Raw genomic sequence first — 56,869 nt, 5'->3', positions numbered from 1 at the left:
AGCGCGTCGAGGACCCGGTGCTCGCGGACCATGTCGTGGGCGGTGGGCAGCACGTGGCCCAGCGGGGGCCGGCGCAGCACCCAGCGGTTGACGCCGTCGGTGACCGCGTAGGTGAGGTTCGACTTCCCGCCCGCGAACATCGTCCCGGAAAGCGGCGGGCTGTCCAGATAGGCCTGGAGTCGCTCCAGGTCAAGGCCCTTCACCGGGACTCGAATCCGCGCTGGAGTTTGTTCATGCCTCCCAGCCAACGATCCGGATCGCTCGCACGCAAGCGGTAGTAGTCCTCGACTTCCGGATGCGGAAGGATCAGGAACCCGGTGCCGTCCAGCGAGTCGGCGACCACGTCGGCCACCGCCGACGGGGCCAGCGCGCCCTCGGCGAGCAGGGAGGCCGCGCCGCTGCCCCGGTCGTTGCCACGGGTCAGCATGTCGGTGCGCACGCCCTGCGGGCAGAGCGCCTGGACGATCAGACCCCGATGGGCGTACGTGGCACGCAGCCACTCCGCATAGGCCAGGGCCGCGTGCTTCGTCACCGAGTAGGTCGCGCTGCCAAGCAGGGTCAGCAGCCCGGCCGCGCTCACGGTGATCAGCAGCCGTTTCGGCTCGCCGCCGTCCAGCCAGCGCGGCAGCAGCGCCCGGCTCACATAGACGTGCGACATCACGTTGACCCCGAAGTCGCGCTGCCACCGGGCGTCCGGCGTCGTCTCGTCCCCGGCCGACAGCACTCCCGCGTTGGAGCAGAACAGGTCGATCCCGCCCAGCTCGCCCCAGGCCGTGTCGACGAGCCGCTGCACGTCCTGCTCGCCGGCCGCGTCACCGGGAACCGCGATCCCGCCGATCTCGCCGGCGACGGCGTGCGCCGCCTCCGCGTCGAGGTCGTTGACCACCACCCTGGCGCCGTCGGCGGCGAACCGCCGGGCCAGGGCCGCACCGATCCCACCGCCGGCGCCGGTCACCACGACGCGCTTCACCGATCCGTTGGTCACTGGACGGCTCCGGTCAGGGTGAGGCCACCGTCGATCACGATCGTCTGCCCGGTGATCCAGGAGGCGTCCGGTGAGCAGAGGAACGCCACGGTGCCGGCCACGTCATCGGTGTTCCCGAGCCGCTGGAGCGGATACGTGGCCGCCACCTCCGCCTCCCGCCCCTCGTAGAGGGCGGAGGCGAACCGCGTCTTCACGACCGCGGGCGCGACCGCGTTGACCCGGATCCTCGGGGCCAACTCGACCGCCAGCTCCTCGGTGAGGTGGATGAGGGCGGCCTTGGTGGTGCCGTAGAAGGCGATCCCCGGCGCCGGGCGGACACCGGAGACCGACGAGATGTTGACGACCGAGCCACCCGACTCGGCGAGGCCGCCACGCAGCGCCTCCTGGATCCAGCCGAGCGTGCCGATCAGGTTGACCTCGGCCATCTTGCGGGCGGCGTTGAGGTCCAGGGTGGCCAGCGGCCCGTACGCCGGATTGATCCCGATGTTGTTGATCAGCGTGGTGACCGGCCCGAACCGCTCGCGCACCGCGTCGACCACCGCCGCCCGGTGCGCCGGGTCGTCGCCCTTGCCGGCCACGCCGAGCGCCACCTCGGGGCCGCCGAGCTCCTTCACGGCGGCCTCGAGAGCGTCGGCGTCGCGGCCGGTGACGGCGACTCTCGCCCCCTGGGCGACGAAGCGTTGCGCGATGGCGAACCCGATTCCCCGGCTTGCTCCGGTCACGATTGCTACCTGGTCGGCCATCGCTCAACCTCCTGAGTCGTGTTTTTGCAGTCTGGGTGCAGATATTACGCGGCGGGCACGCCGTTCTGTGGCGGTGTCACGGCCTGGCCCTGGTACGCGGTGACCGGGCCCTCGGCGTCGTCGGTGGTGTACGGCGTGCCGAAGAACACCGCCTTACCTCCCTCGACCTTGGTGAGCTGGGCTCCGCCGTACCCCGAGTGGTCCGTGGCCGAGAAACGCAGCGGAATCAGGCCGGGACCCTGGAAACCGTTCTTGGTGACGGCTTCGAGCAGCTTGTCACGGGTCACGTCCTTGCCGGCCGCCTGGAGCGCCTGCACGAACAGATATCCGACCGACATGCCGTACACGATGTTGTTGTCGAACTCGGCGTTGCCGTTGTGCTCCGCGTTGATCTTCTTGAACAGCTGGATCCACGGGTTCGCGTCGTCGGTGTTCAGTGGCAGGTAGTTGGTCGCCACCACGCCTTCGAGCAGGGGAGCGCCGGCCCCGAGCGCCTTGCCGACGGTGGTCGGGTCGGCGCCCACGTTGCTGACGACGAACTGCGGTTTGAACGCAATCTTCGCAGCGGTGCCGATCGACAGGGCAGTGAAACCGGGCACAGTCGCGAGCACGACCACCTCACAGCCGGCCGCCTTGAGCGCGCCCATCTGCGGCCCGACGTTCGGGTTGCTGGTCACGTAGCTCTCCTTGGCCGCGACCGGGCCGAGAACCTTCTGCACGCCCTCCAGGCTGTCGCGCCCGAAGTCGTCGTCCTGGCCGAGGAAGCAGGTCTTCTTCCCGGCCAGGTTCTCCTTGATGTAGGTGCCCAGGATCTTGCCCTCGACCGTGTAGTCCGGGTTGAAGCCGAACGTCCCCGGATACTTGTCGGCCTGGTTCCAGCTGCGGCTGCCGCTGGCCACGAAGAGGTCCGGCACCCGGTTGGTCTTGAGGAAGTCGAGAACGCCGGTGTGGGTGGGCGTGCCGAGGCCGTTGAGGACCGCGAAGACCTTGTCCTGCAGCACCAGCTCACGTACCACGGTCTGGGTGTTCGCCGGGTTGTAGCCGTCGTCCTTGATCTTGTAGGTGATCTTCCGGCCGTGCACGCCGCCGTTCGCGTTGACGTAGTCGAAGTAGGCCTTGGTGGCCGGCGCGATCTTCGAGTACCCGCCGGCGGCCGGACCGGTCAGCGGCATGTGCGTGCCGACCACGATCTCGGTGTCGGTCACCCCCGGCACGTTCGCGCTGCCCCCCGAGCCGCTGCCGCCACCGCCGTCGTTCGTGCAGCCGGCTGTCGCCAGCAGCACGACGGACAGGGCCGCCGTTGCCATGCGTTTCATCGGTTCCTCCTGATCAGGCGTGAAATTCGAGATGGAATGGATGCGAGGCCGCCCGGGGCGGCGAGCATGACGACGACGAGCACGACACCGAAGACGATCAGCGCGAGGTTGCCCTCCAGCCGCTGGGAACCGGTCTGCTCACCGACGGACTGGGACAGTGCGGGCAACACCACCAGCAGCAGCGCGCCCCACAGCGCCCCGAAGAGGCTCCCCAGCCCGCCGATCACGATCGCCATCAGCAGGAACAGGGAGAGCGTCAATGGGAAGGCGCCCGGGGACACGCTCTGCGCGAGGTAGGCGAACAGGGCGCCGGCGACGCCCGCGCAGGCGGCGCTCACCACGAAGGCCAGCACCTGGGTACGCGCGATGTTGATCCCGGCCAGCTTGGCCGCGGTCTCGTCGTCCCGGACCGCGCGCAGGTCTCGCCCGAACCGGCCGCGCACCAGCAGCGCCAGCAGCAGCACCACGACCAGCGCCGCGGCCCAGCACAGCCAGGCCTGCCACTGCTCCATCGGATACTGCTCGGGCGGCGGCTCCAGGAACACCGACAGCCCCTGATCACTGTTGAACGTCTCGTCGAACGTGCTGGTCACCGACGGGACGACGATCGCCACGGCGAGGGTCAGGCCGGCCAGGTAGGGGCCGCGCAGCCGGGCCGCGGCCAGGCCGATCACCGCGCCCACGCCCGTCGTCACGAGCACCGCGAGGGCGAAACTCAGCGGCAGGCTCTCCCACCTGTTCTGCGCCAGGGCCAGCGTGTAGGCGCCGGTCGCCATCAGCGCGCCGTGCCCCAGCGACAACTGCCCGTTCAGTCCGGTCAGGACGGTCAGCCCCGCGGTCACGCAGAAGTAGGCGCCCACCGTGGCCAGCTGATAGTTGCGGAACGGCGGCAACACGTAGGTCAGCGCGACGACCAGCACCGCGCCGAGCGCGATCACGATCACCGGATGCACACGCCGGCGGCGCTTCGCCCCGGGTGGCGCCTTCGTCGCCGTCTCCGGCCGGCTCTCGATCGTGGTCATGCCACCCTCGCTTTCGAGCTGGAGAACAGTCCGCCCGGCCGGCCGAGCAGGACGACGACGAGCAGGGCGAGAACCGCCATCGGGGCGACGGTGACATCGATGTAGCCGCTGACGTACGACAGCAGGACGCCGACGATCAGGCCGCCCACGACCGCGCCGATCGGACTGTCCAGGCCGCCCACGACGGCCGCCGCGAACGCCGACACGAACACCACGTCCATCGCCGTCGGGTGCACGCCCAGCTCGGTCGGGACGACGAGGATCCCGGCGAGCGAGCCCACCGCCGCCGCCAGCGCCCAGCCGAGCGTCAGCATGCCGCCCACCGAGACGCCGAGCAGACGCGACACGTCCGGCGCGAAGGCGGCCGCACGCATCCGGAGCCCGATCGCGGTACGGGTGAAGAGCAGCGTGAGCGCGATGACGACGGAGCCCACCGCCGCGATGACGAACAGGTCGTATCGCGACAGCATTGCCACCCCGCCGACCTCGAACGCGTCCCGGCTGAACGGCGTCGAGAACGGCAGGAACTCGTTGCCGTAGACGATGCCGAGCACGCCCTGCAGGATGAGGACCAGTCCGAGCGCGACCACCACCCCGTTGAGGGGCGACGAGTGGTCCACGAACCGCATCACCACCCGCTCGACGGTGACGCCCAGCGCCAGCCCGGCCAGCAGCGCCGCCGCGAACCCCAGCCAGTACGACCCGGTGGCGTTAGTGACCGAGTACGCGACGTACACCGCGGACACCGCCATCGCGCCCTGTGCGAAGTTGACGATCCGGGCCGCCCGCCAGATCAGCACCAGGGCCAGCGCGAACGCGGCGTAGACCAGTCCGCGGCTGAGCCCGTCGAAGGTCAGATAGATGAACTCGCTCATGCCGTCACCCCGGCCCGTCGCCTGTTAGATGCGCTCATGTCAGAACCCCAGGTAGGCGTGACGGAGGTCGGCGTCGTCGCGCAGCACCGACGCCCTGTTGCGCACCACCACCCGGCCCAGCGCCAGCACGACGCCCTCGTCAGCGATGGAGAGCGCGCTGCGCACGTTCTGCTCGACCAGCAGAACCGCCAGCCCGGTACGCGCCCGCAGGTCACGAAGCAGAGTCATGATGTGCCGGGTCACCTTCGGAGCGAGACCCAGCGACGGCTCGTCGAGCAGCAGCAACCGCGGCCGCCCGATCAGCGCCCGGCCCAGCGCGAGCATCTGCCGCTCCCCGCCGGACAGCTGGTGCCCGGCGAAGGTCCGGCGCTGCGCCAGTGACGGGAACAGGTCGTACACCTCGTCGAGCGCCACTCTCGCGTCGGCCCGATCACGCCGCCACAGGCCGCCGAGCCGCAGGTTCTCGTCGACGGTGAGCTCGGTGACGACCCCGCGGCCCTCGGGGACGTGCGCGATGCCGCGCCGCACCAGATGCTCCACTTTGGTGCCGGCCAGGTCGTCACCGTCCAGCAGGACCCGGCCGTGAGTGCATTTGACCAGCCCGGAGAGGGTACGCAGCAGGGTCGTCTTGCCGGCGCCGTTCGCCCCGAGCACGGCGACGATCTCGCCCGGCTGGACGGTGAGGTCCACCTCGTGCAGGACGGGGGCCGCGCCGTACCCGGCGGTGAGACCCTCCACCTGCAACAACGCGCCGCTCATCGGCTGCTACCGCCGGTCGGCGGGGTACGCGTGATCATCGGCGCTCCTCCTTCGGGGCCGCTCGTAGATGTGTTTCGGTCACGCCTTCGGACATGTCCTCCGGCTGCCTTGCTTCCGGCTGTTCCCGGGTATGCCGACGAGAGCCGGGAGGTGACCGGCTTTCCGGATATGCGAAGTCAGAGGCCGGTCAGGCCCCCGTCGATGTGGGTGGTGCCGAGAGAAGTGGTGCGAGAGGGATCGAAGTCAGGCCGCCGCGCCGAGATAGGCCTCGGTGACCTTGGGATCGGCGCTGATCTCCTCCGGTGAGCCGAGCGCGATCGGCTTGCCGAAGTCGAGGACCAGGATCTCGTCGCAGACCGACATCACCAGGTCCATGTGGTGCTCGACCAGCAGCACCGTGGTGCCGGTCGCCTTGATCAGCGCGCCGAGCCAGGCGATCTCGTCGGCGTCCAGGCCACCGGCCGGCTCGTCGAGCATCAGGATGCGTGGCTTCGCCACCAGGGCGCGGGCCAGCTCGATGCGTTTACGGATCGCGTAGGGCAGCGCGCCCGGATAGGCGCTCGCATAACGGTCGACGCCGCACCGCTCCAGAGCGGCCAGCGCCTCGGACTCGGCGTGGCGGTGACGGGCGCCGACCATCACGTTCTCCAGCACTGTCATGCCGGCGAACTGGCCGACCCCCTGAAGGGTCCGGGCGATGCCCAGACGGCTCAGGTGGTGTGGGCGGGGCCGCCAAGGGCGTCCGTCCAGAGTGAGCGACCCGGAGGTCGGCTGCACGAAACCACAGATGACGTTGAAAAGGGTGGTCTTGCCCGCGCCGTTCGGCCCGATGACGCCGACGATCCGCCCCGGCGCCACACGCAGGGACACGTTGTCGAGAGCGGTCAGGCCGCCGAAGCGGACCGAGATGTCGTGGAGCGCAAGCTCCTTGAGCTGGGAATCTGTTGACATGGCCGCCTCGCCGGACCGGTGGAAGTCCTGTAAGGGAGATGGAGCATCAACTATTTACACTTGGAGTGTAACTTTCTCGGCGGACTCGTCAACCACTTGCCGTGCCCGCGTTACCTCGAAGCTCTGATCAGGCCACTCCGGCCGGCCGGAACTGCACGCTGACCCGTGGTCCGACCGGTTTCGCCGTCTTGGGCACCGCGTGCTCCCAGGTGCGCTGACAGGAGCCGCCCATCACGATCAGATCGCCGTGCCCGAGTGGGAACCGGAGCGTCTCGTGGCCGCCCGCCCGTGGTCGCAGCACCAGGTTGCGTGGCGATCCGAACGACACGATGGCGACCATGGTGTCCTCGGTGGCGGACCGCCCCAGGGTGTCGCCGTGCCAGGCCACGCTGTCACGGCCGTCGCGGTAGAGGCACATGCCCGCGGTCACGAACTCCTCGCCCAGCTCCTCGGCGTAGTGCCGGTTGAGCTCGGCTCGCGCCGCCGTCAGCGCGGGATGTGGCAGATGCTCCCGCGGGCCGAACCACCGCAGGAGCCGGGGGACGTCGACGACGTCGTCATACATCTTGCGCCGCTCGGCTCGCCAGTCGATGCCGAGCAGCGTCTCGAAGACGGCATCCGACCCGTGCAGCCACCCTGGCAGCACGTCGACCCAGGCGCCGGCGGTGAGCCGATGCCGTGTGAGGCGGCCGGTCAACGACGCGACCGCCTCAGCCGGCCCGGACATCAGGTCGAACATCGAAGGCTGGTAGGCGCTGGTCATGGCGCCATGTTAGTACGGGCGTTCGATTCCGGCCGATGCTGTCTCCGGATCTGTGGACAACGGTTCCGCCGTTTCCGCTTCTGTGGACAACGGGCCGGCCGCTGCCGGATCCGTGGCAGGCTTCGGGCGCAACACCGCGGCGGCCAGCACCGCCGCGGCGATCCCACCCACCACGCCGACCAGAGAGGTGACCGCGATGGCGTCGACGAAAGCGGACCGCGCCGCGTCTGCCAGCCCCGCGTCCCCGGTCGCGGCCGCGACCCCCAGCGCGTCCCCGAGCGAGTCACGCGCCGGCCCGGCCGTGCCCGGCGGCATCGCCGCGCGGTAGGCCGTGGTCAGGATGCTGCCGAGCACCGCCACGCTGAGCGCGGCACCGACCTGCTGCACCGTGTCGTTGACCGCCGACCCGACGCCGGCCCGCTCCGGCGGGAGCGCGCCGAGCAGTGTGCCCACCGCTGCCGGGGACGCCACACCGCTGCCCATGCCGATGAGCACCAGGGCGGTCGCCAGCGTGAGATAGCCGTCCGAATAGTCGAGGGAGGCGAGCCCCGCGAAACCACCCGTCACCAGCAGCAGGCCAGCCGTCAGCGCCACCCGCGCGCCGAACCGCTTGTCCACCGCCACGCCGATGCCGTTGAACACCATCGTCGTCAGGAGCATCGGGATGAACGCCGCCCCCGCCTTGATCGGCTCGTATCCGAGAACGAACTGGAGGTACTGCGTGATCGCCAGCATCACCCCGCCGGCCGAGAACGAGAGCAGCACCAGGGACAGGCTCGCGCCCCGGAAATTGCGGTCGCGGAACAGCGACAGCGGCAGCATCGGCTGTTCGGCGCGACGCTCCCACAGGGCGAAACCGGCGAGCGCGATCACCCCGATCGCCGCCGCGCCACTGGTGCGCAACGACTCCCACCCGTGCTCCGGCGCCGAGATGACGCCCCAGATCAGAGCGGTCATGCCGATCGTGGACAGCAGCGCCCCGACGGTGTCCGGGCGAGAGGCCGGGCCCCGGGACTCCGGGATGATCAACAGCGCGGCCACGATGCCGAGCACCGCGATCGGGATGTTGAGCAGGAAGACCGAGCCCCACCAGAAGTGCTCCAGCAGCAGCCCGCCGAGCGCGGGGCCGCCGAGAGCGCCCAGCATCAGCACCGAGCTCCAGATGGCGATGGCCTTCTTGCGTTCGCCCTCGTCGAAGACGGTGGTGAGGATCGCGAGCGTGCCCGGCATCAGAAAGGCGCCGCCCAGCCCCATCAGGCCACGGACGGCGATCAGCTGGCCCGGGGTCTCGCAGATGGTGGCCAGCGCCGAGGCGCCACCGAAGACGGTCAGGCCGATGACGAGGCCCAGGCGGCGGCCATGCCGGTCGGAGAGGCTGCCCGCGGTGAGCAGCAGACCGCCGAAGACCAGGATGTACGCGTCGATGATCCACTGAATGTCGGCGGTGCTCGCGCCGAGATCCCGGATGAGCGCCGGGATCGCGATGTTGAGCACCATGTTGTCCACCATGACCACGAGCAGGCTCAGGCAGAGAACGCCAAGGATCAGCCAGCGCCGCGGATGACGGTCAGCCATCGAAAGTCCTCCCTCGTACAGTGTTCTGGATGGCTCGAACACCGTACCAGTGGACTCGAACAGTGTGCGAGCCCCTTTAAGATGACACCATGCCCGACTTCACCGACTCGGTGTGGACCCGCCCGGCCCGACCGCGTACCGGCCAGCCGACACTCAGCCGTGAGCAGATCGTCCGTGCGGCGATCGAGCTGCTCGACGCCGAGGGCACCGCCGGGCTGAGCATGCGCCGCCTCGGCGCCCGGCTCGGCTCCGGCGCCACCTCGCTCTACTGGCACGTCGCCACCAAGGACGACCTGCTGGAGCTGGCTGTCGACGAGGTGATGGGCGAGATCTACGTGCCCGAGGCCGGCGACGCGCCGTGGCGGGTCGGGGTGTCCGTGATGGCCGACGGCATGCGGGCCATGCTGCTACGGCATCCATGGGTGATCGGGCTGCTCGGCGTGCGGCCCACCATCGGTCCCAACGTGATGCGGATGAGCAACCGCAGCGTCGCCGTGCTCTCCGCGGCCGGGTTCACCGGACCCATCCTGTCGCACGTGCACTCCCTGGTGACCGCGCACGTGATCGGGGCTACCACCACCGAGGCCGCGGTGGGGGCCGCCGTTCACCGGTCCGGGCGGTCCGCTGCCGAGTTGCGCAAGAGCCTGGAGCCGTTCATGGAGAAGGCCGCCGGTGAGTATCCGGCGTATGCGCGCTGGCGGGAGGAGAGCGGCGTCGTCGAGATGGAGCCCGAGCGGGTCTGGGACCAGAGCTTCGCCTTCGGGCTGGAGCGCATCCTCGACGGGCTCGAGCTGTGGCTGGCCCGGAACGGAAGCCCGGCCACCGAGGACGGCGAGGCCGGAGCCTGACGTGAAACGGTCGGCGACGGGGCCGACGGGGCCGGCATCCGGGCCGAACGGTCGGACGATGAGGGCGCGGCCGGCGCGTGAGAGCGGTCGGTGCGGCGGCGAGGGCAGGGCTGACGTCGAGGGCCGAGGTCAGGCGGTGAAAAGCCAGTCGGTGGTCTACGGCTGGTCGGTGGACAAGCGGGCGTGGGAATGCATGTCGTGCCAGCCGTCGGCGTGCCGGGCCTCGCTGCGTTTGGTGCCTTCCAGGAGGTAACCGCACCGGGTGGCGACCCGGCAGGACGGTGTGTTCAACGTGGAGTGGGAGAGTTCGAGGCGGTGCAACCCGAGATCGGTGAACGCCCAGTCGGTCAGGGCGGTCAGGGCCCGTGGCGCCAGGCGGTGGCCGCGGGATTCCGGCAGGACCCAGTAGGAGATCTGGGCGAGGCCTTCGGCGAGGTCGATGTGGCGTAGGCCGATCTGGCCGGCGACCTTGCCGTCCTCGGTGACCGCCCAGCAGGCGTCGGTCTCGGCCTGCCAGCGTGACTGCCACTGGGCGATCCACTGGCGGGCTTCGGCGGTGGTCAGGCTCCGGCAGTGCCAGCGCTGGATCGCCGGGTCGGCGAATGCGGTCACCACCGACGCTACGTCCGTCTCCTGCCAGGGACGCAAGGCGAGCCGGTCGCCGTCGATCCCGGGCTGCGCCCGGGCGGAGAGGGCGCCGTCGGGCAGCGCGGGCGTCGTCAGAAGAGGCACCCCGCGACTGTAGGACAGCAGTGAGACCATTCGCGGACAGCGGCCCGGACGCGTGTGAGCGTTCGGGCCAGCGGCCATGCGCGACGCCCCAGCCCGGCGGCCGCGTTGCGGTCGGGAGTGGGCTGGGGCGTCGCGTGGTGGCCTACGGGACGGGGTGGTTCGGTGGGGCGATTACACCCGTACCGAAAAGGGATCCTATTTCCTGCCGGGGTCCGGATGGTTGTAGGTGACCTCTTCCGGCGGCAGGGGGAACGTGATGTCCTCGCCGAAGGGGGAGAGGCCGCCCTGCAGGGGCGCGACGAGTTCGGCGATGTCCATGTGACCGTCGGCGCCGACCGGCGCGCCCTCGGGCAGGCGGGCCCGTGAGCTGGGGACACCGCCGGACGTGCCGGCCACGCCGGGGGATGTGCTGGGCGCCATGTTGTCGTCGCTGAGCTGGTCGCGGCGGAGGATCTTGCGGCCCAGCCAGACCAGGGGGTCGTAGCGGCGGTCGACCACGCGTTCCTTCATCGGGATGATCGCGTTGTCAGTGATCTTGATGTGCTCGGGGCAGACCTCGGTGCAGCACTTGGTGATGTTGCAGAATCCGAGACCCTGACTGGCCTGCGCGTACTCCTTGCGGTCCGGCAGCGCGTCGAGCGGGTGCATGTCCAGCTCGGCGGCGCGGATGAAGAAGCGCGGGCCCGAGAAGGCGGGCTTGTTCTCGTCGTGGTCGCGGATCACGTGGCAGGTGTTCTGGCAGAGGAAGCACTCGATGCACTTGCGGAACTCCTGGCTGCGCTCCACGTCGACCTGCTGCATCCGGTACTCGCCGGGGGCGACGCCGTGCGGCGGGGCGAACGCGGGGGTCTGCCGTGCCTTCTCGTAGTTGAAGGAGACGTCGGTGACCAGGTCACGGATGATCGGGAAGGTCCGGATCGGAGTGATCGTGACGGTCTCGTTCTCCTCGAACGTCGACATCCGGGTCATGCACCCGAGCCGCGGCTTGCCGTTGATCTCCATCGAGCAGGAGCCGCACTTGCCGGCCTTGCAGTTCCACCGGCAGGCCAGGTCGGGCGCCTCGGTGGCCTGCAGCCGGTGGATGATGTCGAGGACCACCTCGCCCTCGTTCACCTCGACGTCGAAGTCGCGCAGGTCGCCGCCGGACGCGTCGCCGCGCCAGACACGGAAGTGGCGTTTCACACTGCCTCCAACTCGGCGAGTTCCTCTTCGGTCAGGTATTTGGCCAGCTCACTGCGCTCGAACAGGTCGAACAGCTCGTTGCGCATCCGCGGCACCGGCTTGCGTTCCAGGTGCACCTCACCCGACTCCTCCAGCGAGCAGACCAGGTTGACGCGCCGCCACTCGGGGCTCATCTTCGGGAAGTCCTCGCGGGTGTGACCGCCGCGCGACTCCTCCCGTTCGAGCGCCGCCTTGGCCGTGCACTCCGAGACGACGAGCATGTTGCGCAGGTCGATGGCCAGATGCCAGCCCGGGTTGTACCGCCGGCCGCCGCTCGCGCTCACGTTCGCGACGCGGACCCGCAGCTCCTGCAGCTTCTTCAGAGCGTCGGAGAGTTCGCCCTCGCGCCGGATGATGCCGACCAGGTCACCCATCACCGCCTGAAGATCCTGCTGCAGGGTGTACGGGTTCTCGCCCCCCTCCCGGACCAGAGGCCCGAGCGCCACCTCGGCGGCCGCGGCCACGTCGACCTTCGACGGCTTCGGCCGGGACCCGAGCGAGTCCACGTAGGCGGACGCGTGCTCCCCGGCCCGCTTGCCGAAGACCAGCAGGTCGGATAGGGAGTTGCCGCCCAGCCGGTTCGACCCGTGCATGCCGCCGGACACCTCGCCCGCCGCGAACAGCCCCTGCACCGTGCCGAGCGCCGCGCCGCTGTCCGGGTCGACCTCGATGCCGCCCATCACGTAGTGGCAGGTCGGCCCGACCTCCATCGGCTCCTTGGTGATGTCGACATCGGCCAGTTCTTTGAACTGGTGGTGCATCGACGGCAGCCGCCGGATGATCTGCTCGGCCGGCATCCGGGTCGACACGTCCAGGTAGACGCCGCCGGCCGGGCTGCCGCGCCCCGCCTTGACCTCGCTGTTGATCGCCCGGGCCACCTCGTCGCGGGGCAGCAGCTCAGGGGGGCGGCGGTTGTTGTCCGGGTCGGTGTACCAGCGGTCGGCCTCCTCCTCGGTCTCCGCATACTGCTTGCGGAAGACGTCGGGGACGTAGTCGAACATGAACCGCTTGCCCTCGGAGTTGCGCAGCACCCCGCCGTCACCGCGGACCGACTCGGTGACCAGGATCCCCTTCACACTCGGCGGCCAGACCATGCCGGTCGGGTGGAACTGCAGGAACTCCATGTTGATCAGCGTCGCCCCGGCGCGCAGGGCCAGCGCGTGACCGTCGCCGGTGTACTCCCACGAGTTCGAGGTGACCTTGTAGCTGCGGCCCACCCCGCCGGTCGCCAGCACCACGGCCGGCGCCTCGAAGAGGAGGAACTCGCCGGACTCCCGGTAGTAGCCGAACGCCCCGGCCACCCGGTCGCCGTCGAGCAGCAGCTCGGTGACGGTCGTCTCCTGGAACACCCGGATCCGCGAGTCGTAGCTGCCGGTCTCGGCGAAGTCCTCCTGCTGCAACGACACGATCTTCTGCTGCAGGGTCCGGATCAGCTCCAGCCCGGTACGGTCCCCTACGTGCGCCAGCCGCGGATACTCGTGGCCGCCGAAGTTGCGCTGCGAGATCTTGCCGTCCTTGGTCCGGTCGAAGAGCGCGCCGTACGTCTCCAGCTCCCAGATCCGCTCCGGGGCCTCCTTGGCGTGCAGCTCCGCCATCCGGAAGTTGTTCAGGAACTTGCCGCCCCGCATGGTGTCCCGAAAGTGCACCATCCAGTTGTCCTTGCTGTTCACGTTGCCCATCGCGGCCGCCGCGCCGCCCTCGGCCATCACCGTGTGCGCCTTGCCGAACAGCGACTTCGAAATGATCGCCGTCCGCTTGCCGGCCAGCCGGGCCTCGATCGCCGCGCGCAGGCCGGCGCCGCCGGCCCCGATCACGACGACGTCGTACAGGTGTCGTTCGATCCTCGTGCTCATCGACCCGTCTCCTCAGTTGATGATGCGCAGGTCGGTGAACCAGTCGGCGGCGAGACCCATGATGTAGAAATCGGTCAGCGCCAGGGTGCCGAGCGTGATCCAGGCCAGCTGCATGTGGCGGGTGTTGAGCTTGGACACAAACGTCCAGAAGCGATAGCGCACCGGGTGCTTGGAGAAGTGCTTGAGCCGGCCGCCCGCGATGTGCCGGCACGAGTGGCAGGACAACGTGTACGCCCACAGCATGATCACGTTCACCCAGAGGATGACGTTGCCCAGCCCCAGGCCGGTGGTCTGCGCGTGGACGGCGTCCCAGGTGTTGATCACCGAGATGATCACGGCGGCGTAGAACGCGTAGCGGTGCGCGTTCTGGAAGATCAGCGGAAACCGGGTTTCGCCGGAGTAGCTCTTGTGCCCGTCCGGCACCGCGCACGCCGGCGGCGACAGCCAGAACGCCCGGTAGTACGCCTTCCGGTAGTAGTAGCAGGTCAACCGGAACAGCAGCAGGAACGGCAGGGTGAACGCCGCCTCCGGGAGGAGGAAGAACTTCGGCAGCGGGGTGCCGAACATCGCCGCGTCCCCGCACGCGTCGGTTATGCAGGGCGAGTAGAACGGGGTCAGATAGTGGTACTCGTCCACGAAGAACCACTTGTGCATGAACACCCGGACGGTGGCGTAGGTGACCCACGCGCCCAGGCCGATAAAGGTCACCAGCGGCGCGAGCCACCACCGGTCGGTGCGGAGGGTCCGCGCCGCGATCGCCGCGCGCGCCTTGCCGCCGCCGCCCGGCCTCGTTGCCGTCGTCGTCATTCCATCTCCCTGACAGTGCCGTGTGCAGGGTCGCGACCAGACGAGATCAGGGCACAGTGATGCCCCGCTCCGCCGTCGCGCCGCGACAGTGATGTGGGGCACACGTTACGCCGAAGGTCAGACTCTTTGCGGACTGGGTCACAAAAACATCATCCCGGCGGGCAAAGATCATCGCCTATGAAGTAAGTGATCTATCCCGAGGCGTTGCCGGTGACGTTCCACTCGGCCAGGTGCAGGGCCGGCGCGGCATAGCGGGCCCGGCCCCACGACTCCGGCAGCAGCACCGTCTCGGCGCCGATCCCGAGCACCCGCCCCGGGCCGAGCGCCCGCGGATAGGACTGGGTGAACCGCACGTTGCTCACCGCCGAGGTGACCTCCCCATCCTCCACCAGCCACACCCCGTTACGGGTCAAACCGGTGATGACCAGCGCTTTCGGGTCGAGCACCCGGGTGTACCAGAAATCGGTGATCAGCAGCCCCCGGCGCACCCCGGCGACCAGCGGACGGGCCGAGTCGGCGATCACGCCGGTGCCGCCCGCCCCCGGTGCGGCGCCCGGCACCGCAGCCGCCTCCAGGCGTAGATGCGTGGCCTTCGGGCCCCACGAGCGCGACACCGGCGAGGCGTGCCCGGTCGGCTCGGCGCCCGCCAGTGCCGCCGACGTCCGGTCATGGGTCACCGCGGTGGTCACCCCCTCCCGCACCAGGACCAGCGAACGGCGTGGCGTGCCCTCGTCGTCGAACGGCAGATCGGCGGCCGGCTCCTCGCGGCTGCCCAGCGGCTCGTCCACGATGGTCACCGACGGATCGAACTGCTCCCGGCCCAGCTCGGCGAAGCTCTGCTGCTGGTGGTGGGCCTTGCCGTCGAAACCGAAGACCGCGAGGTTTTCCAGGACGTCACGAACCGCGTCCGGCTCCAGCACCACCTCGTAGTGGCCGGGTGGCAGCTCCACCGGGCCACGGGCGGCGCGGGCCTTCGCCGCGGCACGGGCGCCGAGCACCGCGCCGTCCAGGTCGGCCAGCCGGGCGGCGGCCAGCCGGGCCACCCCGTCCGCACCCTCACAGCGGGCGATGCCGTCCATCGCGGCCTCCGCGGTACGCCCCTCGACCGCCTGGCCCGCGCTGTTGGCGAAGGCCGCCGACACATACACCGTGCGGCAGTAACCGGCCGTCTCCAGGCCGCCCGCCGCCCGCACGAAGTCGCCGACCCGCTCGGCGCGCTCGGCCGGATCGGCCCGCGCGGTCGCCTCGTCGAACCCGAACGCCAGGCCGGACCGCTCACCCGAGCCCGGATGGCCGGCCGACAACCGCAGCGGCGCCGGCGGGGCCAGCCCCGGCCACGACCTGTCCACCGGTGACACGCGGACCGCCGCGAGGGTCCGCTCGACCAGGGTCCGCAGGCCGTCGGCGCTGGTCACCGTCGTCGAGCCGCCCGCTGTACGGCCGTCGGCGTGCAGCCGCAACCGGACACCGGTCACCGCCGAGGCCACATTTTGATGGATCGTCGAGTTGGCGAACCGGGTCAGCGCCTCGGCGTCGTGCCGGACGTTCACCTCGGCCTCCGCCGACCGGCCGGCCAGCTCCCGCACGATCCCGATGACCCGGGCCGCCAGCTCCAGCTCGGCCCCGGCCCGTCCGCCCTCGCCGCTCATGCCACCACCTCCGCCGTCAGGAAAAATCCGCGCCGCGAGAGCCCGCGTTGCGAGAGCCCGCGTTGCGAGAGCCCGCGTTGCGAGAGCCCGCGTTGCGAGAGCCCGCGTTGCGAGAGCCCGCGTTGCGAGAGCCCGCGTTGCGAGAGCCCGCGTTGCGAGAGCCCGCGTTGCGAGAGCCCGCGTTGCGAGAGTCCGCGCTGCGAGAGCCCCTGCAGGAGAGACCCTTGTGGGGGAAACCCGCTCATCCACGCACCCCCACCCGGACGTTCGTGAAACGGGCCGGCGCCGCCGGATGACCGGTGTGCCCGATCTGGCCGGGCTGGCCCTTGCCACAGTTGGGGGTGCCCCACGCGATCGTCTCGTTCGACAGCATGTCCATCGATTGCCAGAACCGCGGCCCGATCCCGGTGTAGGTCGGGTTACGCAGCATCCGCCCCAGCTTCCCGTTCTTGATCTCGTAGCCGATCTCGCACCCGAATTGGAAATTCAGCCGGCGGTCGTCGATCGACCAGGACCGGTTGACATCCATGAACACGCCGTCGCCGGTGGCCGCGATGATCTCGTCGAGCGTGTGCGGGCCCGGCTCCAGGCCGACATTCGTCATCCGCACCATCGGCAGCCGGGACCACCCGTCCGACCGGACACTGCCCGCGTAGTCGAGCCCGGCGATCGCCGCCGAGTCACGCCCGGCCAGCACCCCCACCCACAGGCCGTCACGAACCGCGTGCCGCTTGACGGCCGGGGTGCCCTCGTCGTCGAAGCCGAAACTGCCCAACGCGCCCGGGAACGTCGGGTCGATCGTGATGTTCATCAGCTCGGACCCGTAGCGCAGCGAACCCAACCGGCTCAGGTCCAGCCAGCTCGTGCCGGCGAACGCGGCCTCCCAGCCGAGAATCCGGTCGAGCTCGATGGCGTGCCCCACCGACTCGTGGATCTGCAGCGCCAACTGCTCGCCACCCAGCACCAGCGTCGTCTCACCGGACGGGCACAGCGGCGCCGTCAGCAGCGCCCGCGCCTCCTGCGCCATCCGCGGCGCGTTGCCCACCAGGTCGATCTCCTCGACCAGCTCCCAGCCCCGGGTGCCGAACTGGCCCCGATGCGACGGCCAGGACCGGCGCTGCACCTCGCCGTCACCGATCGCGATCGCGGTCACGCCCGCGCCGCACTCCCGGATGTGCTGCTCGATGCGGTGGCCCTCGCTGGAGACGAACCACTTACGCGTATCCCACACGGCGTAGTTGGCCTCGGCCACATCGGCGCCCTCGGCCTTCGCTGCCTCGGTCGCCCGGACGAGCAGATCGCCCTTGTCCGACAGCGGCACCCCGAGCGGATCGATCACACAGTCGGAGGCCCAGCTCGCGGTGATCGGGCCGGCCGGCACCAGATCGGCCGGGAGACCCGGGACCGCGGCACTGGCGGCGGCGATCTGTGCGGCGCGCCTCCCGGCGGCCCGCGCGGACCCCTCGGCGAGATCGGGAACGGCGTAGAAGCCCCACCCGGAGCCGACCAGCGCTCGGACGCCGAGCCCCGCGCTCTCGTCGAAGCCGAGATCCTCGACATCGCCGTCACGGGCCGACATGGTCTCGGATCGCCGCACCATCACCCTGGCATCGGCATAGCGGGCGCCGGCGTCGAGCGCGGCCTGCACCGCCGCCCCCGCCTCATCGAAGTGGGTCATGACCCGACCCTATGCGCCGGGTACGACAGTTTCAGCGAGGCGGCAGCAGATCCGCCGGATCGATGGTCGCGACCACCGGCTCGGTGAGCTCCAGCAGCTCGCCGGGCGAGGCAGTCGCGTGCTCCCGATAGTTGGCGCCATCGAGCTTGTAGAGGGTGAATGTCGCGGTTTTCGGCGCGACGAGGAGATACCAGGGGATGCCGGCATCCGCGTAATACCGCATCTTCAGTACCCGGTCCGTAGTGGCATTCGACGGCGAGAGGATCTCGCAGACCAGCCGGACGGCTGAGGCGTCGACGACGAGTTCCTCGAGGTCGATCATGGTGGTGATCGCGAGGTCGGGAATGGGGATCCGATTGGTGCCGACCCGCACGTTGATGCCCTCGAAGACGAGGAGCCCGATCGACTCCGCCGGAGGTGTCAAGGTGATCAGCAGCTTGCCGGCGAAGCGCTGATGAATCGGCGTCGGTCCAGGGGTCACGTGCAGGCTCCCGTCGAAAAGCTCGATGCGCTCGGGCGTTTCGCCGATGGCCAGGAACTCCGACTCGGTCCAGGTCGTCCTTTTGCCGAGAAGAAGGGAAGGTGTCATGGCGTCTCCCGGGTTGTCGGGTGACGATTGTCGCATAGGATCATGCTCCATGACTAGCTCCCTGATGACTAGCTCCCTTTCAGGAAGGTTAGCTCCTCCTCGAAGGTGATGGCAGACCGCGACGGGAAACCGTCCAGCTCAGCGCCGACCAGCAACACGTCCGGGGACGTCCCGGCCTCGCGCAGACTGTGGTGGGCGTACACGTCGGGGGAGTCCCCGCGGTCGCCCAGATAGCGCTCCGCCACCGGCCCCGGCAGCTCCGCCCAGTCCACCACCGGCCGGTGCGCCACAGCCCGGTGGAAGACCTCCGGCCGGCGCAGCACGGCCAGCGCGGCCAGCCATCCGCCCAGCCCGCGGCCGCGCACCGCGACCCGGGTGAGGTCGAGGTCCGGGTGCTTGCCCTGCAGGGCGTGCAGGGCGTCGGCCTGGTCGCCGAGCACCACGTCGGCCAGGCGCCGGTGGACCGCCTTCTCGAAGCTGGGGGCCACTCCGGGCGTACCCCTGGAATCGACGCTGACCACGGCGAACCCGGAGTCGGCGAATCGCTGTCGCGCCACCCACGCCGCGGGGTCCGCGACGACCTGTTGATGCCCGGGCCCGTCGCCCAGGGTGATCAGCACCGGAAGCCGGGTGCCGCCGACGTGCCCGGTGGGGTAGCGGACCGCGGCCGGAAGCCGCCGGTCGGTGACCCGTTCCAGCGCCGGCGCCGGATGCCCGGGAAGATCCGGCGCCGGGGACCGCAGCGTGATCACCCGATCGCCGTGCCACACCCGGTTCCCGGCGACCAGCACGTCGCCGCCGACGGTGACCCGGTCCGCGCCGGTGAGCGGCGCCAGCCGGGAGACCTCGGGCCCGCCGCCGCCGAGCGAGGTGCGGACCCGGAACACCTCCCGCACTGCCGGGTCGCCGAGGCTGCCCTCGACGATCAGGTCCGGGGCGCCGGCCGGGCCGCCGGGCCGCGGCAGGGTGCCGGCCACCCGCCGGACGTAGAGGCCGGGCGGGGTGAGCAGGCTGCCGTCGGCGAAGAGGCAGCGCGCGTCGAAGCCGTCGTGGGCCAGCTCGCCGCCGACCAGCACGCGCCCGTCCGGCAGGTGCCGCGGCGTGCCCGGGATCGGCTCCACCCAGCGGGCGTCGGCCAGTTCGGCGTGCACCTGCGTCTCACCGGTGCGCGGGTCGATGGAGAGCACCAGGCCGTGCTGCTGCATCCGGCGCAGCACGGTGATCAGCGGACCGCCGCCGACCCAGCGGACCTGCGCCAGATAGGGGTAGGTCTCGCGGTCCCAGTGCACGTCGACCCAGCCGTCGTCCAGGTCGAGCAGATGCAGGCTGACCGTCCGGGCGCTGCGCACGGCCAGGATCTGCGATCCGTCCGGAGACCACCACCACCCGCGGGTACGCCCGAACTCGCCCGCCCACGTCCCCGGCATCCCCCACGAGATCGTCCCGCCGTGCTCGCGCCACGCGTTGCCCGGCTCCCCGGCCAGCAGCCGATCCCCGTCCGGCCCGGTGACGTGCAGCGACGCCGCCTCCCCGGGGTCGGTCAGGTAGCCGATGGACCGGCCCGCCGGGTCGGGCCGGGCGTCGAAGGCAGGCCCGGCCGTGGGCAGTGCGGTGACGGCGCCGGTGACCAGGTCGGCCCGGAACAGCTCACCCTCCCGGACGACGGCGGCGACCCGGGCGTCCCGGTCGGTCGCGTAGGAGCCGACCGGCCCCTCGACGACCCGTCGTTCCACCCCGGCGGGCAGGTCGAGCAGCCAGAGCTCCGACGAGCGGAGGAACACGACTCGGGCGCCATCGGCCCCGACGGTCACGGCGTACGGGTACTCCACAACCCCAGCATCGCCGATCGGGGGCGACTCGCGCCGGGCAAACCGCGGGCTGGTGGACCGAACCCGTCGGTGGTCGCGCGTACAGTATCGGCCGTGACTGAAGAGTTGCCCGCCCGCCGCCTGCTGCTGGTCCACGCGCACCCCGACGACGAGGTGATCGGCACCGGCGCGACCATGGCCCACTACGTCTCCACCGGAGCCCACGTCACCCTGGTGACCTGCACCCTCGGCGAGGAGGGTGAGATCCACGTCCCGGAGCTGTCCCGGCTCGCCGCCGCCGAGGCCGATCAACTGGGCGGATACCGCCTGGTCGAGTGGGAGCGCGCCTGTGCCGCCCTCGGCGTCACCGACCGCCGCATGCTCGGCGGCCCCGGCCGCTACCGTGACTCCGGCATGATGGGCCTGCCCACCAACGAGCACCCCCGCGCGTTCTGGCAGGCCGACCTCGACGAGGCGGCCGGCCACCTGGTCGAGATCATGCGTGAGATCCGCCCGCAGGTCATGATCACCTATGACGAGAACGGGTTCTACGGCCACCCCGACCACATCCAGGCCCACCGGGTCGCGATGCGCGCCGCCGAGCTGGCCGACGCCGACGGCCCGGAGAAGATCTACTGGACGGCCATGCCGCTGAGCGTCCTGCTGGACGGCATGGAGGCGTTCCGCGAGTCGGAGAGCAACCCGTTCGCCGATGTGGAGAAGGCCGACGACCTGCCGTTCGGCACGCCCGACGAGGAGATCGCGGCCCGCATCGACGGCACCGACCACTCCGCGAAGAAGACCGCGGCGATGCGCGCCCACGCCACCCAGATCCCGGACAACTCCTGGCTCTACGGGATCGCGGGCGACTTCGGCGGCGAGTTCATGGGCGTGGAGTACTACACGCTCGTCAAGGGCACCCGCGGTCCCGGCTCGGGCCCGTTCGGCTGGGAGAGCGACCTGTTCAGCGGGCTGGCATGACCGGCGACATACCGGCCGCCGCGACGGAGGAGCAACCGCCCGCGCCGTATGCGGATCAGCCGGCCACCCCGCCGGACGCCGTCGGCGACACCGCCCTCCGGGTGGCCGGCATGGCCGTGGCGCTGGTCGCCACCGTGTTGACCGCCTTCCTCGAGCTGCAGCTGAGCGCGCTGCGGCTCGGGGCGTTCGGGGCGGTGCTCGACGGCGACTCGCCGTATGTCGGGACCGGCGCCCCGCTGCCGCTGGCCGTCCCGCTGGCGATCGGGATCAATCTGGTGATCTGCTGGTTCGCCGTGTCGACGACCGGCCGCCGCTGGGCGGCCGGCCCGCCGTGGGCGCTGTGGACGCTGATCATGCTGGCCGCCGCCGGCACCCGCACCGCCGAGGGCGATTACCTGGTCGGCGGGACCAACTGGGTGGCCCTGGTGACCATCCTGGCCGGCAGCCTGACCTTCGCGGTGTACGTGTACCGGATGATCCTGACCCCGCTGAACCGGGCCGGCGATCGCCCGGTGAGCAAGGACAGCGAACTCTCAGGCAGCGTCTAGGAATCCAGGGGCCCCATCGGCCAGGATGAGCGCTAGGATCCCGCCACGAGATTTCCCGGTAGCTCTTTCTGGAGGACGAGATGAGGCAGCAGCGCTGGTTCCGGATCACGGTGCTGGCCGTCGCCCTGTTCGCGGTCAACGTGATCGCCCGGCTGGTCATCCGGCTCTCCTCGGAGGACGACAGCGGTCAGGGCATCGCCTCGATCGTCATGTTCGCGGTGATCGCGGTGATCCTGGCCGTGCTGACGTTCCTCCGGTCGCAGCGGCAGGCGCCGAGCGACTGGCTGCCCGACGTCGGGTTCGGCGCTCTCGGCGGCATGGCCCTGACCGTCCTGGTGGGACCGTTCGTCAGCGGACACGGCCCGTTCGCCAACGGGGCGGGCGACTTCTTCGCGCAGATCTGGCTCTACGCCGCCTGCGCGATCGCGGGCACGCTCATCGGCTACTGGATCGCCGTCATGCTGGGCCGTGACTACCGGTCCCGCGCGCTGAAGGCATACACCGAGGCGCGCAAGGCCCGCCCCCGCCGGGTCGTCGGCCGCTAGCCCCGGCCCGCGCCGCTTCCCCGGCCCGCGCCGCTTCGCTGGTCAGAGCGGCGCTTCGCTGGTCAGAGCGGCGCTTCCCTGGTCAGAGCGGCGCTTCCCTGGTCAGATAGGTGTGGTGGGTGCTGAAACCGAGCCGGCCGTAGAGCGCGACGGCCGCCGTGTTCCGCTCCTCCACCTGGAGGTAGGCGCGGTTGGCGCCGCGCTGGGACGCCCAGTGCGCCAGCGCCCGCACGACATGCCCGCCCAGGCCGCGCCGTCGTGCGGCCGGGGCGGTCTGCACCAGCGACACGCCGAGCCAGCGATCCGGGCCGGTGACCGCGCCGCGCGCCACCGCGAGCAGCTTGCCGTCGGTGTCGCGGACGTGGGCGAACACCCGGTCCGGCACGCCGTTGAGGATGGTCAGCGCGGCCGCCGGCAGGGTGCCCTTGTGGTCGGCGACCATCGCATACCAATCGTCGCCGGCCGCGTCGGCCAGGTCGACCGGCGGCAGGTCGGCGCGGGCGGCGGCGGTCAGCATCGGGGCCAGCGCGGCGGTCTGCACCAGGGTCAGCGGCCGGCTCGTCCAGCCGCGCTCGTCGAGGCTCGCGTTCACCGGCGCGGCGAGCGGCAGCGGCGCGTTGATCAGGGGCTGCTGGCCGCGCTCGCCATACCACCGGACGACCGCGTCGATGGCCTCCTCCAGCGTGCGATCCGGGTCGCCGACGGCGAGCGCCGAGTTGGCCCGGCCGGTCCAGTTGTCGGCGGCGCGCAGCAGCCAGCCGCCGAGCCGGCCGCGCACCGGTGCCGGCCACGCCTCGTCGGCGGCGAGCTCGAGCGCGATGACGGAGGCGGCGTTGGGCCGGCGCGCGGCGGGCACCCGCTTGGCCCGGTGCACCTCGCGCAGGGGCACCCGGACGGTGCCTTTGTCGGTGGCCAGTGTGAGATCGGTCTCCGTGAGGTCCACGAGCTCACCCAGCGCATCCGTGAAGAGCGTGCGGTCCCCGGATACGCCTACAATTCGCCGTACCACCACCCGGTGTCCCACATCCTGCTGTCGGAGCACGCATTACCTCCCTCGGCGGGAATACTAGGCTCTGCAACTCGTCGTCGACTTGCGGCGTGGCTTTGAAGGGAAAGATCCGTGACCTACATCATCGCTGAGCCCTGCGTCGATGTTCTCGACAAGGCGTGCATCGAAGAATGCCCGGTCGACTGCATCTACGAGGGCAACCGGATGCTCTACATCCACCCCGATGAGTGCGTCGACTGCGGAGCCTGCGAGCCGGTCTGCCCGGTGGAAGCGATCTTCTACGAGGACGACGTGCCGGAGCAGTGGAAGGACTACACCAACGCGAACTACGAGTTCTTCGAGGATCTCGGCTCGCCCGGTGGCGCCTCCAAGGTCGGCAAGATCGAGAAGGACGCGACGTTCGTGGCCGCGCAGGCTCCTCGCGGGGACGCACACTGAGCGCTCTGTCGTCGGCCCTGCCGGACTTCCCCTGGGACCTGCTGGAGCCGGCCAAGAAGCTCGCCGCGGCGCACCCGGGCGGCATCGTGGACCTGTCGATCGGCACCCCGGTCGACCCGGTTCCGGCGTCGGTCCGGCAGGCCCTCGCGGACGCGTCCGACGCGCCCGGTTACCCGTTGACCGCCGGCACGCCCCAGCTGCGTGCCGCGATCGCCGGCTGGCTCGCCCGGGAGTGCCGGGCGAGCGGTGACCTCGGCGTGCTGCCCACGATCGGCTCGAAGGAGCTGGTGGCCTGGCTGCCGACGCTGCTCGGCGTCGGGCCCGGCGACGTGGTCGTCATCCCGTCGGTCTGCTATCCGACCTACGAGGTGGGTGTCCGGCTGGCCGGCGCCGAGGTGGTCCGGTCCGATTCGCTCACCGCGCTCGGCCCCGACCGCCGGATCAAGCTGATCTGGATCAACTCACCGTCCAATCCGACCGGCCGGGTGCTTCCCGAGCAGCATCTGCGCAAGGTCGTCGACTGGGCGCGCGAGCGGGGCGTCACCGTGGTCAGCGACGAGTGCTATCTGTCGCTCGGCTGGGAGACCACCCCGGTGTCGGTGCTCGACGACCGGGTGACCGGCGGCGACCACACCGGCGTGCTGGCCGTCCACTCGCTCTCCAAACGCTCCAACCTGGCCGGTTACCGTGCCGGTTTCGTCGGCGGCGACCCGGCCCTGGTCGCCGAGCTGCTGGCGGTCCGCAAGCACGGCGGGATGATCGTCCCGGCGCCGGTGCAGGCCGCCATGGTGGCCGCGCTGACCGACGAGAGGCATGTCGCGGAGCAGCGCGAGCGCTATGCGGCGCGCCGCGAGATCCTGCGGTCCGCGCTGGTCAAGGCCGGTTTCGAGATCAGTCACTCGGAGGCGGGCCTCTACCTGTGGGCGACCCGCGACGAGGACTGCTGGGTGACCGTCGACCGGCTCGCCAAGCGTGGCATCCTGGCCGCCCCGGGCGCCTTCTACGGTCCGGCCGCGGCGCGGCACGTGCGGATCGCCATGACCGCGACCGACGAGCGGGTGGCGGCCGCGGCCGATCGCCTGAGCGAACCGTTCTGATGCCGGAGGAGGCTCTCGCCGTGGACCGGACGATCGTGACAGTCCACGGCGAGGCACGCCGTGAGGTGCCCCCGGAGCAGGCTGTCGTCTCGGTGACGGTGTCCGCGCGGGATCGTGACAAGCCCACCGTGGTCACCCGCCTCACCGAGCGGTCGGCCGAGGTCGGGGCGATCCTGGACCGCTATGACGCGGCGATCGAGCGCCGGGAGACTGCCGGCCTGCACGTCTACGAGGAGTATCGGCGTCGCAGCGACCGCAGCCCGACCTACTCCGGCTCGCTGACCACCACGGTCACGGTGTCCGACTTCGACCCGCTCGGTGAGTTGCTGGCACAACTCGCGTCCGGCGAGTCCATCTCGGTGTCCGGCCCCTGGTGGCGGCTCCGGCCGGGCAGCAGAGCCGGAGCGGACGTCCGCCGGGAGGCTGTCACCGACGCCCTGGACCGTGCCCGGGAGTACGCGTCGGCGGTCGGCTCGGAGCTGGACCGCATCGTCGAGATCTCGGACGCCGAGGCGGCTGCCGCTCACCCGATGATGATGCGGGCGGCCGGTGGCGCGGCCGAGGCCGCCGAGGACAGTGCGGCTTTCGACCTCGATCCGCGGCAGCAGAACGTCGAGGCCCGCGTCCTGCTGCGGGTCACCATCACCGAGCCGACGGTCCTGCGCGCCTGATCCTGGCGAAAACGCCTCCGGGGGGCCGGGGAGTGGGCAAGACTCGGCAGCATGCGCAAGGGCCTCGGGCACCTGCTGCTGCGGGTGGCGAACGTGAATCCCCGAAGTGTCTCCACACACTCGGACCGCGTTCTGTATCGATCGATAGGCGTCTTCATCCTGCTCTACTTCGTCTATGCGACGGTGGGTGGCGCCGCGTTCATCGACGCCAGCTCCGGCTACGCCCATCCCTGGTACCAGTGGCTGGTCGGGCCGCTCGTGGCGATCGGTGTGGTCGCCTACGACCGGGCGGTCGTGGGCCGGGTGACGATCAGTTACGAGCGGCTGGAGTCGTCGGATCCCCGCCACCTGCTGCGCCGGCCGACGCTCGGCCTCTATCTGGGCCGGCTCAGCCTGGCGCTGCTGTTCGCGATCGTCATCACCGAGCCGCTGATGCTGGCCCGGTACCGTGGCGAGATCGAGGCCCGCCTGGCCCGGGTGCACAGTGAGCAGCTCAGCGATCTGGACGCGGGCGGCGCCGTCGCCGGCTACACGGCCCGTCTCGCCGAGCTGCGCAAGGAGACCGCCGCCGACGACACCGCGGTCCGCCGTCTCGTCGACCGGGCCGCCCAGAAACGCGAGGACGCCCGTCTGATGTACCGGCAGGCTCTCGACGACTCGGCCGGACGCGGCGTCACGCGCAGCCCCGGCTGCCCCCGCAACGGCTACTGCTACCAGTTGGTGCGCCGTTCCCGGGCCCTCGACGATCAGGCGGTCCGGCTGGAACGGCAGGCCGCCGCACTGCAGCACGACCAGCGCGACTCCCGGGCGGCCCGGGCCGGCGAGCAGTCCCGGCTGGCCGAACGGATCAGCGACGAACGCGCCACCAACGCCGAGGTGGTGCGCGGCGACTCCGGCTTCGGGGCCCGTACCGCGGCGATGTGGCACCTGATCCGTACCGACTTCTGGGGCGTCGGCGTCTTCTATCTGGGGATCGCGCTGCTGATGGTGGCTCTGGACTGTGCGGCGATCGGGCTCAAGCTGGTCTCCCGCGGCAACGCCTACGAGCGGGCCGAGGCGCGGGCCGCCCGGCTCCGTGAGCACGAGGCGTCCCTGATGCACGAACGTGAGATCCACGACGCCCGTACCTACGGCGAGGCCACCGCCAAGGTGATCGCCGACGGCATCGAGGCGGCCTCGCACGACGGCCGCCTCGCGCGCGCCGCCACCGACCGGGCCCGGCACGTCCTGCACGACGCGGTGGTGGTCGACCCGGCTCGGATCGAGCGCCCGATCCCGCGCCACCGCCTCAACGTCTGACCGGCATCAGGGGCGTACGGCCGTGGCCCGTACCGGAACGGTGTACGTCGCACCCTCACAGGCGGCGTCGCCTCCGGCCCGTACGGCGAGCGCGCCGTCGAGAATGAACGCCCCCACCGTGTTCCGTGGCACCTCCCACGAGACCGGGAACGCCTCCCGGGTGAACTCCACCGGTGGGTCGGCGCAGCCGGCGTCCCGATGGACCTCGTCGGCGAGCGCCGCCCCCTCGGCGGGCAGGATCTCGGTGACCCGCACCGGCGCCTCGTGCTGGTTGGTGACGGTGACCGTGAGATTGCCCGGAGCGCCCGGCCGCAGTGGCCGGCCCGGATCGGAGATGGCGGTCACGGTCACCTCCACGACGGTCCCGGAGGCCCAGTCGCGCTCGGCGGCCGGATTGTTGAACCGCCAGTAGGCCCAGGCGGCGCCCGCGTTCGCGAGCAGCGCCGCGATCGCCGCGGCGCCGAGGATGAGCCGGGCCCGCCGGTCGAACCGTCGTCGCTTCGCCGGATGCCGCACCTCCCAGGTGGGCTCCTCGTGGTCCGCGGCGCCGAGTTCGAGATGCGAGGGCATCCGGCCGTCGCTCTCGGTGAATTCGGGCAGGGTGTCGCGCCGATTCACGGAGCGACCCCGGTGGCAGCCGCCGCGCGGGGATCCCTTGGTTCGGGCATGCGGCTCGTTCCTCCTCGAGGGCCGGTGGAGAGATGCCGGGTTCGGCGCTCATATAACGTTCCCCGACGCGGATGTCCGATGTGATCGGTTTTCCGTCCGCCCTTCCCAGCGCATAAATCGGACAGGTCTGTCGTTACGGCTTACCCCTGCGGGGTGACGAAATCGATCGCCCGGCACCTGCAGCCGACGATCGGATCCCACCATAAACGGTCAAACCAGTCCTTATGCCAGGCTCTCCTTCGTGCCTCTCCGGCCGCGTCCCGCCCCCTTCCCCGATGCCGACTCGCGCCTGTCACCGTCACCCTGCGTACGTTCGAGCCCTCGGCGCCGCCGCACCGAGGGCTCGAACCATTCCCGGGCCCACCGGCCCGGCCGCGGGACCGGCCGGGACGATGAACGGGATTGTTTTCGGTAAGGCCTCCGCGCGCCGTGGAATCGGCCCTCCGTCCGCCCGGCGCTGGGATAAAGATGGCTGACCGGCCCCAAGCCGACGATCGTCCATTCCGTTCACCTGTTGCGTGCGAGACGGCGGCGGTTACGGTCCGCACCGGTTAACCCGTACGCGTGCACCGGGCGCTCGCAGCGATCACCCCGGATGTCGGCGAAGATCGATCAACCGGCTACGACCTGCTCCGATGGCCTCATGACACAGGTCTGTCGAGAAGGCAACCCCGAGTGCGGCTCGGATTGCCGGAAGCCGCCGGAACGGGGGCCGTAACGTGAATCGGCGAGTCGTTCCGGCACCGAACCGGAGCGGTTCTCGGAACAATTTCGGTCTGCTCGCCCCGAACGGGTTAACGGCCCGTCGCAGCCGTTCCCCTGAAAGAGGCTTGACCCTTACGCCTCTGTCGGCCGCTCGGCCCGGACGAGGAACCGATGCGACCGCGCCGTGAAGCCGCCCCGCGCCCGGATCGTCGCCGACAGCCGGGCGAGCTCCCGCTCGTAGCGCACCGGGGTGAAGTCTCTGATCTGCCACGGCACCGACCGCAGCTGATGGACCACGGCGGCGATGTCGTGGAAGGCGAGGAGAGGATGCTCCTCGCGCACATCGGTGACGTGCAGCCCGGCGGCGCGCAGGGCGCCGACCGCGACCTCGGCGTCCCACCGGCGCGGATGCGGGGGCGGGGCGCCGAGGGCGGTGTTGAGCTCGGCCAGGTCGTCGCTGCCGACCTGCTGGGTGAGCAGGACGCCACCCGGCTTGAGCAGGCGGGCGATGTCGGCGGCGGGGAGCCGCCCGTGCCGGCTGAGGACGAGGTCGAACTCGTTCTCCTCGGACGGCAGCTCGGTCTGCACCGCCACCCCGAACGGCGCGAGCCGCTCCCGGGCGGCCGGGGTGTTGCGAGCCCACGTCTCCACCGCGACGGTGCGCGGTGGCAGGGGCGCCAGCTCGGCGAGCAGCTCGCCGCCGCCGGTGTCGAGGTCGAGGACGCTGCCGGCACGGCGCACCAGGGGGCGGGCCAGATCGAGATACGACCAGGACGGCTCGGACGCCACGGCCAGGCCGTCCAGCCAGGCGAACTCCCACCCGGTCATGGAGGCGCCGGTAGCCGCGGCGTTGAGCTCTTCCTCCTGCCGGTTGCTGCGCACGCCTGCGAAAGTAGCCGGGCCGGGTCGCCGTCAGCGACTCGATCCCACGGCCTTTCCAGGACCGGTGCCGGACTGTGTCTGAACGGTTACCTACCTCTCAATGGCGGACCGGCATGAGAAGCGAGAAGTGAGACGCGGATCCCACCGGCCGGAAGATCAGCGGGCGGACCGGCCCGTCCAGGTCCAGTTCCAGCTGGCCTGCCGTGCCCGCGTCGAGCGCCTCCAACAGGAACTCCCGGTTGACCGCGACGTGCGACTCGACGTCGGCCGCCCACTCGTCGGCGCCGGCGAACCGCACCCCGCCCGCCGGGTCGAGACCGAGGACCGACACCGGGTACGGCCGCCCCTCGTGCTCACGGTCGATCACCGGTGCGGCGGCCAGCAGCGCCCGCAGCTCGGCCACGTCCACGGTGACCGTGGCGCCGGCCGGCGGCAGCAGGCGGCGGTAGTCGGGGAAGTCCATGTCGATCGGCCTGCCCTCGACGGTCCGGTCGCCGGCCCGGGCGCTGATCAGGCTGTCGGTGAGGTCCACGACGATCGAGCCGGCACGGATCCCGTGCAGCTCCTCGGCCAGCGGATACGGCAGGAACAGCCGGGCCGGCGAACCCTCCACGGTGGCCGGCGCGGTGGCCGCGGCGAGCCGGTAACGGTCGGTCGCGACCAGCGTGACGGTGTCGTCGCCGGTCTCGAAGAGCACGCCGGCCGGGATCGGGTCGGTGGAGCCGGCGGCGGCGAACAGCACGGCGCCGAGAGCCGCGGACAGATCGGCGGCGGACAGGGTGATGCGGGTCATCAGGTTCTCCTCCAGATCGAGCAGGGTGTGCAGGCGGAGGAGCTCACGCTTGGCGTCGGCGAGACCGGACTCCAGCCGGACCAGGTGGTCGTCCAGCTTCGCCCGTACCGCCGCGGGGTCTTGAAGAAGGTCTTGGACCGCCGCCGCGATCTCGGCGACCGGCATACCCACCCGTCGCAGCCCGGCGATCAGCCGGGCCGCTCTGACCTGCTCGGACGTGTACCGCCGGTAGCCGGTCGCCGGATCCACCACGGCCGGGACCAGCACGCCCGCGCTGTCGTAGAACCGCAGCGCGCTGATGCTCAGCCCACTCGCCCGGGCCGCCTCGCCGATGCCACGCATGTCGCTCCCCACATCACTGAACCCTGGTGTCTCGACCTGATCGAGGGTCAAGCCTGCACGATCAGGGTCACGCCCAGGCCCGCCATGACCAGCGCGATCGAGCCGTCGAGCACGCGCCACGCGGCGGGCCGGGCGAGCAGCGGGGCGAGCCGTCGCGCGCCGAGGCCGAGCGCGACGAACCAGCTCAGGCTGGCGGCGGCCGCCCCGAGACCGAACGCCCAGCGGCTGGCGTGCTGCTGCGCGACCGAGCCGAGCAGCAGCACGGTGTCCAGGTAGACGTGCGGGTTGAGGTAGGTCAGCGCGAGGCAGGTGAGCAGAGTGGCCCGCAGCGTCGCCGGGGCCTGCGCCGCCGGGTCGAGGGCGGCCTGCGGGCGCAGCGCACGGCGGGCGGCGAGAACCGCGTACCCGATCAGGAACGCGGCGCCGGCCCACCGGATCGCGGTGATCAGCGCGGGTTGCGCGGTAAGGACCGCGCCGAGGCCGGCGATGCCGGCCGAGATCAGCGCCAGATCGGAGAGAGCGCAGGTCAACACCACGGGGAGTACGTGTTCCCGGCGCAGCCCTTGACGCAGGACGAACGCGTTCTGCGCTCCGATGGCGATGATCAGCACGGCGGAGGCGACGAACCCGGCGAGGGCGGAGGAGAGCATGTCCCGACGCTACGGGCGGGCACGGCACGTCTCCAGCTAATCATTTTGACGATGGATTAGTTTTGCTGATGTGGACCAGGTGCAGCTGGCGACCTTCCAGGCCGTCGTCGAGCAGGGCAGTTTCGAGGCGGCGGCCCGTGCGTTGCACGTCACACCGTCAGCGGTCAGCCAGCGGATCAAAGCGCTCGAGCAGACCGTCGGCCAGGTGCTGATCCGGCGGGCGAAACCGTGCACCGCCACCACGGCCGGTCAGGGGCTGCTCCGCTTCGCCGGCCAGGTGGCCCTGCTGGAGCGGGAGCTGCTCGGCGCCGACACCGTCCGCATCTCGGTGGTCGTCAACGCCGACTCGCTGGACAGCTGGTTCCTGCCGGTGCTGACGAGCGTGCCCGGCGTGCTCTTCGAGATCCACACCGACGACCAGGAGCACACCACCGAGCTGCTCCGGTCGGGGACCGCGATGGCGGCGGTCACCTCCGAGCACGTGCCGGTGCAGGGCTGCCGGGTGGAGAAACTGGGCGTCATGCGTTACCTCGGGGTGGCCGCGCCCGGCCTCGACGAGTCCGCGCCCACGCTGCTCTACAACCGCAAGGACCGGCTCCAGCACCGGTTCCTCGGCCTCACCCAGGACCCGCCGATCCACTATCTGCCGGCCACCGCGGCGTTCAACCGCGCCCTGCTGATGGGCCTCGGCTGGGGCGTGCTCTTCGAACACGAGGCCCGCCCCCACCTGGACGCCGGGCGCCTCGTCGAGATCCGCCCCGGCCGTCACCTGGACATCCCGCTCTACTGGCAGTGCTGGCGGCTCTCCTCACCGGCCCTGGACACACTGACGGCCGCCGTTCGCACGGCGGCCGCCCAGCACCTGCGATAGAGATCAGTCGTTGGCGTGCAGAGCGCTGTTCAGCTCGATGCCGGTGCCCTTGCGCGAGCGGGCCTCCAGAGCACCGGAGACCGAGTTGCGCCAGAACAGGAGATTGCTCACACCGGACAGCTCGATGGCCTTCACCACACGACCGTCGGGCAGCGTGATCTTCGACGCGGCGGTGATGTAGGTGCCGGCCTCGACCACGCAGTCGTCGCCCAGCGAGATGCCGACGCCCGCGTTGGCCCCGAGCAGGCTGCGCTCGCCGATCCGCACCTTCTCCTTGCCGCCACCGGACAGCGTGCCCATGATCGACGAGCCGCCGCCGATGTCGGAGCCGTCACCGACCACCACACCCTGCACGATCCGGCCCTCGACCATCGAGGTGCCGAGCGTGCCGGCGTTGAAGTTGACGAATCCCTCGTGCATCACGGTGGTGCCGGAGGCCAGGTGGGCGCCGAGGCGGACCCGGTCGGCGTCGGCGATCCGCACACCCGACGGCACCACGTAGTCGATCATGCGGGGGAACTTGTCCACCCCGTAGACGGCCAGCTGCCGGCCGGCCGCACGCTCCAGGAACCGCAGCTCGTCGACCCGCTCCGGCGGCACCGGGCCCGCCGACGTCCACGCCACGTTGGCCAGCTTGCCGAAGATGCCGTCCAGGTTGACCTCGTTGGGCCGGACCAGCCGGTGCGACAGCAGGTGCAGCCGAAGGAACGCGTCGGACGCGTCACCGATCGGGTCGGCGAGCGACTTGACCAGCACCCTCACCTCGACGGTGCTCAGGCCGGGCAGCAGTTTCGGGCCGGTCTGCCCGGCCGGGAGCACCGGGGCGTCGGCGGGCTCCTCACCGAGACCCAGATATCCCGCCGGGAACCAGGTGTCGAGGACCTGCCCCTCGGCGGTCACGGTGGCGAGGCCGATGCCCCAGGCGGGCGAAGTCGAGATCGCGGTTTCCACGACCCGAACCCTACCGGACCCTCAATGAGTGATCAGGAGCCTCGTCGGGCCCCGGTATGGTGCGCACATGGCCAACCCGCTTACCCCGGACGTGCTGGTCGACCCCGTGGTGCTGACCCGCGCCCTCGTCGACGTCGAGTCCGTGTCCCGCGACGAGAAGGCGATCGCCGACTGTGTCGAGGACGTTCTGCAGAAGGCCGGCCACCTGAGCGTCCGCCGCGTCGGCAACACGGTGATGGCCCGTACCAAACTGGCCCGTGACCAGCGGGTGATCCTTGCCGGGCACCTCGACACCGTCCCGGTCAACGGCAACCTGCCGTCCACCGTCGTCGACGACCTGATCTACGGCTGTGGCGCCGCCGACATGAAAGGCGGCGTCGCGCTCGCCCTGCACCTGGCGGTCACCCTGCCCGACCCGCAGTACGACGTGACCTACCTGTTCTACGAGTCCGAGGAGATCGAGTCCGAGTTCAACGGGCTCAACCTCGTCGCCCGGGAGCATCCCAAGTGGCTGCGGGGCGACTTCGCGGTGCTGCTCGAGCCGACCTTCGGCGCGGTCGAGGCCGGCTGCCAGGGCACCCTGCAGGCGCGGGTGACCACCCGGGGCCGGCGGGCGCACTCGGCCCGTTCCTGGCGCGGGGTCAACGCCATCCACGCCGCCGGTGAGGTGCTGCGACGGCTCGAGGCGTACCACCCGCGGACCGTCACCATCGACGGCTGCACCTACCGCGAGGGCCTGAGCGCGGTCGGCATCTCCGGCGGCGTCGCCGGCAACGTGGTGCCCGACGAGTGTGTCGTCGACGTCAACCTGCGGTTCGCCCCGGACCGTTCGGAGAAGCAGGCGGCCGAGCACCTGCGGGAGGTCTTCCAGGGCTTCGACGTCGAGGTCACCGACTCGGCCCCGGGCGCGCTGCCCGGCCTCGACGCGGCGCCGGCCCGGGAGTTCCTCGCCGCCGTCGGCATCGAGCCGGCCGCCAAGCTCGGCTGGACCGACGTGGCCCGGTTCGCGGCGCTGGGCATCCCGGCCCTCAACTACGGCCCCGGCGACCCGGCGCTGGCCCACGCGCCCGACGAGCACGTCGAGATCGGCAAGATCCGCGACGGGGCGGCCACCCTCTACCGCTGGCTGGCGCCCTAGTCAGTACTGCACTGTCACCCGGCCGACCGCACGCTGCGGCGGCGGGATCTCCATGGTCGCCTCGGGATCCACGGCCGGCTCCGTGTCACGGGCCGCGAAGGCGGCACGCCGTTCCTCCAGCACCAGGCGGATCCGGCGCTGCATCCTGAGGCGCTCGTGTCGATTCGTCACGATGGTCGCTCCTTCGCGGGGAGCCCGGTGATGCCAGGTCGGTAACTGTACAGACGCGTCAGAGCTACTGTCGGTTGATTCAATCTGGCAAAAAGGTCTGCGGGTCGCAATCCTCTTACCGAAACGCAGCCGGTTATTCACCGGGTACTGACCGTCCGCACTACCTTTGTGGCATGACGGAGAGCACCAACGGGCGACAGCCGGGGCCGGAGCGTCATCGAGGAGCCGTCACGTTGCGCCGTGACGCCATCCCGCCGAGCACGGCCGATCAGAAACTGCTCGACTCCCACCACCGTGACGAGTGGAAGACCAAGGACGCCTGGCGGGCGCTGCGGATCCTCTCCGAGTTCGTCGAGGGCTTCGACACGCTCGCCGACCTGCCGCGGGCGGTCAGCGTCTTCGGCTCGGCCCGCAGCGCCCCCGACAGCTTCGAGTGCGAGCTCGCCGAAAATCTGGGCGCCGCCCTGGCCGAGGCCGGCTACGCGGTGATCACCGGCGGCGGCCCCGGCGTGATGGAGGCCGCCAACAAGGGCGCCACCGATGCCGGTGGCATGTCCGTCGGCCTCGGCATCGAGCTGCCCTTCGAGCAGGGCCTCAACGACTGGGTCGACATCGGCATCGACTTCCGCTACTTCTTCGTCCGCAAGACCATGTTCGTCAAGTACGCGCAGGCGTTCGTGGTCCTGCCCGGCGGCTTCGGCACGCTGGACGAGCTGTTCGAGGCGATCACCCTGGTCCAGACCAAGAAGGTGACCCGCTTCCCGGTGATCCTGATGGGCACCGAGTACTGGGGCGGCCTCCTCGACTGGATGAAACGCCGGATGCTCGACGACGGCAAGATCAGCGCCGCCGACCTCGACCTCATCCAGGTCACCGACGACGTCGCCGAAGCCGTCCGGATCATCACCGACGCCGACCCCGCCGGGCAGCAGTGACATGGCCGCGATCTGCGTCTTCTGCGCCTCCTCGACCACCCTCGAGCAGCGCTGGCTGGACCTCGCCGCGGAGACCGGCCGGGTGCTGGCCGAGCGCGGGCACACCCTGGTCTCCGGCGGCGGCCGGGTCGGCATGATGGGCGCGGTCACCGACGGCGCCCGCTCGGCCGGCGGCCACACCCTCGGCATCATCCCGCAGTGCCTGGTCGATCTGGAGGTCGCCGACGAGGCCTCCGCCGAACTCGTCGTCACCGGCGACATGGCCGCCCGCAAGACCGTGATGATCGACCGGTCCGACGCGTTCATCACCCTGCCCGGCGGCCTCGGCACCCTCGACGAGCTCTTCGAGGTCTGGACGACCGCGACCCTCGACGTGCACGGCAAGCCGATCATCCTGGTCGACCCGGACGGCTTCTACGACGGCCTCACCCGCTGGCTCGCCACCCTCGTCGACCAGAAATTCGTCCGGCCGGCGGCGATGGAGATGCTCCACACCGTGCGTACCGTCACCGAAGCCGTCGACCTCACCGAAACGCTCCTCGCCGCCGGCCCGCGAAGCGGTCCGTCCGGCGCCGCCTCCGGTACAGCGAGTCCCGCCGCCCACTGATCCTTCTTCGGTACGGTCCCCGGCCGGCCGCCTCGCGCAAGAGGCACGTCGCGCCGCCCCGGAACGTGCGCGGCGCCGGCCGGTCCACCTCCGGGTGACCGGCTCAACGGTGGTCCCGCATCGGCCGTTCGGTGTGATTCCGCCGGGGCCGCCCGTCCTGCCCCGGAAGAACGTCATACCGGCGTGCTCTCATAGATGCCGTGAGCACGCCGGTTTCCCTTCCCCCGGTGCGCCGGCCCACCTATCGCCTGGTCCGTCGCCCCCGCCCGGTGGCGCCCGCGCTGCCGGCCGACCCGGTCCAGCGCCGGGTCATCGGCCACACCTCCGGTCCGCTCCTGGTCGTCGGCGGCCCCGGCACCGGCAAGACGTCGGTGCTGGTCGAGTCCGTCGCCGCCCGGATCGCCGAGGGCACCGACCCGGAGCGCATCCTGGTCCTCACGTTCGGCCGCCGCAGCGCCGCCGCGCTCCGCGACCGCATCGAGGCCCGGATCGCCGACGACCCCGGCCGGATCGTCCACGAGCCTCTGGTGCGCACCTTCCACGCCTATGCGTTCGGCCTGCTCCGCCGCGCGGCGGCCGAGCGGGGCGAGCCGTCCCCCCGCCTGCTGACCGGCCCCGAGCAGGATCTGATCATCCGCGAGCTGCTGGCCGTGGTCGCCGATCCGGAGGCCCCCGACGAGATCGGCTGGCCCGAGGCCCTGCGCCCGGCCCTGCCCACCCGAGCCTTCGCCCAGCAGCTGCGCGACCTGATGCAGCGTGCCGCCGAGCGCGGCGTCGGCCCGGTCGAGCTGGCCCGCCTCGGCGAGCGCCTGGGCCGCGACGACTGGCCGGCCGCCGCCCGTTTCCTCCGGGAGTATGTTGCGGTTCTCGCCCTCCGCGACGTCACCACCCGCGGCTCCGCCGCCTACGACCCGGCCGAGCTGGTCCGCGCCGCCTCCGGCCTGCTGGCCGACGAGCCCGACCTGCTGGAGGCCGAGCGCCGCCGCCTGTCCTACGTCTACGTCGACGAGCTGGCCGAGACCGACCCGGCCCAGGTGGACCTGCTCTCCCAGGTCGCCGGCGGCGGCAAGCCGTTGGTCGCCTTCGCCGACCCCGATTCGTCGATCTACGGGTTCCGAGGCGCCGACCCGGCCGTGGTCACCGCTTTCCCACCCCGTTTCCGTGGGATCTCCGGCACCCCGGCCGAAACCGTCGTCCTGCACACCAGCTACCGGGCCGCCGCACCCCTGCTGACCGCCACCACCCGGGTGACCCGCCGCATGCGCGGCCCGATGGCCCACCGCCTGATGTATCCGCCGCCCCTCCCGCTTCCCACCGCCCCGGAAACGCCGTCATCCGCGTCCGGCCCCGGTTCGTCCGGCCCCGGTTCGTCCGGCCCCGACTTGTCCGGGTCGGCCTCCTCCGGATCGGCCTCGCCCGGCGCTTCGGCGCCTGGCACCGCGGTATCGGCTGGTTCTGCTCCAGCCGGAGCCGATGCGCCGAGCGCGTCCAGCGGGTCCGATCGTCCCGGGGCGGGGTCCGGCGCCGGTGACGGGACACCGGTGGCGGACTTCGGGCCGGTGCCGGCGGCCGTGGTCCGGACCTTCCGGTCGACGGCTGCCGAGACCGCCTACATCGCGCACGCCCTGCGCGAGGCACACCTGTTGAACGGTGTCCCGTGGTCGCGGATGGCGGTGCTGATGCGGTCGACGACGTTGCAGCAGCCCTCGGTGCAGCGGGCACTGGCCGCCGCCGGAGTGCCGACGATCATCCACGCCGAGGACCTGCCGTTGCACCTGCAGCCGGCGGTCGCGCCGTTCCTGCTGTTGCTGCGTTGTGCGGTCGACCCCGAGGCGCTGAACGAGGAGGCGGCCGTCGCGCTGCTGCACTCCCCGCTCGGTGGCGCCGATCCGCTGGCCGAGCGGCGGCTGCGGCAGGGCCTGCGGGCGCTGGCGATCAGTGCCGGTGACCGTCGGCCCTCGGGCGAGTTGCTGGTCGACGCGGTTCGCGATCCGGCGGGCCTCGACCTGGTCGAGCGGCGCTGGGCCCGGCCCGCTCAGACGGTCGCCCGGCTGCTGACCGTGGCCCGGGAGGCCGCTGCCGAGGCCGGCGCTTCCGCTGAGCAGGTCCTCTGGACGGTCTGGCGGGAGAGCGGCCTGCACGACCGGTGGTATGCGATGAGCACCGGGAACACCCCGATGCCGGATCAGCGCGACTCGGCCCGTGCCCGGGAGTGGCGTTCCGAGGCGGCCGACCGCGACCTGGACGCGATGGTGGTCCTCTTCGACGCCGCGGCCCGGTTCGTGGACCGGCTTCCTGGCGCCGGCGTCTCGGTCTTCCTCGACCATGTGCTGGGCCAGGAGCTGCCCGCCGACTCGATCGCCCCGAGCGCCGACCGTGGCGAGGCGGTCCGGCTGCTGACCGCCCACGCGGCGAAGGGCCTGGAGTGGGACGTCGTGATCCTCGCCGGTGTCCAGGAGGGCATCTGGCCGGACCTGCGGCTCCGCGGCAGCCTGCTCGGCTCGGAGCGACTGGTCGACGTGCTGGCCGGCCGCCCGGCGACCGGCCCGGAGGCGATTCTGGGCGAGACGTCGGCCCTGCTCGACGAGGAACGACGGCTGTTCTACGTCGCCACCACCCGTGCCCGGCGCCGCCTGGTGGTCACTGCGGTGGCGTCGGCGAGTGTCGGCGGCTCCGTCGGTGAGGAGCAGCCCAGCCGTTTCCTCACCGAACTGGCCACCCCGGCCCGCGGCCCCGGCGGCGACCTCCCTCCGCAGCCGGACCCCTGGGACACCGGCCCACCCGACACGCCTACCCGCCCGGCCGGCGGCGCGCCCGCTCCCACCGATGACGACGCGCCGGCTCGTGACGACGAGCGCGGTTCCGACACGGCGGACCTGAGCCGAGCCGGCGAAGCCGAGGCGCCCGGTGACGACGGTGCTCGTGGTGACGACGGTGCTCGTGGTGACTTCGGTGCGCGTGGTGACGGCGGTCCGCCCGGCGTGGTGGCATCGGGTCGCCCGAGCGGCGTGCCGGGCTCGGTGACGCGAGGCCGCACTGACGGCGTATCCGCTGGTGGCGAAGACGACGCGCCGGCGCCGGCCGACGACGACGGGGAGGTGGAGCTGCCGGTCGGGCGGCCGCCCCGGGCCCTGACCCTGGCGTCTCTGGTGGCGGAGTTGCGTACCGTCGTGGTGGGAAGTGCCGAAACGCCCAGCCGCAGGCGCGCCGCGGCCGCCGAGCTCGCACGCCTCGCGGCTGCCGGTGTGCCGGGGGCGCATCCGGACGAGTGGTGGGGCCTGCGTCCGCTGTCCGACGATCGGCCGCTGGTCGACGAGGGCGAGCCGGTCAAGGTGACGCCGTCGTCGATGGAGAGCGCGCTGCGGTGCAGTCTGCGCTGGCTGCTGGAGCGGCACGGGGGCGCCGCCCCGGCCGGGCCGGCGCAGGGGATCGGCAACCTGGTGCATGCCGCCGCGATGCTGGCGGAGGATGCGAACGCGGATCGGGAGAAGCTCGTCGAGTACGTGTCGGCGCGGTTCGATTCGATCGAGCTGGCCGCCCAGTGGCTGGCCGGGCCGGAGCAGGATCGCGCGCAGGCGATGGTGGACAAGCTGTTGCGCTGGCTGGCGGTGAACCCGCGCCGGCTGCTGGCGATCGAGCACGAGTTCACGGTGCGGCTGGAGGACGAGCGCAACCCGATTCAGCTGACCGGCCGGGTGGACCGGCTGGAGGTGGACGAGGCCGGCCGGCTCGTGGTGATCGATTTGAAGACCGGGAAGACGACCGCCGTGTCGTCCTCCGACGTGGCGGAAAATGCGCAGCTCGGCGGCTATCAGGCGGCGATCGGCGCCGGCGCGTTCGCGGAGTTCGGCACGGACAGCGGTGGCGCGGCGCTGGTGCAGCTGGGGCCGGGCAAGGACGCCCGGGAGCAGATGCAGGTGCCGTTGGCGGAGGCCACCGATCCGGCGTGGGCGGACGGTATGGTGCGCCGGACGGCGGCGGCGATGGCCGCGTCCACCTTCTCGGCGGTGGCGAACAGCCGGTGCCGGGTCTGCCCGGTACGAACCAGTTGCCCGATCTCCGGCAAGGGCCGGCAGGTCGTCGAGCCGAACGGACCGGATCAGGATCGATGACGCAGCCCACGTTGTTCGCCGAGGGCCCCCGGCCCCGCCGCCAGGCCCGGTCGGGTCCCCGGTTCACGCCGCGTGAGCTGGCCCGGCTGCTGCGGCTGCCGGATCCGACGTCCGAGCAGGAAGCGATCATCGCGGCGCCGGTGGAGCCCCTGCTCGTGGTGGCGGGCGCCGGCTCGGGCAAGACGGAGACGATGGCGTCGCGGGTGGTGTGGCTGGTGGCGAACGGCTACGCCCACCCGGGTGAGATCCTCGGTCTCACCTTCACCCGGAAGGCGGCGGGGGAGCTGGCGCACCGGGTCCGCACCAGGCTGGGCCAGCTGGGCCGCCGCCTGGGCCGGGACGAGGCGCTCGCCGGCGAGCCGACCATCTCGACCTATCACGCGTACGCCGCCCGGGTGGTGACCGAGCACGGCCTGCGCGCCGGGTTCGAGCCGTCCGCACGCCTGCTGACCGAGGCGGCCCGCTGGCAGATCGTCGACTCCCTGGTCCGCACCTACACGGGGGAGATGACCGGGCTGAACCGGGCGCCCGGCACGGTCACCGACGACGTGCTGGCGCTCTCCGCCGAGATGGCCGAACACCTGGTGGGCCCGGATGATCTGGCCGCCTGGACGGGCCGGTTCTTCGCCGACCTCCAGGAGTATCCGGGCCGGGTCTACAAGGACGTATCGGAGGCGCTGCGCCGCCAGCAGAACAGGCTCACCCTGCTGCCCCTGGTCCGCCTCTACGAGCAGCGCAAACTCGACCTGGAGGCGATGGACTTCGGCGACCAGATGGCCCGCGCCGCGCTGGTCGCCCGGGACCATCCGGAGGTCGGCGCGATCGAGCGAGGCAGGTTCCGGATCGTGCTGCTCGACGAGTATCAGGACACCAGCCACGCCCAGGTGACGATGCTGAACAACCTGTTCGGCGGCGGGCACCCGGTGACCGCGGTCGGTGACCCGTGCCAGTCGATCTACGGCTGGCGGGGCGCCTCGGCGGGGACGCTGGAGCGGTTCCCCGAGGAGTTCCGTGACTCGGCCGGACATCCGGCGTGGGTGCGCACGCTCACCCGGAGCTGGCGGAACCGTCCGGAGATCCTCCGGGTGGCGAACACGATCTCGGCGCCGCTGCGCGCACAGGTGCACCAGTTGCAGGCCGCGGACCGTACGGCGGAGGCGGTCGGCGGCCGGACGGTGACGTGCGCGCTGCTCCCGACGTACGCCGACGAGGCGAACTGGATCGCTGACTCGATGCTGACCGCCTGGCGCCTGGTCGCCGGGATGCCGGCGGCACCACCGGGGGAGATCCCGCTGGAGCGCCGTCCGACGAGCGCGGTCCTGGTCCGGGTCCGCAGCCAGATCCCGGTGATCGAGGAGGCGCTGCGGGCACGCGGCCTGCCGGTCGAGGTGGTCGGTCTGGGTGGGCTGCTGGACACTCCCGAGGTTCGCGACGTGGTGTGCACGCTGCGGGTGCTGGCCGACCCGACCGACGGCGCGTCGCTGTTGCGGTTGCTCACCGGGGCCCGCTGGCGGATCGGCCCGCGTGACCTGGTGGCTCTGCACCGGCGGTCGCGGGTGATCGCCAACGCCCGGGTGGCGTCGTCGGGCCGGACCGCCGCCGACCCGGAGCAGGTCAACACGGACCGGCTGGACGACGCGACCCTGGTCGAGGCGATGGCCGATCTGGGCGCGCCCCGCAACTACTCGCCGGAGGGCCATCGACGCCTGCAGGAGTTCGGCCGGGAGCTGGCCGCGCTGCGCCGCCGCCTGGACCAGCCGCTGCCCGACCTGCTCGCCGACATCGAACGCACCATCGGCCTGGACGTCGAGGTGGCGGTGCGTGGCTGGGCGGCCGGGGACGCCGGTCTGGCCCGGGCGCACCTCGACGCGCTCGGCGAGGCGGCGACCCGCTACGGCGCCGAGAACGAGGCCGGCACGCTCGCCGGTTTCCTGGCGTTCCTGGCCGCGGCCGAGGAGGAGGAACGCGGCCTGGAGCCCGGCCAGGTCGACGTGGTCGAGGGCGCGGTCCAGATCCTGACCGCGCACGCCGCGAAGGGCCTGGAGTGGGACGTCGTGTCGGCGGCCGGCCTGTGCCGGGGCGTCTGGCCGGGTCTGGCCCGCTCGTCCGACCACTACCTGGGCGGCATCGGGGTGCTGCCGTTCCCGCTGCGCGGCGACTCGTCCGGCCTGCCCGACCTGGACCTGTCCGACGCCATGGAGCAGAAGGACGTGGCGGCCGCCGTGACCGCTTTCGGTGGTTCCTGGCGGGAGCACGACGAACGGGAGGAGCGCCGCCTGGCCTATGTCGCGGTGACCCGCCCGCGCCGGCTGCTGCTCTGCTCCGGCTACTGGTGGGGCGACGGCGTGAAGCGGCCCCGCGGCCCGTCGGTCTTCCTCGACGAGATCCGTCAGACCTGCGCGGACGGCGCCGGGGTGGTCGACGTGTGGACGCCCGAGCCGGCGCCGGGCGACTCGAATCCCAGCGATCAGGTGGTGGCGACCGCCGAGTGGCCGGCCGACCCGCTGGGCCTGCGCCGCCCGGCGATGGCCGCGGCCGCGGACCTGATCCGCCGCATGATCGAGAATCCGGAGGCGTCCGCCGCGGAGGCCTTCGCCGACCTGGCTGCCGCGGATCCGCAGGTGGCAGCCAGGGCGGGCCTGGCGGCCGATCTGGTCGGCCTGGCCGGTCCGGGCGAGGTCCCGGACGGTGCAGGTTGGTCAAGATCCACCACAGGGGTACGGCACACCGACCCGTTCCGGCCTTTTCCCGCCGGCCCCCCGGTCCCGTCCCACCCCCCGATCCCGCGCCAGGCCGGCCCGCACGCCGCCCCGGGCGGGACCGATTCTGATCAGCCGTCCCGTCCCGAAGCGCGGACGGCGCCGGATCGGGCTGCCGTGCTGGCCGCGGCCGAGGCGGCGGATCGGGCGGCGGAGTCCGAGGACCCCGACATCGCCCGCTGGCGGCGCGAGGCGACACTGCTGCTGGCCGAACGGGAGGAACGCGCCCGCAAGGACGGCCCGATCGAGGTCACAGTGCCCGCCCACCTGTCGGTCTCGCAGCTGGTGGTGCTGCGCCGTGACCCGCAGTCCCTGGCCCGGTCGCTGCGCCGTCCGCTGCCGCACCGCCCGGCCCCCCAGGCGCGCCGGGGCACCGCCTTCCACGCGTGGCTGGAGCAGCGGTTCGGCGCGGTCCGGCTGCTCGACATCGACGACCTGCCGGGAGCGGCGGACGAGGGCGCGGCCGACGACGAGGAGCTGGCGGCGCTGCAGGAGGCGTTCCTGACCGGCGAGTGGGCCGAGCGGACGCCGATCGAGGTGGAGGTGCCGTTCGCCACGACGGTGGCCGGGGTGGTGGTGCGGGGGCGGATGGACGCGGTCTACGCCGACCCGGACGGCCGCTTCGACGTGATCGACTGGAAGACCGGCCGCCGCCCGTCCGGTGCGGAGGCGGAGGCGGCGGCGGTTCAGCTCTCGGCGTACCGGATCGCCTGGGCGTCGCTGGCCGGGGTGCCGGTGCGCAAGGTCCGGGCCGGCTTCCACTATGTCCGCGAGCAGGTCACGGTCCGCCCGGCCGACCTGATGGACACCGCCGAGCTGGCCGCCCTGATCGAGGAGATCCCACCCGCCGAGCACTGAGGATCACCCCCGTGTGGCTCTCGCCGGTGTCTCACGGGCTCCGGCGGGAGCCACACCGGACGAGCGTGCCGGAGGATCGGGGATGGCTCTCACCGGGGCGGTAAGGCGCCGCTGAGAGCCTTCCGGGGGTCGTCGGGGGCGATGAGACACCCGAACTCCTGTCAGCGGGTGGCGGTCAGGAGGTGGGTCAGAGCGGCGGCGTAGGCCTCCTCGGCGGTGGCCGCGGTGAACTCGTGCTCGCGGCCGAGCAGCTTCGTCCGTACCGTATGGGTGTCTTGATCTTGATGAAGTGACCGGAACGTTCCGCCGAGCAGTTCGCGCAGCTGGTCCTCGCGGGGCAGCCACAGTGCCTCGTCCAGATCGACGTCGTCGAGCGCCCACTCGGTGGTGCCGTTGAAGCCGATGATTCGCCCCTCCGGGCGATCGTGGACCTGGATCGTCATGTTGCTGAGCACGAAGACCTCCTCGTCCAGGTCTCGGTCCGGTATGGCGAAACGGTCGCCGAGCTGCGGCTTCCATGCCAGTCCCGCGGCTTTGAGCTGCCATGCCAGTTCTACGCCGAGCACGTCCCGGCCTCCCTCCCCGTGCTAGGCTCCTCAGCGTTGTCAGTTTGGTTCCCAAGTACTCAGGAGCGCCTGTGGGGAAGTCTGCCCCAGGCGCTCTTTGTCGTAACCCGGGTTTCTCCGGTCGGGCGATCAGTACGGCGACACGAGACCCACAGAATGCGGGTCTTATTACCTCGCTCCCGTCCATAATGGCCAGGAGCGATCGATCGTCGAGGAGACGAGCATGGTTACCGGTGTTGTGAAGTGGTTCAACGCGGACAAGGGCTTCGGGTTCATCACCCCGGACGACGGCGGCGCCGACGTCTTCGCCCACTTCTCTGCGATCCAGATGTCCGGCTACCGGGCCCTGGAGGAGAACCAGCGGGTTGAGTTCGAGGTGACCCAGGGCCAGAAGGGCCCGCAGGCCGCCAACATCCGGGCCCTCTGATTCACCTCTGAGTTTCGGCCGCCTTACGCGGCCGGGCAGCTGGGAAGATGACCGTGGGGAGTTCGGGCGCATCACGCGTCCGGACTCCCCACTGTCGCTTCCTGCCGCCGTGCGAAGGCGCCAGGAAGACGAAAAGGCCCCCCGCGCGCGGCGGCCGCCAGGAAGGCGAGAAGCCCTCGGCTCGCGGAGGCTGCCAGGAAGGCGAGAAGCCTCCGGCATGCCGGAGGGCCGCCAGACAGACGAAAGGCCCCCGGCGCGCCGGAGGCCTCAGGTGATCGGTATCGGTCAGACGGAAGCGGCTTTGGGCAGCGGCGCGGTGCCGCCGAGGTGCGCCGGGAGCCACCAGCGGTCGTCCGGCCCGGCCGGCTGGTCGGGGTAGGCCCGCTGAACCGCGTCGAGCAGCACGCTCAGCCGCTCCTTCAGCGTCGCCGTGATCGACTCCGGCGTCGCGTCCCCGGCGACCGGGATCGCCTCGCCGATCTTGATGATGACCGGCACGTGACGCTTGGTCAGCTCCTTCTTGCGTCCCTTGGTCCACAGCCGGTGCGGCCCCCAGACGGCCATCGGGATCAGCGGGACCGCGGCCTCCTGGGCCATCCGGGCCGCGCCCGATTTCAGAGCCTTGATGGTGAACGACTCGCTGATCGTCGCCTCCGGGGAAGACGCCGACGATCTCGCCGTTCTTCAGGGAGTCGATGGCGTGCTTGAAGGCGGCGGTGCCGGCCTTGCGGTCGACCGGGATGTGCCGCATGCCGCGCATCAGCGGGCCACTGATCTTGTGGTCGAAGACCTGCTTCTTCGCCATGAAGCGGACCAGGCGCTTGGCCGGCTGCGCGCCGTAGCCGCAGTAGATGAAGTCCAGGTAGCTGGAGTGGTTGCTGGCGAGCACGGCTCCGCCGGTCGCGGGGATGTGCTCGGCGCCCTCGATGACGATCTTGTTGTCGAGCACGCGGAACATCGTCTTTGCCAGGGCGACGACCGGGGGATACACCAGTTCCATGGCAGCACGGTAACCGAAGTTTCTGGGAACGGCGCGAGTCGGATGCACAATTCCGGCAGGCTTACCGGCCCGTGGGACGGCGTGGGAGCCGCGCCGGTCACAGCGCTCGTGGTGTTCACTGGTGTGCATGTCCGAGCCGCAGCCGCCGATGTCCGCCTGGGAGCGGCCGGGCGGGCCGTGGTCGTCGGGGATGGTGACCGGTCATCGCGTACCCGGGCCGGGTCCGGAGCCCGAGACGCCGCCGGAGCCGCCCCGCCCGGAGGGACCCGAGCGGCGCCGGCGGCAGTTGATGATCTTCGGTGGGGTGGCCGGCGTGATCCTCGCGGCCGGCCTGGTGATCCTGCTCGTGGTGATCTTCGGCGGGGACGGTGATCCGTTCGGGGAGAAGGCGGCGGCGCCCGCCGATCTGCGGCCCCCGCTGGCGCAGGCCTGCCCGGCGCCCACTGTCTCGCCCGGCGGCGCGACGCCCGCCGCGCCGAGCGCTCCGGCGGCGCCGGCCGACGGCGAGCGCACCGTCGATCCGAACGCGGGGATCAGCTACAAGAGGTACGGCGCGCCCTGGGTCCCGTGGACCGAGGTGTGGAACGCGGGCACCCTGCAGGTGCCGTACCGGGTCGGGCAGCACTTCGTCACCGAGGTCTACCAGGGTGGGCAGTATCACGCATCGATCCTGTCGGCGGCGGTCCCGGCGGCCGACAACGACGCCGTGACGCTCGACCTGGAGTGTGTGGGCCGGCAGGTCGCGGCGGACGTGCGCGCCGAGTACTACCCCCAGCCGAACAGCATGGAGCCGATCCGCGACGAGGTGACGACACTCGGCGGGCGGCCGGCCTGGGTGAGCGAGTTCCGGCTCAGCTTCCGGGAACCGGGTCTGACCGCCACCTCGGAGCTCTCCGCGGTGGCGGTCATCGACGTCGGCAAACCGACGGCCGCGATCCTCTACGTCTCGGTCCCCGACACCCACCGTCAGTTCGACTACGTGGTCGACGAGGTTCTCGACTCGGTGCGGCCGGCCTAGCTCGCGGTCAGGCCCCAGCGCTTGCGGAGGGCGCCGTCGGCCGCGTTGAAGAACTGGTCGACCAGGATGCCGATGATCAAAACCACGATGATGTACGCGATGACGGCCACCGCGTCGTTCAGGTCACGGGCGGTCTGCATCCGGACGCCGATGGACACCGTGCCCGGCACGATGACCAGCAGCTCACCCGCCATCAGGCTGCGCCAGGAGAACGCCCAGCCCTGCTTGAGCCCGGAGACGAAGGACGGCAGCGACGCGGGCAGGATCAGGTGCCGGTATTTCGCGATGCCCCGCATGCCCATCACCTGGCCCACCCGCAGCCACGTCCGCGGCACGTAGTCGATGCCGCTGATCAGGCCGTTCGCCACCGACGGCGCGGCCCCGATGACGACCACGAAGAGGATCGCCTCCTCGCCGAGCTGGAAGAGCAGGATGGCGAGCGGGAACCACATGATCGACGGCATGGTCTGCAGGCCGGTGATCAGTGAGCCGATCGCGGCGCGCAGCGGCTTGAACTGCGAGACCAGCGCACCGAGCAGCGTGCCGATCGCCACGGCCAGCGCGAACCCGGTGAGCGCCCGGGTCATGGTCAGCTGGACGCCGTCCCAGAACTTCGGCTCGGTGATCAGCTCACCCAGTTCGGCGAACACGTCGGCCGGCGGCGGCAGGACGTACGGCTTGCGCCAGCCGGACAGGAAGACCAGCTGCCACGCTCCCACGACGATCGCGATCGCCAGCAGTTTCGGCCAGGTGCTCGCCCAGATCCGCTTGCCGAGGGCGCCCTTGTCGGTCTTGGGCGCGAGTTCGAGGGCGTCGAGGCCGCTGACCCGGTCGGCGGCAACATCCGATCGATCGGAGGGCGCCAGGTTGGTCACAGCGTCACCCTGTGGGGCGCCGTCGGTTGACGTGTCAGTTGGCATGACGGGCGACCTCCGCGCGGAGCCGGTCGGTGATCTCGGCGGCCTGGCCGGAGACCTCGGGGGAGTCGATGCGCCGCGGGCGGGCGTGATCGATCTTGAAGTCCTCGATGACGCGCCCGGGGCGGCTGCTCAGCAGGACCACCCGGTCGCCGAGACGGACCGCCTCGCGCACGTTGTGGGTGACGAAGAGAACGGTGAGCTCCTGCTCGCGCCAGATCCGCTCCAGCTCGTCGTGCAGGATGTCGCGGGTCATCGCGTCGAGCGCGCCGAACGGCTCGTCCATCAGCAGGACGTCGGCGTTCTGGGCGAGCGCCCGGGCCAGCGCGACCCGCTGCCGCATGCCGCCGGAGAGCTCGTGCGGCCGCTTCCCTCCGAAACCGCCCAGCCGGACGATCTCGAGCAGCTCCTGGGCGCGCTTCTTCCGGTCGGCGCGGCCCACCCCCTGCAGTTTCAGCGGCAGCTCGACGTTGGCGGCGACCGAGAGCCAGGGGAAGAGGGCGGCCTCCTGGAACATCAGCGCGACATGCTTCCCGCTGATGTCCAGGGTGCCGCTGGTGATCTCGTCGAGGCCGGCGACCAGCGAGAGCAGGGTGCTCTTGCCGCAGCCGGAGGCGCCGAGGAGGCAGACGAACTCGCCCTTGTCGACGTCGAGGGAGATGTGGTCGAGGGCGAGCAGGGCATTGCTTCCCGCACCGTACTGCTTGGTCACATCGTCGATCCGGACAACCGTGCTCATACTCGCCCTCCCTTGAGGTTCAGATCTTTGCGATGAGAGGCCGGATCAGGCCGCGGCGTCGCTGACCTCGGCCTGGCCGTCCGCCTTCAGCAGCTCGTTCAGCAGGGTGATGTCGTAGATGCCCTTGAGGTCCACCGGGTCGAGCAGGCCGACCTCCTCGGCGTGCTTCGCGCTGGTGAAGAGCGAGGACGCGATCGGGTCGTAGGTGAACTTCAGGTTCGCGAACGCGGCGGTGAGGATCTCGTCCTTCAGCGGCTTGCTGGTGAGAGCCTCGATCTGGGCGTTCGCGGCCTTCTGCGCGTCGGCGTTGTTGTCCTTGATGTACTTGACCGCCGCGATGTGGCCCTGGAGCAGCTTCTTGACCGTGCCCGGGTACTTCTTCAGGAAGTCCTGGCTGACGATCAGGTGGGTGGTGACGAACTCCTGGTTCGGCCACAGCGTCTTCTCGTCGACCAGGACCTTGCCCTTGGACTCGAGGATCAGCTTGCTGTAGTTGGGCTCCGGCACCCAGGCGCCGTCGATGGTGCCCTGCGCGAAGGCCTGGACCGCGGTCGCGTTGTCCTGCGGCAGGATCGAGACGTCGCCGCCGCCGCTGGTGTCGGCGTTCAGGTTGTTCGACTTCAGCCAGGCGCGCAGCGCGACGTCCTGGGTGTTGCCCAGCTGCGGGGTGGCGATCTTCTTGCCCTTGAGGTCGGCCGGGGTGTTGATGCCCTCGCGGACGACCAGGCCGGCGCCGCCCGAGGTGCTGCCCGCGATGATCTTCAGCGCGGTGCCCTTGGACTTGGACCAGCCGTTGATCGCAGGGTTCGGGCCGATGTAGGTGGCGTCGATCGCGCCGGAGAGCAGCGCCTCGATCGCGGCCGGGCCGGCGTTGAAGGTGGTCGCCTCCAGCTTGGTGCTGCCCAGTTTCTCTTCGAAGATCTTCTTGTTCACGCCGACCAGGGCCGGGGCGTGGGTGATGTTGGGGAAGTAGCCCAGCTTGATGGCGGGGGCCTCGGCGGCGTTGCCCGCGGCGGCCTCGGCGGCGGTCTTCTCTTCTTCCTTGGAACCGCAGGCGGCCAGCGCGGTCGTGGCCACCAGGGCGGCCGATGCAAGGGCCAGCGCACGTATGGTGCGGGAGCTCATGCTCACTCCTAATTCCGTTTCACTGAGATGCTGGAGAGTTCGGCCAGGGTCTTGTGGTCGACGACACCCTCGATGGCCGCCTCGACGGCGATCCACACGTCGTGCAGCGCCGTCGCCGCACCGTGGTAGGTCGCCGTGGACGTGGGCAGCCCCCGGACCGTGGTGAGGGCACCCCCGACGGCGCGAACCACATCGCCGACGGTGATCTCCTCGGCCGGGCGGGCCAAGGCGTATCCGCCGTCCACACCACGGTGGCTGTGCAACAGCCCCGCGCGGCGCAGATCGAGCAGGATTCCCTGCAGAAAGCTGAGCGGGATGTCCTGGACGGCGGCCAGTCCGGCCGCCTTGACCAGGCGTGGGTGCTCGGCGGTGACCGCCAGCATCGCGCGTACGGCGTAGTCCGTGCGAGCCGAGACGTACACGCCGCGCTCCCCTCCCGCCAATACTTCGGTTAACCTATCTGTTGGATGGGAATACTGGACCATGTGGGTTTGGTGCGTCAAGCGGGAGTCGCGGAGCGGGAAACCGGCATCCAGGGCATTTTCGGGGTGTATCGTGCCGGATTTCCATCGGTGGGGTGACAGGGATGGCGGTGACACGCCACATCCGGTCCGATTCGCGGCGGAAGATCGGGAACGGATATTGATGTATTTACGCGGCGTCGCCGTTCGGCTACGCAGAAGTGTCCGCTAGATTCGTAGCGTGGCGCCCAAAATCAAGATCCCCGCGACGAAATACCCGGTCGAGCGGTTCACGCTCGGCAACGGTCTGCGCGTGGTCCTCTCCCCGGATCGCAGCGCCCCGGTGGTCGGTGTGGCCGTCGTCTACGACGTCGGCATCCGCAGCGAGCCGGAGGGCCGTACCGGTTTCGCCCACCTCTTCGAGCACCTGATGTTCCAGGGCTCGGAAAACCTGGAGAAGCTGGCGCACTTCCGCCACGTGCAGGGCGCGGGCGGCAGTTTCAACGGCTCCACCCACCTCGACTACACCGACTACTTCGAGGTGCTCCCGACCGGTGGCCTGGAGCGTGCGCTGTTCCTCGAGGCCGACCGGATGCGTGGTCCCCGGCTCACCGAGGAGAACCTGCGCAATCAGGTCGACGTGGTCAAGGAGGAGATCCGGGTCAACGTGCTGAACCGGCCGTACGGCGGGTTCCCGTGGCTGAAACTGCCACCGGTGATGTTCGGCACCTTCGCGAACGCGCACGACGGCTACGGGTCGTTCGAGGATCTGGAGAGCGCCACCGTCGAGGACGCGCAGGGCTTCTTCGACAGGTATTACGCCTGTGGCAACGCGGTGCTCTCGGTCGCCGGCGACTTCGACGTGGCCGAGGCGACCGCGATGATCGAGCGGCACTTCGGCGACGTCCCGGCCCGCCCGGCCCCGCAGCTGCCCGACTTCGACGAGCCCGACCTGAGCGGGGAGCGCCGCGAGTCGTACACCGATCGCATCGCCCCGCTGCCGGCCGTGGCCGCCGGATGGCGCGTGCCCGACCCGATCGGCACCTTCGAGGACTACCTGCCCTACGTGGTGCTCGCCGAGGTGCTCACCGACGGTGACGCGTCCCGGCTGGTCGAGCGCCTGGTCCAGCGCGACCGCACGGCCACCACCCTGGGCGGCTACATCGGCTTCATGGGCGACGAGTATCTGGTGCGCAACCCGACCGCGCTGCTTCTGCAGGCCCACATGCCCCCGGGCGGCGACGCCGACAAGGTGCTGCGCACCATCGACGAGGAGCTGGACCGGCTGGCCGCCGACGGCCTCAAGCCCGGCGAGCTGGACCGCACCCAGGCGCGGATGGCGACCCGCTCCCTGCACGGCACCGACGACGTGCTCGGCCGGGCCCAGCCGATGGCCGTCCTGGAGCTGCAGCGCGGCCGCCCCGGCCTGCTCAACGACCTGCCGAAGCTGATCAGCGAGGTGCGCGAGGAGCAGATCGTCGCCGCCGCGGCCACCCTGCGGCCGGAGCGCCGCGCCTCCGTCGAAGTGATCCCGGGAGCCTCCTCGTGACCAAGACCCTGCCCGACCTGGTGCCGGACGCCGAGCTGAACCTGCCGCGGGAGCGCGAGCGCACTCTGCCCAACGGTCTCACCGTGATCGCCATCCGGCGGTCCGCGGTGCCCCTGGTCGAGGTGCGGCTGCGGATCCCGTTCGGGCGGGCCCCGCTGGCCCCGGCCACCCTGCTCTCGCAGGCCCTCTTCACCGGCACCAGCGCCATGAACAGCATCGACATCGCCGCCGAGCTGCAGGCCGTCGGCGGCGGCCTGTCCGCCGGCCTCGACCCGGACCGGCTGCTGATCAGCGGCAACGCGCTCGCCGACGGTCTCGACCGGACGCTGGAGCTGCTCGCCTCGGTGCTGACCGACGCCACCTACCCGGTGGAGGAGGTGTCCACCGAGCGGGACCGGCTCGTCGACCACATCCAGGTCGCCCTCAGCCAGCCGGCGCACCTGGCCCGGGTGGCACTGCTCAAGCGGATGTACGGCACTCACCCGTACGCGGTGCAGACCCCGGAGCCCGACGAGATCCGGGCGTTGTCCCCCGAGCCGTTGCGCGACCTGCACGCCGCCCGGGTCCGTCCCGACGGCGCCGTGCTCGTGCTGGTCGGCGACATCGACCCGGACCAGGCCATCGACACCGCGGAGAAGATCCTCGGCGGCTGGTCGGGCAGCGCCGCCGACGGCAGCCTGCCGCCCACCCCGGCGCTGGAGACCGGCCCGCTGCTGCTCGTCGACCGGCCCGGCTCGGTGCAGTCGTCGCTGCGGCTCGCGCTGCCCGCGCTGACCCGTACCGATCCCGACTACGCCCCGCTCTACCTGGCGAACCTGGTGTTCGGCGGCTACTTCTCCTCCCGGTGGACCGAGAACATCCGGGAGGACAAGGGCTACACCTACGGGTCGTACTCGTCGATCGACCACTACGTCGCCGGTTCCGCCCTGGTCGCCGCCGCCGAGGTGGCCACCGAGGTGACCGGCCCGTCGCTGCTGGAGACGGTCTACGAGCTGGGCCGCATCGCCAGCCTCCCGCCCGGTGAGGAGGAGCTGGAGCAGGCCCGGCGGTATGCGCTCGGCACGCTCCGCCTCGGCATGTCCACCCAGGCCGGGCTCGCCGCTCTCGCCGGGATGTACGCCGGCTTCGGGCTCCGTCTCGACCACCTGCGGGAGTATTCCGCGGCGCTGTCCGCGGCCACCCGCGAGGAGGTCGCCGCCGCGGCCGCGAAGTATCTGGCCCCGTCCCGGGCGGTGACAGTGGTCCTCGGTGACGCCGAGAAGATCGAGTCGCAGTTGTCCGCCCTGACCGTCGTGGAGCGCAGCGCAGCGTGATCAGCTCCGAGAAGCCGAGTGGTCCTCCGCTCGCCCGTACCACCCTCGACCGTGCGGCCGAGCACCGCCGGGACGAGGAATGGCTCGCCGCCGCCTGGGATCGCGGCCAGGTCCTCGTCGTGGACCTGGCCAAGGGCGGCCGGGCCCTGGTCACCGACCGTCCCGACGGCGGCGCCGCCCTGACCCTGGTGCCGTCGTCGGCGGCGCCGGAGGCGGAGCGCTGGTTCCTCGGCGTCGGCCCGGACGGCACCCCGTACTGGGCCGTCGACGCCCCGCTGGAGACCCGGAACGGGGTCCGCGCGACCGGGCTGCGCGAGTCCGGGCACCTGCTCGACGATCTCGGCACCGGCCTGCTCACCACGGCGGTCGCGCTGGGCAACTGGCACCGCAGCCACCGCTACTCTCCGCGTACCGGGAAGCCGACCGAGGTGGTGGAGGCCGGCTGGGCGCGGGTCGACCCGGACGGCGTCATGATGTGGCCGCGGACCGACCCCGCGATGATCATCCTGGTGCATGACGGGGTGCCCGGCCCGCTCGGCCGCTGCCTGCTCGGCCACAACGCGGCCTGGCCGCCCCGGCCGGACGGGGGCCGGCGGTTCTCCTGCCTGGCCGGGTTCGTCGAGGCGGGCGAGTCGGCCGAGGCGGCGGTCGCCCGTGAGGTCTACGAGGAGGTGGGTATCGGCCTCTCCGAGATCCGGTACGAAGGGAGCCAGTCGTGGCCGTACCCCGGCTCGTTGATGCTCGGTTTTCACGGGATCGCCGATCCGGCTGAGCCGCTGACCCTGGACCCGGAGGAAATCGACGAGGCGCACTGGTTCACCAGGGAGGACGTCGGGAAGATGTTTTCCGGTGAGGGTTCGCAGTCGATTCCGATGAGTTCTTCGATCGCCTTCTATTTAATTGAGAAATGGCTGCTCGAGGATTCAGAAAATATTTCTGGTTAGTGGCAACCCGGCGGAGGTCTCATCGCGTCTTCCTTGCAAAAGACGAGAGGGGAACCGATGACTCAGGTGGAGGCGCCGGCGTGGACGCCGATGACCGCCGAGGAGCGGGAGGCGTTCGACCGGGACGGCTACATCGTCGTGCCGTCGGTGCTCAGCGAGAGCGAGATCGCGGTCGGTCGCGCCGCGATCCTGGGGTATTACGAGAAGCAGAAGTCCGAGGGCAGGCTGAGCGCGACCGGTGCCCTGCACCAGCTGTCGCCGATCGCGCACGTGCCCGAGCTGGCCTTCCTGATCGACCACCCCAAGGCTTTCAAGTACATCTGGTCGCTGCTCGGGTGGAACCTGCACATCTACCACTCGCACATCGACGTCCACCCGCAGCTGCACGAGAAGCAGAAGGAATGGTGGCACTGGCACCAGGACGGCGGCCGGCAGAACCGGGAGATCGAGACCGACCCGCGGCCGATGCTGTCGGTCAAGCTGGCGTACTGGTTCTCCGACGTGAGCGAGACCGGCCGGGGCAACTTCACCGTGCTGCCCGGCAGCCACAAGACCAACTGGCTGCCCGGCCCGCCGAGCCGCGGCGTCCCGTGGCCGCAGCCCGATGGCGCGACCCAGATCACGGCCAACGCGGGCGACCTGGTCGTCTTCGACCGGCGCATCTGGCACGCCCGGTCGGACAACTACTCCGACATCACCCGCGTCGGCGCGTTCTTCGGTTACACCCCGCGCTGGATCGCCATGCGTGACGAAAACGCCGACCTGCCGAACCGGCCGGAGTGGGCGGGCCTCAACGAGGTGCAGAAGCAGTTGCTCGGCGGATTCGGCAACGGTGACGGCGACCACCACTGGGGTCACTACCCGGAGACCACGCCGCTCTACGGGGCGCTCAAGGAGCGGGGCCTGCTCGACTCGAGCATCCCGGCGCTGATTCCGTAACGGTTCCGGGAGGGGCCGTGGCCCCTCCCGGAGATCATGCCGCGATCGCGGCGAGGTGCTGCTTGACCTGGACGATCGACGGGTTCGTCAGCGCCGAGCCGTCCGAGAACTTCAGGGTCGGCACCGTCTGGTTCCCGCCGTTCACGCTGCGCACGAACGCGGCCGAGGCCTCGTCCTGCTCGATGTCGACGACGTCGTAGGCGATGCCCTCCCGGTCGAGCTGCGACTTGAGGCGGTGGCAGTACCCACACCAGGACGTCGAGTACATGGTCAGCATCGGTCAGGGCTCCTTCGATACAGGTCACACGGCGGTGCGGCTGATAGGCACAACACCCCGCCGGGGTGTCATGATTCCCTACCGTGCGGACTGAAGGAGTGCTGGCCGGGCTCGACCCCGATCAGCGTACGGCGGTGACCGCGCCCGCCGGTCCGGTCTGCATCCTGGCCGGCGCCGGCACGGGCAAGACGCGCGCGGTCACCCACCGGATCGCGTATCGGACGATGTCCGGCGAGATCAGCCCCCGGCACGTGCTGGCGGTCACCTTCACGGCGCGAGCCGCCGCCGAGATGCGGGCCCGGCTCGGCGCGCTCGGCGCGGGCGGGGTGCAGGCCCGCACTTTCCACGCCGCCGCGCTGCGCCAGGTGCGCTATTTCGCCCCGCGCCTGCTCGAGGGCCGGCAGATGCCCGAGTTGGTGGAGAGCAAGGCCCGGCTGGTCGGCCTGGCGGCGGCCCGGGCCGGGGTCCGCGCCGACCGGACGGCCGCCCGCGACCTGGCCGGTGAGATCGAGTGGGCCAAGTCGTCCCTGGTCGAGCCGGGGGAGTATGCGGTGGCCGCGGCCAAGGCGCTGCGCGAGCCGCCGTACGAGCCGGCCCGGGTGGCCGAGGTGTTCGCCGCCTACGAGCAGCTCAAACGCCGGCAGGGCGTGATCGACTTCGAGGACCTGCTGCGCGCCGCGGTCTGGGGCATCGAGGAGCACCAGGACGTCGCCGACCAGATCCGCGCCCAGTACCGGCATTTCGTCGTCGACGAGTACCAGGACGTCAACCCGTTGCAGCAGCGGCTGCTGGACGCCTGGCTGGGCGGCCGGGACGACGTGACGGTGGTCGGCGACGCGAGCCAGACGATCTACTCGTTCACCGGCGCCACCTCGGCGTACCTCATCGATTTTCCCCGGCAGCGCCGCGGCGCCGTGGTGGTCCGGCTGGTCCGCGACTACCGCTCCACGCCGCAGGTGGTGGGCCTCGCCAACGCGGTGATCCGGCAGGCCCGCGGCACCGAGGCGAAACTGCGGCTGGAGCTGGTCGGTCAGCGGCCGCCCGGGCCCGAGCCGGAACTCAAGATCTTCCCGGACGAGCACGGCGAGGCGATAGCGGTGGCCCGCCGCTGCCGGGAGCTGATCGCGGCCGGCACTCCGGCGAGCGAGATCGCGGTCCTCTTCCGGACCAACGCGCAGTCGGAGACGTACGAGGAGGCGCTCGCCGACGCGGAGGTGCCCTACGTGGTCCGGGGCGCCGAGCGGTTCTTCGAGCGGGCCGAGGTGCGGCAGGCCATGATCGCGCTGCGAGCCGCCGTCCGGTCGATCCCGGGGGAGACGCCGCTCGTCGAGGCGGTCGTGGAGGCACTGGCGGCGACCGGGTGGAACCGGCATCATCCGCCACCCGGCGGCGCCGCACGCGAGCAGTGGGAGGCGCTGGCGGCCCTGGTGGCGCTCGCCGAGGAGTATGCGGCGTCGCCGGAGATCCTGCCGATCGGCGAGGCCGGGCGGGTTCAGCGGGAGGTCACGCTCGCGGCCTTCAACGACGAACTCGCCCGCCGTGCCGAGCAGCAGCACGCACCGACTGTGTCCGGAGTCACTCTGGCTTCGTTGCACTCGGCCAAAGGCCTCGAATGGGACGCGGTGTTCCTGGTGGGCCTCGCCGACGGCACTCTTCCGACGACGTACGCGAAGACGGCCGAACAATTGGAGGAGGAGCGCCGTCTGCTCTACGTCGGGGTGACCCGCGCCCGGCACGTGCTCTGGCTGTCGTACGGCCAATCGCGCTCCCCGGGCGGCCGGACCCGACGCCCGTGCCGGTTCCTTCCGCAGCTCACCCGTGGTGGCGCGGCCGAAACGCGGACCACCGAGCCGGGGCGGAAACCGGAGCGCAGGCGTCCTCAGGTGTCCTCCTGCCGGATCTGCGGCGCCACTCTGCTGGCCGGCGCCGACCGCAAGCTGGGCCGTTGCCCGACCTGTCCGTCCGACCTGGACGAGGACCTCCACGAGCGCCTCCTGGCGTGGCGCGCGAGCACCGCCGCACAGCTCAAAGTCCCTGCTTACGTGGTGTTCACGGATGCCACGTTGGTGGCCGTCGCGGAGCGCCGTCCGGCGGATCCGGCGCAGTTGCTCGCGATCGCCGGGATCGGCCCCCGCAAGCTGGGCCAGTACGGCGACGCGGTCTTCGCTCTGGTGGCCGGAGCGAGCCCAGATGATCTTGCGCCGAAAAACTTTGAAAACTAGTCCGTTAATTCGTTTGCCCTCTCGTGTAGGGCAGGCATAGCCTCAGGACACACCTTGGCGAGCAGTGGGTTCGCCGGGGTTCGACTACGAGTGCAACGCAATGGAGGAGGTGGCCACGATGAAGCTCGACATGCTGATGCACGCTCCGTCGATGCCGCTGAACCCTG

Annotated in this window: 53 protein-coding genes and 2 pseudogenes (2 of these 55 cut by a window edge); 22 read left to right on the top strand and 33 right to left on the bottom strand. The window is 71.1% G+C overall.

What is annotated here, in order from left to right; all coding sequences use genetic code 11:
- From BM290_RS29770 to BM290_RS29725, 10 genes are all read right to left on the bottom strand, one after another.
- Positions 1 to 203, bottom strand: partial view of a phosphotransferase family protein gene (locus BM290_RS29770; RefSeq protein WP_177319955.1) — the 5' end (the start) only. The gene continues 778 nt to the left of window position 1, outside the view; the window shows 203 of its 981 coding nt (coding positions 1-203); it begins with the start codon at positions 201 to 203; its stop codon lies off the left edge, out of view.
- Entirely contained in the window at positions 200 to 970 is a 771-nt protein-coding gene (locus BM290_RS29765) for an SDR family oxidoreductase (protein WP_093619362.1), read from the bottom strand. Before BM290_RS29765 ends, BM290_RS29770 begins: the two co-directional genes overlap by 4 nt.
- Positions 971 to 981: 11 nt before the next feature.
- Positions 982 to 1,728 (bottom strand): SDR family oxidoreductase, encoded by a 747-nt coding sequence (locus tag BM290_RS29760; RefSeq protein ID WP_093619211.1) that lies wholly within the window; start codon positions 1,726 to 1,728, stop codon positions 982 to 984.
- Positions 1,729 to 1,772: 44 nt separating this feature from the next.
- Positions 1,773 to 3,044, bottom strand: a complete 1,272-nt coding sequence (locus BM290_RS29755; RefSeq protein ID WP_093619210.1) for an ABC transporter substrate-binding protein — start codon at positions 3,042 to 3,044, stop codon at positions 1,773 to 1,775.
- Positions 3,041 to 4,066: a branched-chain amino acid ABC transporter permease gene (locus BM290_RS29750; RefSeq protein WP_093619209.1), complete on the bottom strand. Its 1,026-nt coding sequence runs from the start codon at positions 4,064 to 4,066 to the stop codon at positions 3,041 to 3,043. Before BM290_RS29750 ends, BM290_RS29755 begins: the two co-directional genes overlap by 4 nt.
- The gene (locus BM290_RS29745) at positions 4,063 to 4,941 is read right to left on the bottom strand and encodes a branched-chain amino acid ABC transporter permease (protein ID WP_093619208.1); all 879 of its coding nucleotides are present in this window, start codon (positions 4,939 to 4,941) and stop codon (positions 4,063 to 4,065) included. The genes BM290_RS29750 and BM290_RS29745 overlap by 4 nt, the downstream gene beginning before the upstream one ends.
- 39 nt (positions 4,942 to 4,980) lie before the next feature.
- The gene (locus BM290_RS29740; RefSeq protein WP_093619207.1) at positions 4,981 to 5,700 is read right to left on the bottom strand and encodes an ABC transporter ATP-binding protein; all 720 of its coding nucleotides are present in this window, start codon (positions 5,698 to 5,700) and stop codon (positions 4,981 to 4,983) included.
- A 243-nt stretch (positions 5,701 to 5,943) separates the two neighbouring features.
- Positions 5,944 to 6,651 carry an ABC transporter ATP-binding protein gene (locus tag BM290_RS29735; protein ID WP_093619206.1) on the bottom strand — a complete coding sequence of 236 codons (708 nt, stop codon included), beginning with the start codon at positions 6,649 to 6,651 and terminating at the stop codon, positions 5,944 to 5,946.
- A gap of 127 nt (positions 6,652 to 6,778) precedes the next feature.
- On the bottom strand, positions 6,779 to 7,414 hold the full coding sequence (locus tag BM290_RS29730) for an alpha-ketoglutarate-dependent dioxygenase AlkB (RefSeq protein ID WP_093619205.1): 636 nt from the start codon (positions 7,412 to 7,414) through the stop codon (positions 6,779 to 6,781).
- Between the two features lie 9 nt (positions 7,415 to 7,423).
- On the bottom strand, positions 7,424 to 8,989 hold the full coding sequence (locus BM290_RS29725; protein ID WP_093619204.1) for an MFS transporter: 1,566 nt from the start codon (positions 8,987 to 8,989) through the stop codon (positions 7,424 to 7,426).
- Between the two features lie 89 nt (positions 8,990 to 9,078).
- Here BM290_RS29725 and BM290_RS29720 point away from each other — a divergent pair, with 89 nt between their 5' ends.
- Positions 9,079 to 9,837, top strand: coding sequence for a TetR/AcrR family transcriptional regulator (locus BM290_RS29720; protein ID WP_093619203.1), 759 nt, complete (start codon positions 9,079 to 9,081; stop codon positions 9,835 to 9,837).
- A 156-nt stretch (positions 9,838 to 9,993) separates the two neighbouring features.
- Here the strand turns inward: BM290_RS29720 and BM290_RS29715 are convergent, their stop codons facing one another.
- From BM290_RS29715 to BM290_RS29675, 9 genes and pseudogenes are all read right to left on the bottom strand, one after another.
- Positions 9,994 to 10,569: a GNAT family N-acetyltransferase gene (locus BM290_RS29715; protein ID WP_093619361.1), complete on the bottom strand. Its 576-nt coding sequence runs from the start codon at positions 10,567 to 10,569 to the stop codon at positions 9,994 to 9,996.
- Positions 10,570 to 10,764: 195 nt separating this feature from the next.
- Positions 10,765 to 11,790 (bottom strand): succinate dehydrogenase/fumarate reductase iron-sulfur subunit, encoded by a 1,026-nt coding sequence (locus BM290_RS29710; protein ID WP_093619202.1) that lies wholly within the window; start codon positions 11,788 to 11,790, stop codon positions 10,765 to 10,767.
- A complete protein-coding gene (locus tag BM290_RS29705; protein ID WP_093619201.1) occupies positions 11,748 to 13,643 on the bottom strand; it encodes a fumarate reductase/succinate dehydrogenase flavoprotein subunit in 1,896 nt (631 codons plus the stop codon). The genes BM290_RS29710 and BM290_RS29705 overlap by 43 nt, the downstream gene beginning before the upstream one ends.
- 12 nt (positions 13,644 to 13,655) lie before the next feature.
- Positions 13,656 to 14,450 (bottom strand): hypothetical protein, encoded by a 795-nt coding sequence (locus BM290_RS29700; RefSeq protein ID WP_093619200.1) that lies wholly within the window; start codon positions 14,448 to 14,450, stop codon positions 13,656 to 13,658.
- A 191-nt stretch (positions 14,451 to 14,641) separates the two neighbouring features.
- The gene (locus tag BM290_RS29695; protein WP_093619199.1) at positions 14,642 to 16,099 is read right to left on the bottom strand and encodes a TldD/PmbA family protein; all 1,458 of its coding nucleotides are present in this window, start codon (positions 16,097 to 16,099) and stop codon (positions 14,642 to 14,644) included.
- Positions 16,100 to 16,115: 16 nt separating this feature from the next.
- A pseudogene (locus tag BM290_RS51115) lies at positions 16,116 to 16,271 on the bottom strand (hypothetical protein); the annotation flags it as partial.
- 69 nt (positions 16,272 to 16,340) lie between these two features.
- Positions 16,341 to 17,777 carry a TldD/PmbA family protein gene (locus tag BM290_RS29685; RefSeq protein WP_093619198.1) on the bottom strand — a complete coding sequence of 479 codons (1,437 nt, stop codon included), beginning with the start codon at positions 17,775 to 17,777 and terminating at the stop codon, positions 16,341 to 16,343.
- A gap of 31 nt (positions 17,778 to 17,808) precedes the next feature.
- On the bottom strand, positions 17,809 to 18,366 hold the full coding sequence (locus BM290_RS29680) for a Uma2 family endonuclease (protein WP_093619197.1): 558 nt from the start codon (positions 18,364 to 18,366) through the stop codon (positions 17,809 to 17,811).
- Between the two features lie 68 nt (positions 18,367 to 18,434).
- Positions 18,435 to 20,195, bottom strand: coding sequence for a prolyl oligopeptidase family serine peptidase (locus BM290_RS29675; RefSeq protein WP_239143746.1), 1,761 nt, complete (start codon positions 20,193 to 20,195; stop codon positions 18,435 to 18,437).
- Positions 20,196 to 20,288: 93 nt separating this feature from the next.
- Here BM290_RS29675 and mshB point away from each other — a divergent pair, with 93 nt between their 5' ends.
- From mshB to BM290_RS29660, 3 genes are all read left to right on the top strand, one after another.
- A complete protein-coding gene (gene mshB, locus BM290_RS29670; protein WP_177319952.1) occupies positions 20,289 to 21,155 on the top strand; it encodes an N-acetyl-1-D-myo-inositol-2-amino-2-deoxy-alpha-D-glucopyranoside deacetylase in 867 nt (288 codons plus the stop codon).
- Positions 21,152 to 21,703: a hypothetical protein gene (locus BM290_RS29665; RefSeq protein WP_239143747.1), complete on the top strand. Its 552-nt coding sequence runs from the start codon at positions 21,152 to 21,154 to the stop codon at positions 21,701 to 21,703. The genes mshB and BM290_RS29665 overlap by 4 nt, the downstream gene beginning before the upstream one ends.
- 80 nt (positions 21,704 to 21,783) lie before the next feature.
- The gene (locus tag BM290_RS29660) at positions 21,784 to 22,248 is read left to right on the top strand and encodes a hypothetical protein (protein WP_093619195.1); all 465 of its coding nucleotides are present in this window, start codon (positions 21,784 to 21,786) and stop codon (positions 22,246 to 22,248) included.
- A gap of 82 nt (positions 22,249 to 22,330) precedes the next feature.
- On the opposite strand, the gene BM290_RS29655 is transcribed toward BM290_RS29660, so the two are convergent.
- Entirely contained in the window at positions 22,331 to 23,290 is a 960-nt protein-coding gene (locus BM290_RS29655; protein ID WP_093619194.1) for a GNAT family N-acetyltransferase, read from the bottom strand.
- Between the two features lie 78 nt (positions 23,291 to 23,368).
- Between BM290_RS29655 and fdxA the strand changes: the two genes are divergently transcribed.
- The 4 genes from fdxA to BM290_RS29635 are packed head-to-tail and all read left to right on the top strand — an operon-like array spanning position 23,369 to position 26,762.
- Entirely contained in the window at positions 23,369 to 23,695 is a 327-nt protein-coding gene (fdxA, locus tag BM290_RS29650; protein ID WP_071804777.1) for a ferredoxin, read from the top strand.
- Entirely contained in the window at positions 23,692 to 24,792 is a 1,101-nt protein-coding gene (gene dapC, locus BM290_RS29645) for a succinyldiaminopimelate transaminase (RefSeq protein WP_218163303.1), read from the top strand. Before fdxA ends, dapC begins: the two co-directional genes overlap by 4 nt.
- A complete protein-coding gene (locus tag BM290_RS29640; RefSeq protein WP_093619192.1) occupies positions 24,792 to 25,463 on the top strand; it encodes an SIMPL domain-containing protein in 672 nt (223 codons plus the stop codon). Before dapC ends, BM290_RS29640 begins: the two co-directional genes overlap by 1 nt.
- Before the next feature lie 51 nt (positions 25,464 to 25,514).
- Positions 25,515 to 26,762, top strand: coding sequence for a DUF4407 domain-containing protein (locus tag BM290_RS29635; RefSeq protein ID WP_093619191.1), 1,248 nt, complete (start codon positions 25,515 to 25,517; stop codon positions 26,760 to 26,762).
- 6 nt (positions 26,763 to 26,768) lie between these two features.
- Here BM290_RS29635 and BM290_RS29630 read toward each other — a convergent pair whose 3' ends face one another.
- From BM290_RS29630 to BM290_RS29615, 4 genes are all read right to left on the bottom strand, one after another.
- Entirely contained in the window at positions 26,769 to 27,380 is a 612-nt protein-coding gene (locus tag BM290_RS29630) for a hypothetical protein (protein ID WP_239143748.1), read from the bottom strand.
- Between the two features lie 888 nt (positions 27,381 to 28,268).
- Positions 28,269 to 29,018, bottom strand: coding sequence for a class I SAM-dependent methyltransferase (locus tag BM290_RS29625; RefSeq protein ID WP_093619190.1), 750 nt, complete (start codon positions 29,016 to 29,018; stop codon positions 28,269 to 28,271).
- A 97-nt stretch (positions 29,019 to 29,115) separates the two neighbouring features.
- Positions 29,116 to 30,153: a DNA polymerase III subunit beta family protein gene (locus tag BM290_RS29620; RefSeq protein ID WP_093619357.1), complete on the bottom strand. Its 1,038-nt coding sequence runs from the start codon at positions 30,151 to 30,153 to the stop codon at positions 29,116 to 29,118.
- 47 nt (positions 30,154 to 30,200) lie between these two features.
- Positions 30,201 to 30,803, bottom strand: coding sequence for a LysE/ArgO family amino acid transporter (locus tag BM290_RS29615; protein WP_093619189.1), 603 nt, complete (start codon positions 30,801 to 30,803; stop codon positions 30,201 to 30,203).
- Positions 30,804 to 30,873: 70 nt separating this feature from the next.
- On the opposite strand from BM290_RS29615, the gene BM290_RS29610 reads away from it, so the two are divergent.
- Positions 30,874 to 31,674: a LysR family transcriptional regulator ArgP gene (locus BM290_RS29610; RefSeq protein WP_093619188.1), complete on the top strand. Its 801-nt coding sequence runs from the start codon at positions 30,874 to 30,876 to the stop codon at positions 31,672 to 31,674.
- Between the two features lie 3 nt (positions 31,675 to 31,677).
- On the opposite strand, the gene dapD is transcribed toward BM290_RS29610, so the two are convergent.
- Positions 31,678 to 32,625 carry a 2,3,4,5-tetrahydropyridine-2,6-dicarboxylate N-succinyltransferase gene (gene dapD / locus BM290_RS29605; protein ID WP_177319951.1) on the bottom strand — a complete coding sequence of 316 codons (948 nt, stop codon included), beginning with the start codon at positions 32,623 to 32,625 and terminating at the stop codon, positions 31,678 to 31,680.
- Positions 32,626 to 32,692: 67 nt separating this feature from the next.
- Between dapD and dapE the strand changes: the two genes are divergently transcribed.
- A complete protein-coding gene (gene dapE, locus BM290_RS29600; RefSeq protein WP_093619187.1) occupies positions 32,693 to 33,763 on the top strand; it encodes a succinyl-diaminopimelate desuccinylase in 1,071 nt (356 codons plus the stop codon).
- On the opposite strand, the gene BM290_RS48665 is transcribed toward dapE, so the two are convergent.
- Positions 33,764 to 33,934 (bottom strand): hypothetical protein, encoded by a 171-nt coding sequence (locus BM290_RS48665; protein WP_158319213.1) that lies wholly within the window; start codon positions 33,932 to 33,934, stop codon positions 33,764 to 33,766.
- Positions 33,935 to 34,107: 173 nt separating this feature from the next.
- Between BM290_RS48665 and BM290_RS29595 the strand changes: the two genes are divergently transcribed.
- The 4 genes from BM290_RS29595 to BM290_RS29580 all read left to right on the top strand — a co-directional run bounded on the left by BM290_RS29595 (position 34,108) and on the right by BM290_RS29580 (position 43,205).
- On the top strand, positions 34,108 to 34,869 hold the full coding sequence (locus BM290_RS29595; protein WP_093619186.1) for an LOG family protein: 762 nt from the start codon (positions 34,108 to 34,110) through the stop codon (positions 34,867 to 34,869).
- A gap of 1 nt (position 34,870) precedes the next feature.
- Positions 34,871 to 35,476: an LOG family protein gene (locus BM290_RS29590; protein WP_093619185.1), complete on the top strand. Its 606-nt coding sequence runs from the start codon at positions 34,871 to 34,873 to the stop codon at positions 35,474 to 35,476.
- A 200-nt stretch (positions 35,477 to 35,676) separates the two neighbouring features.
- Positions 35,677 to 39,588: an ATP-dependent helicase gene (locus BM290_RS29585; RefSeq protein WP_093619184.1), complete on the top strand. Its 3,912-nt coding sequence runs from the start codon at positions 35,677 to 35,679 to the stop codon at positions 39,586 to 39,588.
- Positions 39,585 to 43,205, top strand: a complete 3,621-nt coding sequence (locus tag BM290_RS29580; RefSeq protein WP_093619183.1) for an ATP-dependent helicase — start codon at positions 39,585 to 39,587, stop codon at positions 43,203 to 43,205. Before BM290_RS29585 ends, BM290_RS29580 begins: the two co-directional genes overlap by 4 nt.
- Positions 43,206 to 43,366: 161 nt before the next feature.
- Here the strand turns inward: BM290_RS29580 and BM290_RS29575 are convergent, their stop codons facing one another.
- Positions 43,367 to 43,771, bottom strand: coding sequence for a pilus assembly protein CpaE (locus BM290_RS29575; RefSeq protein WP_093619182.1), 405 nt, complete (start codon positions 43,769 to 43,771; stop codon positions 43,367 to 43,369).
- Positions 43,772 to 43,994: 223 nt separating this feature from the next.
- On the opposite strand from BM290_RS29575, the gene cspE reads away from it, so the two are divergent.
- Positions 43,995 to 44,198: a transcription antiterminator/RNA stability regulator CspE gene (gene cspE, locus BM290_RS29570; protein ID WP_093619181.1), complete on the top strand. Its 204-nt coding sequence runs from the start codon at positions 43,995 to 43,997 to the stop codon at positions 44,196 to 44,198.
- Between the two features lie 285 nt (positions 44,199 to 44,483).
- Here cspE and BM290_RS29565 read toward each other — a convergent pair.
- Positions 44,484 to 45,198, bottom strand: a pseudogene (locus BM290_RS29565) (lysophospholipid acyltransferase family protein).
- A 127-nt stretch (positions 45,199 to 45,325) separates the two neighbouring features.
- On the opposite strand from BM290_RS29565, the gene BM290_RS29560 reads away from it, so the two are divergent.
- Complete coding sequence (locus tag BM290_RS29560; RefSeq protein WP_093619180.1) at positions 45,326 to 46,216, top strand: hypothetical protein; 891 nt, start codon at positions 45,326 to 45,328, stop codon at positions 46,214 to 46,216.
- Here BM290_RS29560 and BM290_RS29555 read toward each other — a convergent pair.
- The 4 genes from BM290_RS29555 to BM290_RS29540 are packed head-to-tail and all read right to left on the bottom strand — an operon-like array spanning position 46,213 to position 49,419.
- Positions 46,213 to 47,136, bottom strand: a complete 924-nt coding sequence (locus BM290_RS29555; protein ID WP_093619179.1) for an ABC transporter permease — start codon at positions 47,134 to 47,136, stop codon at positions 46,213 to 46,215. The two genes, BM290_RS29560 and BM290_RS29555, sit on opposite strands and share 4 nt — an antisense overlap.
- Complete coding sequence (locus BM290_RS29550; protein ID WP_093619178.1) at positions 47,126 to 47,872, bottom strand: ABC transporter ATP-binding protein; 747 nt, start codon at positions 47,870 to 47,872, stop codon at positions 47,126 to 47,128. The genes BM290_RS29555 and BM290_RS29550 overlap by 11 nt, the downstream gene beginning before the upstream one ends.
- Positions 47,873 to 47,917: 45 nt before the next feature.
- Complete coding sequence (locus tag BM290_RS29545) at positions 47,918 to 48,997, bottom strand: ABC transporter substrate-binding protein (RefSeq protein ID WP_093619355.1); 1,080 nt, start codon at positions 48,995 to 48,997, stop codon at positions 47,918 to 47,920.
- Between the two features lie 8 nt (positions 48,998 to 49,005).
- A complete protein-coding gene (locus tag BM290_RS29540) occupies positions 49,006 to 49,419 on the bottom strand; it encodes an RrF2 family transcriptional regulator (RefSeq protein ID WP_093619177.1) in 414 nt (137 codons plus the stop codon).
- A 280-nt stretch (positions 49,420 to 49,699) separates the two neighbouring features.
- Here BM290_RS29540 and BM290_RS29535 point away from each other — a divergent pair, with 280 nt between their 5' ends.
- From BM290_RS29535 to BM290_RS29520, 4 genes are read left to right on the top strand one after another with little or no spacing between them, the layout of a single operon-like run.
- Complete coding sequence (locus tag BM290_RS29535) at positions 49,700 to 51,007, top strand: M16 family metallopeptidase (protein ID WP_093619176.1); 1,308 nt, start codon at positions 49,700 to 49,702, stop codon at positions 51,005 to 51,007.
- Positions 51,004 to 52,320 carry a M16 family metallopeptidase gene (locus BM290_RS29530; protein ID WP_093619175.1) on the top strand — a complete coding sequence of 439 codons (1,317 nt, stop codon included), beginning with the start codon at positions 51,004 to 51,006 and terminating at the stop codon, positions 52,318 to 52,320. The genes BM290_RS29535 and BM290_RS29530 overlap by 4 nt, the downstream gene beginning before the upstream one ends.
- The gene (gene nudC / locus BM290_RS29525) at positions 52,317 to 53,264 is read left to right on the top strand and encodes an NAD(+) diphosphatase (RefSeq protein ID WP_093619174.1); all 948 of its coding nucleotides are present in this window, start codon (positions 52,317 to 52,319) and stop codon (positions 53,262 to 53,264) included. The genes BM290_RS29530 and nudC overlap by 4 nt, the downstream gene beginning before the upstream one ends.
- Before the next feature lie 57 nt (positions 53,265 to 53,321).
- A complete protein-coding gene (locus tag BM290_RS29520) occupies positions 53,322 to 54,203 on the top strand; it encodes a phytanoyl-CoA dioxygenase family protein (RefSeq protein ID WP_093619173.1) in 882 nt (293 codons plus the stop codon).
- A 34-nt stretch (positions 54,204 to 54,237) separates the two neighbouring features.
- Here the strand turns inward: BM290_RS29520 and BM290_RS29515 are convergent, their stop codons facing one another.
- Positions 54,238 to 54,480: a mycoredoxin gene (locus BM290_RS29515; protein WP_093619172.1), complete on the bottom strand. Its 243-nt coding sequence runs from the start codon at positions 54,478 to 54,480 to the stop codon at positions 54,238 to 54,240.
- A gap of 83 nt (positions 54,481 to 54,563) precedes the next feature.
- Between BM290_RS29515 and BM290_RS29510 the strand changes: the two genes are divergently transcribed.
- Together BM290_RS29510 and BM290_RS29505 are read left to right on the top strand one after the other, a co-directional pair.
- Positions 54,564 to 56,702, top strand: a complete 2,139-nt coding sequence (locus tag BM290_RS29510; RefSeq protein WP_093619171.1) for an ATP-dependent DNA helicase UvrD2 — start codon at positions 54,564 to 54,566, stop codon at positions 56,700 to 56,702.
- Between the two features lie 118 nt (positions 56,703 to 56,820).
- Positions 56,821 to 56,869, top strand: the 5' end (the start) of a protein-coding gene (locus BM290_RS29505; protein WP_143133998.1) for a hypothetical protein. Its footprint extends 284 nt past the window's final position; 49 of the gene's 333 nt are visible here — the first part of the coding sequence; the start codon lies at positions 56,821 to 56,823; its stop codon lies beyond the right edge, outside the window.

This window comes from Actinoplanes philippinensis (assembly GCF_900113015.1).
GTDB lineage: Bacteria > Actinomycetota > Actinomycetes > Mycobacteriales > Micromonosporaceae > Actinoplanes > Actinoplanes philippinensis.
The sequence above is the reverse complement of the archived record's forward strand: the minus strand, read 5'-3'. Positions and strand labels throughout refer to the sequence as shown.

Coding starts and splice junctions, on each gene's coding strand:
- BM290_RS29740 (WP_093619207.1), bottom strand. CDS start 5,700: ATGAGCGGCGCGTTGTTGCAGGTGGAGGGTCTCACCGCCGGGTACGGC.
- BM290_RS29755 (WP_093619210.1), bottom strand. CDS start 3,044: ATGAAACGCATGGCAACGGCGGCCCTGTCCGTCGTGCTGCTGGCGACA.
- BM290_RS29680 (WP_093619197.1), bottom strand. CDS start 18,366: ATGACACCTTCCCTTCTTCTCGGCAAAAGGACGACCTGGACCGAGTCG.
- BM290_RS29730 (WP_093619205.1), bottom strand. CDS start 7,414: ATGACCAGCGCCTACCAGCCTTCGATGTTCGACCTGATGTCCGGGCCG.
- BM290_RS29720 (WP_093619203.1), top strand. CDS start 9,079: ATGCCCGACTTCACCGACTCGGTGTGGACCCGCCCGGCCCGACCGCGT.
- BM290_RS29660 (WP_093619195.1), top strand. CDS start 21,784: ATGAGGCAGCAGCGCTGGTTCCGGATCACGGTGCTGGCCGTCGCCCTG.
- BM290_RS29560 (WP_093619180.1), top strand. CDS start 45,326: ATGTCCGAGCCGCAGCCGCCGATGTCCGCCTGGGAGCGGCCGGGCGGG.
- BM290_RS29555 (WP_093619179.1), bottom strand. CDS start 47,136: ATGCCAACTGACACGTCAACCGACGGCGCCCCACAGGGTGACGCTGTG.
- dapE (WP_093619187.1), top strand. CDS start 32,693: ATGGCCAACCCGCTTACCCCGGACGTGCTGGTCGACCCCGTGGTGCTG.
- BM290_RS29685 (WP_093619198.1), bottom strand. CDS start 17,777: ATGACCCACTTCGATGAGGCGGGGGCGGCGGTGCAGGCCGCGCTCGAC.
- BM290_RS29615 (WP_093619189.1), bottom strand. CDS start 30,803: ATGCTCTCCTCCGCCCTCGCCGGGTTCGTCGCCTCCGCCGTGCTGATC.
- BM290_RS29635 (WP_093619191.1), top strand. CDS start 25,515: ATGCGCAAGGGCCTCGGGCACCTGCTGCTGCGGGTGGCGAACGTGAAT.
- BM290_RS29520 (WP_093619173.1), top strand. CDS start 53,322: ATGACTCAGGTGGAGGCGCCGGCGTGGACGCCGATGACCGCCGAGGAG.
- BM290_RS29700 (WP_093619200.1), bottom strand. CDS start 14,450: ATGACGACGACGGCAACGAGGCCGGGCGGCGGCGGCAAGGCGCGCGCG.
- BM290_RS29745 (WP_093619208.1), bottom strand. CDS start 4,941: ATGAGCGAGTTCATCTATCTGACCTTCGACGGGCTCAGCCGCGGACTG.
- BM290_RS29705 (WP_093619201.1), bottom strand. CDS start 13,643: ATGAGCACGAGGATCGAACGACACCTGTACGACGTCGTCGTGATCGGG.
- BM290_RS29735 (WP_093619206.1), bottom strand. CDS start 6,651: ATGTCAACAGATTCCCAGCTCAAGGAGCTTGCGCTCCACGACATCTCG.
- BM290_RS29550 (WP_093619178.1), bottom strand. CDS start 47,872: ATGAGCACGGTTGTCCGGATCGACGATGTGACCAAGCAGTACGGTGCG.
- BM290_RS29515 (WP_093619172.1), bottom strand. CDS start 54,480: ATGCTGACCATGTACTCGACGTCCTGGTGTGGGTACTGCCACCGCCTC.
- BM290_RS29725 (WP_093619204.1), bottom strand. CDS start 8,989: ATGGCTGACCGTCATCCGCGGCGCTGGCTGATCCTTGGCGTTCTCTGC.
- BM290_RS29580 (WP_093619183.1), top strand. CDS start 39,585: ATGACGCAGCCCACGTTGTTCGCCGAGGGCCCCCGGCCCCGCCGCCAG.
- cspE (WP_093619181.1), top strand. CDS start 43,995: ATGGTTACCGGTGTTGTGAAGTGGTTCAACGCGGACAAGGGCTTCGGG.
- BM290_RS29760 (WP_093619211.1), bottom strand. CDS start 1,728: ATGGCCGACCAGGTAGCAATCGTGACCGGAGCAAGCCGGGGAATCGGG.
- BM290_RS29640 (WP_093619192.1), top strand. CDS start 24,792: ATGCCGGAGGAGGCTCTCGCCGTGGACCGGACGATCGTGACAGTCCAC.
- BM290_RS29620 (WP_093619357.1), bottom strand. CDS start 30,153: ATGCGTGGCATCGGCGAGGCGGCCCGGGCGAGTGGGCTGAGCATCAGC.
- BM290_RS29695 (WP_093619199.1), bottom strand. CDS start 16,099: ATGAGCGGCGAGGGCGGACGGGCCGGGGCCGAGCTGGAGCTGGCGGCC.
- BM290_RS29545 (WP_093619355.1), bottom strand. CDS start 48,997: ATGAGCTCCCGCACCATACGTGCGCTGGCCCTTGCATCGGCCGCCCTG.
- BM290_RS29750 (WP_093619209.1), bottom strand. CDS start 4,066: ATGACCACGATCGAGAGCCGGCCGGAGACGGCGACGAAGGCGCCACCC.
- BM290_RS29665 (WP_239143747.1), top strand. CDS start 21,152: ATGACCGGCGACATACCGGCCGCCGCGACGGAGGAGCAACCGCCCGCG.
- BM290_RS29590 (WP_093619185.1), top strand. CDS start 34,871: ATGGCCGCGATCTGCGTCTTCTGCGCCTCCTCGACCACCCTCGAGCAG.
- BM290_RS29595 (WP_093619186.1), top strand. CDS start 34,108: ATGACGGAGAGCACCAACGGGCGACAGCCGGGGCCGGAGCGTCATCGA.